This window comes from Pseudomonas sp. PvP009 (assembly GCF_017832995.1).
GTDB classification, from domain to species: Bacteria; Pseudomonadota; Gammaproteobacteria; order Pseudomonadales; family Pseudomonadaceae; genus Aquipseudomonas; species Aquipseudomonas syringae.
Genome location: NZ_JAFIBG010000001.1, coordinates 3,834,666 through 3,892,336, shown reverse-complemented (window position 1 = coordinate 3,892,336; position 57,671 = coordinate 3,834,666). Strand labels below are relative to the sequence as shown.

The 57,671-nt window shown below is 59.9% G+C and carries 53 protein-coding genes and 3 tRNA genes (2 of these 56 cut by a window edge); 50 read left to right on the top strand and 6 right to left on the bottom strand.

Going from position 1 to position 57,671, the window contains the following annotated elements; all coding sequences use genetic code 11:
- From fabG to JOE29_RS16320, 28 genes are all read left to right on the top strand, one after another.
- Window positions 1-18, top strand: partial view of a 3-oxoacyl-ACP reductase FabG gene (gene fabG, locus JOE29_RS16455; RefSeq protein ID WP_003318510.1) — the 3' end only. Its footprint begins 726 nt before the window's first position; 18 of the gene's 744 nt are visible here — the last part of the coding sequence; its start codon lies beyond the left edge, outside the window; it ends in the stop codon at window positions 16-18.
- 191 nt (window positions 19-209) lie between these two features.
- Window positions 210-446 (top strand): acyl carrier protein, encoded by a 237-nt coding sequence (gene acpP, locus JOE29_RS16450; protein WP_003227051.1) that lies wholly within the window; start codon window positions 210-212, stop codon window positions 444-446.
- A gap of 114 nt (window positions 447-560) precedes the next feature.
- Window positions 561-1,805, top strand: coding sequence for a beta-ketoacyl-ACP synthase II (fabF, locus tag JOE29_RS16445; RefSeq protein WP_003390862.1), 1,245 nt, complete (start codon window positions 561-563; stop codon window positions 1,803-1,805).
- The gene (pabC, locus tag JOE29_RS16440; RefSeq protein ID WP_210079709.1) at window positions 1,805-2,620 is read left to right on the top strand and encodes an aminodeoxychorismate lyase; all 816 of its coding nucleotides are present in this window, start codon (window positions 1,805-1,807) and stop codon (window positions 2,618-2,620) included. Before fabF ends, pabC begins: the two co-directional genes overlap by 1 nt.
- Before the next feature lie 2 nt (window positions 2,621-2,622).
- A complete protein-coding gene (mltG, locus tag JOE29_RS16435; RefSeq protein WP_210079708.1) occupies window positions 2,623-3,747 on the top strand; it encodes an endolytic transglycosylase MltG in 1,125 nt (374 codons plus the stop codon).
- Window positions 3,748-3,766: 19 nt separating this feature from the next.
- Window positions 3,767-4,399, top strand: coding sequence for a dTMP kinase (tmk, locus tag JOE29_RS16430; RefSeq protein WP_044311724.1), 633 nt, complete (start codon window positions 3,767-3,769; stop codon window positions 4,397-4,399).
- Window positions 4,392-5,378, top strand: a complete 987-nt coding sequence (locus tag JOE29_RS16425; RefSeq protein ID WP_058444103.1) for a DNA polymerase III subunit delta' — start codon at window positions 4,392-4,394, stop codon at window positions 5,376-5,378. Before tmk ends, JOE29_RS16425 begins: the two co-directional genes overlap by 8 nt.
- 34 nt (window positions 5,379-5,412) lie before the next feature.
- The gene (locus JOE29_RS16420; RefSeq protein WP_003318502.1) at window positions 5,413-5,769 is read left to right on the top strand and encodes a PilZ domain-containing protein; all 357 of its coding nucleotides are present in this window, start codon (window positions 5,413-5,415) and stop codon (window positions 5,767-5,769) included.
- A 14-nt stretch (window positions 5,770-5,783) separates the two neighbouring features.
- Window positions 5,784-6,569, top strand: coding sequence for a TatD family hydrolase (locus JOE29_RS16415; protein ID WP_003318499.1), 786 nt, complete (start codon window positions 5,784-5,786; stop codon window positions 6,567-6,569).
- 304 nt (window positions 6,570-6,873) lie between these two features.
- The gene (locus JOE29_RS16410) at window positions 6,874-7,527 is read left to right on the top strand and encodes a LysE family transporter (protein ID WP_198700756.1); all 654 of its coding nucleotides are present in this window, start codon (window positions 6,874-6,876) and stop codon (window positions 7,525-7,527) included.
- Window positions 7,528-7,673: 146 nt separating this feature from the next.
- Window positions 7,674-8,336: a TetR/AcrR family transcriptional regulator gene (locus tag JOE29_RS16405; protein WP_003347824.1), complete on the top strand. Its 663-nt coding sequence runs from the start codon at window positions 7,674-7,676 to the stop codon at window positions 8,334-8,336.
- A 123-nt stretch (window positions 8,337-8,459) separates the two neighbouring features.
- A complete protein-coding gene (locus tag JOE29_RS16400) occupies window positions 8,460-9,062 on the top strand; it encodes a DUF4823 domain-containing protein (protein ID WP_003318496.1) in 603 nt (200 codons plus the stop codon).
- A 21-nt stretch (window positions 9,063-9,083) separates the two neighbouring features.
- Window positions 9,084-9,644 (top strand): DUF1285 domain-containing protein, encoded by a 561-nt coding sequence (locus tag JOE29_RS16395; protein WP_210079707.1) that lies wholly within the window; start codon window positions 9,084-9,086, stop codon window positions 9,642-9,644.
- A gap of 85 nt (window positions 9,645-9,729) precedes the next feature.
- The gene (locus JOE29_RS16390; protein WP_210079706.1) at window positions 9,730-10,743 is read left to right on the top strand and encodes an aspartate-semialdehyde dehydrogenase; all 1,014 of its coding nucleotides are present in this window, start codon (window positions 9,730-9,732) and stop codon (window positions 10,741-10,743) included.
- A gap of 109 nt (window positions 10,744-10,852) precedes the next feature.
- Complete coding sequence (locus JOE29_RS16385) at window positions 10,853-13,687, top strand: FimV/HubP family polar landmark protein (RefSeq protein WP_103692868.1); 2,835 nt, start codon at window positions 10,853-10,855, stop codon at window positions 13,685-13,687.
- Window positions 13,688-13,846: 159 nt separating this feature from the next.
- On the top strand, window positions 13,847-14,671 hold the full coding sequence (gene truA / locus JOE29_RS16380) for a tRNA pseudouridine(38-40) synthase TruA (RefSeq protein ID WP_003390841.1): 825 nt from the start codon (window positions 13,847-13,849) through the stop codon (window positions 14,669-14,671).
- A 61-nt stretch (window positions 14,672-14,732) separates the two neighbouring features.
- On the top strand, window positions 14,733-15,353 hold the full coding sequence (locus JOE29_RS16375; protein WP_003390839.1) for a phosphoribosylanthranilate isomerase: 621 nt from the start codon (window positions 14,733-14,735) through the stop codon (window positions 15,351-15,353).
- Between the two features lie 252 nt (window positions 15,354-15,605).
- Window positions 15,606-16,526, top strand: coding sequence for an acetyl-CoA carboxylase, carboxyltransferase subunit beta (accD, locus tag JOE29_RS16370; RefSeq protein WP_003318491.1), 921 nt, complete (start codon window positions 15,606-15,608; stop codon window positions 16,524-16,526).
- Complete coding sequence (gene folC / locus JOE29_RS16365) at window positions 16,523-17,827, top strand: bifunctional tetrahydrofolate synthase/dihydrofolate synthase (RefSeq protein WP_210079705.1); 1,305 nt, start codon at window positions 16,523-16,525, stop codon at window positions 17,825-17,827. The genes accD and folC overlap by 4 nt, the downstream gene beginning before the upstream one ends.
- Complete coding sequence (locus tag JOE29_RS16360; protein ID WP_044311718.1) at window positions 17,811-18,473, top strand: SPOR domain-containing protein; 663 nt, start codon at window positions 17,811-17,813, stop codon at window positions 18,471-18,473. The genes folC and JOE29_RS16360 overlap by 17 nt, the downstream gene beginning before the upstream one ends.
- A 118-nt stretch (window positions 18,474-18,591) precedes the next feature.
- Window positions 18,592-19,179, top strand: coding sequence for a CvpA family protein (locus tag JOE29_RS16355; RefSeq protein WP_003318487.1), 588 nt, complete (start codon window positions 18,592-18,594; stop codon window positions 19,177-19,179).
- A 12-nt stretch (window positions 19,180-19,191) separates the two neighbouring features.
- A complete protein-coding gene (gene purF, locus JOE29_RS16350; RefSeq protein WP_003347797.1) occupies window positions 19,192-20,700 on the top strand; it encodes an amidophosphoribosyltransferase in 1,509 nt (502 codons plus the stop codon).
- 20 nt (window positions 20,701-20,720) lie between these two features.
- Window positions 20,721-21,932, top strand: a complete 1,212-nt coding sequence (locus JOE29_RS16345) for an O-succinylhomoserine sulfhydrylase (protein WP_003347794.1) — start codon at window positions 20,721-20,723, stop codon at window positions 21,930-21,932.
- 50 nt (window positions 21,933-21,982) lie between these two features.
- Window positions 21,983-22,747, top strand: a complete 765-nt coding sequence (locus JOE29_RS16340; protein WP_161420634.1) for an SDR family oxidoreductase — start codon at window positions 21,983-21,985, stop codon at window positions 22,745-22,747.
- Window positions 22,748-22,897: 150 nt separating this feature from the next.
- Window positions 22,898-22,973 (top strand) — tRNA-Val (locus tag JOE29_RS16335).
- A 79-nt stretch (window positions 22,974-23,052) separates the two neighbouring features.
- A tRNA-Asp gene (locus JOE29_RS16330) sits at window positions 23,053-23,129 on the top strand.
- Window positions 23,130-23,244: 115 nt separating this feature from the next.
- Window positions 23,245-23,321 (top strand) — tRNA-Asp (locus tag JOE29_RS16325).
- Window positions 23,322-23,555: 234 nt separating this feature from the next.
- The gene (locus JOE29_RS16320; protein ID WP_210079704.1) at window positions 23,556-24,380 is read left to right on the top strand and encodes a DUF2242 domain-containing protein; all 825 of its coding nucleotides are present in this window, start codon (window positions 23,556-23,558) and stop codon (window positions 24,378-24,380) included.
- Window positions 24,381-24,545: 165 nt separating this feature from the next.
- Here the strand turns inward: JOE29_RS16320 and ilvA are convergent, their stop codons facing one another.
- The 3 genes from ilvA to JOE29_RS16305 all read right to left on the bottom strand — a co-directional run bounded on the left by ilvA (window position 24,546) and on the right by JOE29_RS16305 (window position 28,815).
- Entirely contained in the window at window positions 24,546-26,060 is a 1,515-nt protein-coding gene (gene ilvA / locus JOE29_RS16315) for a threonine ammonia-lyase, biosynthetic (protein ID WP_058877219.1), read from the bottom strand.
- Between the two features lie 578 nt (window positions 26,061-26,638).
- On the bottom strand, window positions 26,639-27,679 hold the full coding sequence (locus JOE29_RS16310; RefSeq protein ID WP_210079703.1) for an AraC family transcriptional regulator: 1,041 nt from the start codon (window positions 27,677-27,679) through the stop codon (window positions 26,639-26,641).
- Between the two features lie 2 nt (window positions 27,680-27,681).
- Window positions 27,682-28,815, bottom strand: coding sequence for a carbon-nitrogen hydrolase family protein (locus JOE29_RS16305; RefSeq protein WP_074997036.1), 1,134 nt, complete (start codon window positions 28,813-28,815; stop codon window positions 27,682-27,684).
- Window positions 28,816-29,024: 209 nt separating this feature from the next.
- Between JOE29_RS16305 and JOE29_RS16300 the strand changes: the two genes are divergently transcribed.
- From JOE29_RS16300 to JOE29_RS16280, 5 genes are all read left to right on the top strand, one after another.
- Complete coding sequence (locus tag JOE29_RS16300) at window positions 29,025-31,064, top strand: NADPH-dependent 2,4-dienoyl-CoA reductase (RefSeq protein WP_024647946.1); 2,040 nt, start codon at window positions 29,025-29,027, stop codon at window positions 31,062-31,064.
- 84 nt (window positions 31,065-31,148) lie between these two features.
- The gene (locus tag JOE29_RS16295) at window positions 31,149-32,093 is read left to right on the top strand and encodes a pyridoxal-phosphate dependent enzyme (RefSeq protein ID WP_210079702.1); all 945 of its coding nucleotides are present in this window, start codon (window positions 31,149-31,151) and stop codon (window positions 32,091-32,093) included.
- A gap of 148 nt (window positions 32,094-32,241) precedes the next feature.
- Entirely contained in the window at window positions 32,242-33,579 is a 1,338-nt protein-coding gene (locus tag JOE29_RS16290; RefSeq protein WP_024693849.1) for an MFS transporter, read from the top strand.
- 492 nt (window positions 33,580-34,071) lie between these two features.
- A complete protein-coding gene (locus tag JOE29_RS16285; RefSeq protein WP_210079701.1) occupies window positions 34,072-35,280 on the top strand; it encodes an MFS transporter in 1,209 nt (402 codons plus the stop codon).
- Window positions 35,280-36,560, top strand: coding sequence for an arsenic transporter (locus JOE29_RS16280; protein WP_003423158.1), 1,281 nt, complete (start codon window positions 35,280-35,282; stop codon window positions 36,558-36,560). The genes JOE29_RS16285 and JOE29_RS16280 overlap by 1 nt, the downstream gene beginning before the upstream one ends.
- Window positions 36,561-36,708: 148 nt before the next feature.
- Here the strand turns inward: JOE29_RS16280 and JOE29_RS16275 are convergent, their stop codons facing one another.
- Window positions 36,709-37,653 carry a DUF1853 family protein gene (locus JOE29_RS16275; protein WP_024664713.1) on the bottom strand — a complete coding sequence of 315 codons (945 nt, stop codon included), beginning with the start codon at window positions 37,651-37,653 and terminating at the stop codon, window positions 36,709-36,711.
- A gap of 371 nt (window positions 37,654-38,024) precedes the next feature.
- Between JOE29_RS16275 and JOE29_RS16270 the strand changes: the two genes are divergently transcribed.
- The 17 genes from JOE29_RS16270 to JOE29_RS16190 all read left to right on the top strand — a co-directional run bounded on the left by JOE29_RS16270 (window position 38,025) and on the right by JOE29_RS16190 (window position 56,832).
- Window positions 38,025-39,092 (top strand): diguanylate cyclase, encoded by a 1,068-nt coding sequence (locus JOE29_RS16270; protein WP_137983028.1) that lies wholly within the window; start codon window positions 38,025-38,027, stop codon window positions 39,090-39,092.
- Between the two features lie 141 nt (window positions 39,093-39,233).
- A complete protein-coding gene (locus tag JOE29_RS16265) occupies window positions 39,234-40,124 on the top strand; it encodes an NAD(+) kinase (protein WP_003409651.1) in 891 nt (296 codons plus the stop codon).
- The gene (locus JOE29_RS16260; RefSeq protein ID WP_003423161.1) at window positions 40,124-41,089 is read left to right on the top strand and encodes a metallophosphoesterase; all 966 of its coding nucleotides are present in this window, start codon (window positions 40,124-40,126) and stop codon (window positions 41,087-41,089) included. Before JOE29_RS16265 ends, JOE29_RS16260 begins: the two co-directional genes overlap by 1 nt.
- Before the next feature lie 2 nt (window positions 41,090-41,091).
- A complete protein-coding gene (locus JOE29_RS16255; RefSeq protein WP_003423162.1) occupies window positions 41,092-41,964 on the top strand; it encodes a rhomboid family intramembrane serine protease in 873 nt (290 codons plus the stop codon).
- A 28-nt stretch (window positions 41,965-41,992) separates the two neighbouring features.
- Entirely contained in the window at window positions 41,993-42,253 is a 261-nt protein-coding gene (locus JOE29_RS16250) for a DUF1315 family protein (protein ID WP_002554502.1), read from the top strand.
- Window positions 42,250-43,083 carry a DUF2797 domain-containing protein gene (locus tag JOE29_RS16245; RefSeq protein WP_024647953.1) on the top strand — a complete coding sequence of 278 codons (834 nt, stop codon included), beginning with the start codon at window positions 42,250-42,252 and terminating at the stop codon, window positions 43,081-43,083. Before JOE29_RS16250 ends, JOE29_RS16245 begins: the two co-directional genes overlap by 4 nt.
- Window positions 43,084-43,095: 12 nt before the next feature.
- Entirely contained in the window at window positions 43,096-45,762 is a 2,667-nt protein-coding gene (gene pepN, locus JOE29_RS16240) for an aminopeptidase N (RefSeq protein ID WP_096113792.1), read from the top strand.
- 395 nt (window positions 45,763-46,157) lie between these two features.
- The gene (locus JOE29_RS16235) at window positions 46,158-46,811 is read left to right on the top strand and encodes a YjfI family protein (protein ID WP_010425651.1); all 654 of its coding nucleotides are present in this window, start codon (window positions 46,158-46,160) and stop codon (window positions 46,809-46,811) included.
- 26 nt (window positions 46,812-46,837) lie between these two features.
- Window positions 46,838-47,545, top strand: coding sequence for a PspA/IM30 family protein (locus tag JOE29_RS16230; RefSeq protein WP_016567586.1), 708 nt, complete (start codon window positions 46,838-46,840; stop codon window positions 47,543-47,545).
- A 30-nt stretch (window positions 47,546-47,575) separates the two neighbouring features.
- Window positions 47,576-48,130 carry a rhomboid family intramembrane serine protease gene (locus tag JOE29_RS16225; protein ID WP_058446895.1) on the top strand — a complete coding sequence of 185 codons (555 nt, stop codon included), beginning with the start codon at window positions 47,576-47,578 and terminating at the stop codon, window positions 48,128-48,130.
- Between the two features lie 84 nt (window positions 48,131-48,214).
- Window positions 48,215-48,880: a DUF2491 family protein gene (locus tag JOE29_RS16220; protein ID WP_003390781.1), complete on the top strand. Its 666-nt coding sequence runs from the start codon at window positions 48,215-48,217 to the stop codon at window positions 48,878-48,880.
- A 13-nt stretch (window positions 48,881-48,893) separates the two neighbouring features.
- Window positions 48,894-49,319, top strand: coding sequence for a DUF350 domain-containing protein (locus tag JOE29_RS16215; RefSeq protein ID WP_024693774.1), 426 nt, complete (start codon window positions 48,894-48,896; stop codon window positions 49,317-49,319).
- A 27-nt stretch (window positions 49,320-49,346) separates the two neighbouring features.
- Window positions 49,347-50,093 (top strand): DUF1190 domain-containing protein, encoded by a 747-nt coding sequence (locus JOE29_RS16210; protein ID WP_016567589.1) that lies wholly within the window; start codon window positions 49,347-49,349, stop codon window positions 50,091-50,093.
- 11 nt (window positions 50,094-50,104) lie between these two features.
- A complete protein-coding gene (locus JOE29_RS16205) occupies window positions 50,105-51,262 on the top strand; it encodes a glutathionylspermidine synthase family protein (RefSeq protein ID WP_004418558.1) in 1,158 nt (385 codons plus the stop codon).
- A 516-nt stretch (window positions 51,263-51,778) separates the two neighbouring features.
- On the top strand, window positions 51,779-53,134 hold the full coding sequence (locus tag JOE29_RS16200) for a DUF1329 domain-containing protein (protein ID WP_044311708.1): 1,356 nt from the start codon (window positions 51,779-51,781) through the stop codon (window positions 53,132-53,134).
- Between the two features lie 233 nt (window positions 53,135-53,367).
- On the top strand, window positions 53,368-54,414 hold the full coding sequence (locus JOE29_RS16195; protein ID WP_198713663.1) for a YCF48-related protein: 1,047 nt from the start codon (window positions 53,368-53,370) through the stop codon (window positions 54,412-54,414).
- Window positions 54,415-54,441: 27 nt separating this feature from the next.
- Window positions 54,442-56,832 carry an RND family transporter gene (locus JOE29_RS16190; protein WP_210079700.1) on the top strand — a complete coding sequence of 797 codons (2,391 nt, stop codon included), beginning with the start codon at window positions 54,442-54,444 and terminating at the stop codon, window positions 56,830-56,832.
- A 96-nt stretch (window positions 56,833-56,928) separates the two neighbouring features.
- Here JOE29_RS16190 and JOE29_RS25490 read toward each other — a convergent pair whose 3' ends face one another.
- Both JOE29_RS25490 and JOE29_RS16185 read right to left on the bottom strand, forming a co-directional pair.
- The gene (locus JOE29_RS25490) at window positions 56,929-57,369 is read right to left on the bottom strand and encodes a hypothetical protein (RefSeq protein ID WP_074997032.1); all 441 of its coding nucleotides are present in this window, start codon (window positions 57,367-57,369) and stop codon (window positions 56,929-56,931) included.
- Window positions 57,366-57,671, bottom strand: partial view of a hypothetical protein gene (locus JOE29_RS16185; protein ID WP_074997031.1) — the 3' portion only. It continues 132 nt past the right edge of the window; the window shows 306 of its 438 coding nt (coding positions 133-438); the start codon falls outside the window, past its right edge; the stop codon is at window positions 57,366-57,368. Before JOE29_RS16185 ends, JOE29_RS25490 begins: the two co-directional genes overlap by 4 nt.

The following is a 57,671-nucleotide window of genomic DNA, read 5'->3' as shown; positions in this document are numbered from 1 at the left end:
GGCATGTACATGAGCTAATGTGACGACCTGTTTCAAAAAAATGTCATACGAGCTGTCTAAAATCCGTTATAAAGCTGCAATCTATGAATGGGCAAAGGTACGGTTGGGCATAAGGGGAGAGCGTTAAGCTTGAAATTCGCAAAACCTCTTCTATACACTTACCCACTGGCCAGATGCCTGAACATTTCCACTAGGAGTTAAAACTAGGTATGAGCACCATCGAAGAGCGCGTCAAGAAAATCGTTGCAGAGCAACTTGGCGTCAAACAAGAAGAGGTTGTCAACACTGCTTCTTTCGTTGAGGACCTGGGCGCTGACTCCCTGGACACCGTCGAGCTGGTAATGGCTCTGGAAGAGGAATTCGAGACCGAAATCCCGGACGAAGAAGCGGAAAAGATCACTACCGTTCAAGCAGCAATCGACTACGTCACTAGCCATCAGGCTTAAGATTTGTAATCGCTGACTGCTGTCACGGGAAAACCGCACTGCTTTAACCGGCGTGCGGTTTTTTCTTTAAAAAACGCTGTGATTGTTCCGTAAACAAGAGAGAAGGAGAGTCCTGTGTCGCGTAGACGCGTCGTGGTCACCGGGATGGGCATGCTTTCGCCACTGGGCAATGACGTGCCCAGCAGTTGGCAAGGCATTCTGGCGGGCCGCAGTGGCATTGGCCTTATCGAGCACACGGACTTGTCAGCCTTCACCACCCGCTTCGGCGGCTCGGTCAAGGGTTTCAACGTCGAAGAATACCTCGCGCCCAAAGAAGCGCGCCGCCTCGATCTCTTTATTCAGTATGGCCTCGCGGCCAGCTTTCAGGCCGTGCGTAATGCAGGCCTTGAAGTCACTGATGCAAACCGTGAGCGCATCGGCGTTGCCATGGGTTCGGGCATCGGTGGTCTGACCAATATCGAAAACAGCAGTCGCCTGCTGCACGAGCAAGGTCCGGGGCGAATATCACCGTTCTTCGTTCCTGGCTCGATCATCAATATGATTTCCGGTTTCCTGTCGATCCATCTGGGCGCACAGGGACCCAATTACTCCATCGCGACGGCTTGCACGACTGCAACCCACTGCATCGGCATGGCGGCTCGCAATATCGCCTATGACGAAGCGGACGTGATGATCGCCGGCGGCGCTGAAATGGCCGCCTGTGGGCTCGGTCTGGGTGGCTTCGGTGCAGCGCGTGCACTGTCGACCCGCAACGATGACCCGACCCGCGCCAGTCGCCCCTGGGACAAGGGCCGTGATGGCTTCGTCCTGTCCGACGGTGCCGGTGCCATGGTGCTCGAAGAGCTCGAGCACGCAAAGGCGCGTGGTGCGACCATTTATGCAGAGCTGGTCGGGTTCGGCATGAGCGGCGACGCTTATCACATGACATCGCCACCTGATGACGGCGCCGGTGCTGCACGCTGCATCGTCAATGCGTTGCGTGATGCCAAGGTCAATCCCGATCAGGTGCAGTACATCAACGCACACGGTACGTCGACGCCTGCAGGCGATCTGGCCGAGGCTTCCGCGATCAAGTCGGTATTCGGTGATCACGCCTACAAGCTGGCAGTCAGTTCGACCAAGTCGATGACCGGCCACCTGCTGGGCGCCGCTGGTGCTGTCGAAGCGATCTTCAGCGTCCTGGCAATGGTTGATCAGGTGGCTCCACCGACCATCAACCTGGATGAGCCAAGCGAAGGCTGCGATCTGGACTTCGTGCCTCACGAAGCGCGGCGCATGCCGATCGACGTCGTTCTGTCGAACTCCTTCGGCTTTGGTGGCACCAACGGCTCGCTGGTATTCCGTCGGTTCGCCGAGTAATGCCCGACTGGGTCGATGGCTGCCCCGCAGACGCCTTGTCCCTCAAGGATCGAGGGCTGGCTTACGGCGATGGACTGTTTGAAACCATCGTCGTCAAGGCCGCGCAGCCTTTGCTCCTGGAGCGCCATCTGCAGCGTCTCGAAAGCGGCTGCGCACGCTTGTCGATCGCAACCGATCACGCGCTGATCCGTGCAGAAATGACCCGCTTCGCTGCAGAACTTGGTGATGGGGTCATGAAGCTCATCCTTACCCGTGGCGACAGCCAGCGCGGCTACGCCCCGGCCCCCAATGCCCAATCGCGTCGAATCCTGCAGGGCGGCCCTGCGCCAGCCTATCCCGGTGCGCATGCGGAGCAGGGCGTGCGCCTGTTTGCCTGCCAGACGCGACTGGCGGAACAGCCGCTTCTGGCTGGACTCAAACACCTCAACCGTCTGGAGCAGGTACTGGCCCGCTCCGAGTGGAGTGACAGCGATCACGCCGAGGGTTTGATGCGTGATATGTCCGGGCGACTGATAGAGGGTGTCTACAGCAACCTGTTTCTGGTCAGTCAGGGCCGTATGCTGACTGCTGATCTCAGCCGCTGCGGGGTCGCAGGTGTGATGCGTGCCGAGCTGCTGGACCAAGCACCAAAGCTGGGGTTGGCTGTCGATATCCGTGACCTGCACATGTCTGACCTGGAATCGGCAGACGAAGTGTTTCTATGCAATAGCGTGTACGGCGTCTGGCCGGTTCGCAGCTTTGCAGCGTTGAACTGGCCGGTCGGGCCGCTGACCCGTAAACTGCAAGGTATTGCCCGCAGCCTTCTGGATATCTGATTTTGATCCGAAAAATATTGGTGTTGCTGGAAACAGCGGTTGTCCTGGCAGGTTTGCTGCTCGGCTTTGCGTTCTGGCAGCAGTATCAGGCGCTGAACCAACCGCTTGAGGTGGCTCAGGAGCAACTGCTGGACGTTCCGGCCGGTTCGACGCCGACCGGCGTACTCAATCGATTACAGGCCGATGGCGTGATCAAGGACGCTTTCTGGCTGCGTCTTTACTGGCGTTTCAACCTGTCCGGACAGGCGCTGCACAGCGGTGAATACCGCATGGTGCCGGGTATGAACGTCAAGTGCCTGTTCGACGTCTGGAAGCGCAAGGAAGTCGTGCAATACAGCCTGACGCTGGTCGAAGGCTGGAATTTCCGCCAGGTGCGTGCCGCGCTTGCCAAACAGCCCAAGCTCGATCAAACGCTGGCAGGTCTGTCCGACAGCGAGCTGATGGCGAAAATTGGCCACCCCGACGTGTTTCCTGAAGGCCGTTTCTTTCCGGACACTTACCGCTACGTGCGCGGCATGACCGACGTCGAATTGCTCAAGCAGGCCTACAGCCGCCTGGAAGAAGTACTCGACGAGGAATGGAATGCGCGTTCGTCAGAGGCTCCCTACTCAAATCCTTACCAGGCGCTGATCATGGCGTCTTTGGTCGAGAAGGAGACCGGTGTGCCTCAGGAGCGCGGCCAGATAGCCGGCGTGTTCGTGCGTCGCCTGAAGCTGGGCATGCAGTTGCAGACCGATCCGACCGTGATCTACGGCATGGGCGAGCGCTACAACGGCAAGCTGACCCGCGCCAACCTCAAGGAAGCGACGCCCTATAACACCTACGTGATCGCCGGCCTGCCGCCGACGCCCATTTCGCTGGTGGGGCGCGAAGCGATTCACGCTGCGCTCAATCCAGTAGACGGCAGCAGCCTGTATTTCGTGGCCAAGGGTGACGGCAGCCATGTGTTCTCGGACGATCTGGATGCCCATAACGCGGCCGTGCGTGACTATCAGCTCAAGCGCCGCGCGGATTATCGCTCCAGCCCGGCACCTGCCACACCGGCACCGGCAACTGACTCGCCCTCTTCGGAAGCCGTGCCTGCGGATGTTCCGGATGCCCCGCAGTCCGAGCCGAATGCGCAATGATGACGATTAAGGATGACCTGTGACTGGCTTGTTTATCACTCTTGAAGGCCCGGAAGGTGCAGGCAAAAGCACCAACCGCGACTACCTGGCTGCGCAATTGCGTGCGCAGGGTGTTCAGGTACTGCTGACTCGCGAGCCGGGTGGTACTCCGCTGGCCGAGCGTATTCGCGAGTTGTTGCTGGCGCCCAGCGACGAGGTCATGAGCGCCGACACCGAACTGCTGCTGGTGTTTGCCGCGCGTGCCCAGCATTTGGCCGAAGTCATTCGTCCCGCGCTGGCGCGTGGCGAGGTGGTGCTCTGTGATCGGTTTACCGATGCCACCTACGCCTATCAGGGCGGCGGTCGCGGCCTGTCCCATGAGCGTATCGCAGCGCTGGAGCAGTTCGTTCAAGGCGACCTGCGCCCTGACCTGACGCTGGTGTTCGACCTGCCGGTAGAGATCGGCCTGTCACGCGCCGCTGCACGCGGTCGGCTGGATCGGTTCGAGCAGGAAGGGCGGACTTTCTTCGACGCCGTGCGTAGCACCTATCTGGAGCGCGCCAAGGCTGAACCTGCGCGCTATCGCCTGGTAGACGCCGGACAGACCCTGGCCGATGTGCAGGCTTCCCTCGACACCTTGCTGCCCCAGTTGCTGGAGCTGCAACGTGGCTGAAGCCTATCCCTGGCAGGCTTCGCTCTGGCAGCAGATGGCCGGTCGCGCCCAGCACGCTCACGCCTATCTGCTGCACGGGCCTGCGGGTATCGGTAAGCGCGCCCTGGCTGAACGGCTGATGGCCAGCTTGTTGTGCAAGACGCCTGACGGGCTTGATGCCTGCGGGCACTGCAAGTCCTGTCTGCTGTTGGCGGCTGGCAGCCATCCCGACAATTACGTGCTCGAGCCGGAAGAGGCGGACAAGCCGATCAAGGTCGATCAGGTGCGTGATCTGGTCAGTTTCGTGGTGCAGACCGCCCAGATGGGCGGGCGCAAGGTGGTGCTCGTCGAGCCGGTGGAAGCGATGAATACCAACGCGGCCAATGCCTTGCTGAAAAGTCTGGAAGAGCCTTCAGGCAATACCGTTCTGTTGTTGGTCAGCCATCAACCGAGCCGCTTGCTGCCAACGGTCAAGAGCCGCTGTGTACAGCAGGCCTGCCCGTTACCCAGCGAACAGATGAGTCTCGACTGGCTGAGCGGCGCATTGCCCGATTGCACGCAGGACGAGCGCTTCGAGTTGCTGACGCTGGCCGCCGGGTCGCCGCTGGCTGCGGTGGCGCTGCACACGCAGGGTGTTCGCGAACAGCGCGCGCTGGTGGTCGACGGCGTCAAGAAGCTGCTCAAGCAACAACAGTCGGCTACCCAGCTGGCCGAGGGCTGGAAGGATATTCCGCTGTTACTGCTGTTCGACTGGTTCTGTGACTGGTCGCACCTGATCCTGCGCTATCAGATGACGCAGGACGAGGAGGGCCTTGGCCTGGGTGACATGCGCAAGGTGATTCAATACCTGGCGCAGAAGTCTTCTCGCGCCAAAGTGCTGGATATTCAGGACTGGATTCTGGCGCAGCGCCAGAAAGTCATGTCCAAGGCCAACCTCAATCGGGTTTTGCTGCTTGAAGCGTTGTTGGTGCAGTGGGCAGGCCTGCCGGGACAGGCGTAGACTCTGCGTTATCCGGAACCGTTGAGGTGTTGTCATGAATCTGCCGCCGAGCACAGGTCCACGTAATGGCATCCTGTCCCTGACCATCAAGGACAAGTCCGTTCTTTACGCTGCTTATATGCCGTTCATCAGAAACGGCGGGCTGTTCATTCCGACCAGCAAAAGCTACAAGCTGGGCGATGAAGTGTTCATGCTTCTTAATCTGATGGACGAACCGGAGAAGGTTCCGGTGGCCGGTCGTGTTGCCTGGATCACGCCGAAAGGCGCGCAGGGCAATCGCACTGCCGGCGTTGGCGTGCAGTTCAATGACGGCGACAACACCGCCCGCAATCTGATCGAAACTCACCTGGTCGGCGCTCTCAAGTCCGATCGTCCAACCCATACGATGTAGTTGTGTTTTAACCCATGCTTGTAGATTCCCATTGTCACCTCGATCGCCTTGACCTTGCCCAGCACGACGGCTCTCTGGATGCCGCACTCGACGCCGCCCGCGGCAGAGGGGTCGGGCATTTTCTCTGCATCGGTGTCAGCGCCGACAATGCGGGTGCGGTCAAGGCACTCGCCGAACGTTACGCGGATGTCGATTGCTCGGTGGGCATTCATCCGCTGGACGTGAAGCCCGGCGAAATGCCGCCCCTGGACTGGTTGCTCAAGGAGCTGGATCACCCGCGGGTGGTAGCGATTGGTGAGACCGGTCTGGACTATCACTACGAACCTGAAGCGGCCGAGCTGCAACAGGCGTCTTTCCGGGTTCACCTCGAGGCGGCCAGAATCACTGAAAAACCAGTGGTCATCCACACTCGGGGCGCACGTGCCGATACCCTCAGCCTGCTGCGTGAAGCGGCCTTGCCCCACGCCGGTGTCCTGCACTGTTTCACCGAGGACTGGGAGATGGCCAAGGCCGCGCTGGACCTGGGTTACTACATTTCGCTGTCCGGTATCGTGACGTTTCGCAACGCCGATGCCCTGCGCGACGTTGCAAGGCAGGTGCCCGCCGATCGTCTGCTGGTCGAGACCGACTCCCCGTACCTCGCGCCCATCCCGTATCGGGGCAAGCCGAATCTGCCCCAGTACGTACGTGAGGTGGCCGAGTTTCTGGCAATGCTGCGAGGCGAGTCCTACGAGCGCTTTGCCGAGCAGACCACGGCCAATTTCGCTCGCCTGTTTCCGCTGGCGCACGTTCAGCGCTGACGGATGCACACGTTCACGGGCAGACAAATCGCAGGCAAAAAAAACCCGGATTCTGGGGGGTGAAGCCGGGTTAAGACCATTAGGAGTAAAACAAAGGCGCGCTAGTCCTTTGGCGCCTCTACTGCCGAGTCATTTGGGGAATGATGACGCGGCAGCAGCTTAAGTATTGTTCAGGACGGCGCAGCGTCCAGTGTCTTTTGATCGTTTTTTAAACAGTTTTGGAATACTAAAGCGCTCCTTGAGTGCTCGATGAACACTTTGTATCGGGCGAAATGCGGGTGCGCTGCAGTAGTGGAGTGGTGGGGTGGAGTTTTCCAACGGTTTTCTGCTGAGTCTGTCCTTGTGCCTGGACATTGGTCTGGCAAACATCGCCATGATCACGCTGTCCATGCAGCGCGGTTTTTCCAGAGGGCTGTGGCTCGGGCTGGGAACCTGCGTCGGTGATCTGGCCTACGCAATCCTGGCGATGCTCGGCATGGCCGTGCTGCTGCAATATGAAGCCGTGCGCTACGTGCTCTGGATTGGCGGCACGGCGGTGCTGGCCTGGTTCTGCTTCAGAATGATCATGAGCGCTACCACCGTCAGCAACGGTCTCGACAGTCAGGCGGTTGAATCGGAAAAATCCAGCCTGGCGCTGTTCCTGCGCGGGATCTTTCTGGCGATGTCCTCACCCAGCGCCATCCTCTGGTTTGCCGCAGTCGGCGGAGCGCTGATTGCCCGGCAAGGCTCTGATCTTGTCAGCGCTTCGATCTTTCTCGCCGGGTTTGTCGCTGCGGGCGTGGTCTGGTCGATCTCGCTGTGTGCGCTGGCTCATCAGGGTGGGCGTTTCATGGGCGAACGAATGTTGCGCTGGTCGTACATTGCCTCGGCGCTGATCTTTGCCTACTTCACGTTGTATGTGGTGATCACGGGTTATCTGGAGTTTGTCGTTGCCTCTCCAGCGTTGCCAGCGCACTAGGTTGCCACCGCACTGGAACGGTATCGGGCGCCCGGGCTGACCGGTGCGAATCGTTCATGCAGGTCGACAAGTATGGATGAACCGTGCAATTTAGCGCCGATTGGGCATAATACCCGGCTTCGATTTCGATCCTGACAGACCTCTCTATGCAGAAAGAACCTCGTAAGGTCCGTGAATTTCGCCGCCGTGAGCAGGAAATTCTCGACACCGCGCTAAAGCTGTTTCTCGAGCAAGGCGAAGACAGCGTCACTGTCGAGATGATCGCGGACGCCGTCGGCATTGGCAAAGGCACCATCTACAAGCACTTCAAGTCCAAGGCGGAAATCTACCTGCGCCTGATGCTCGACTACGAGCGGGATCTGAACGAGCTGCTGCATTCGGCCGATGTCGACAAGGACAAGGAATCGCTCTCGCGCGCCTACTTCGAATTCCGTATGCGTGACCCGCAGCGCTATCGCCTGTTCGACCGCCTGGAAGAGAAGGTGGTCAAGGGCAACCAGGTGCCTGAACTGGTCGAAGAACTGCACAAGATTCGCGCTTCGAACTTCGAACACCTGACGCTGCTGATCAAAGGCCGCATCAGCGAAGGCAAGCTCGAAGATGTCCCGCCTTACTACCATTACTGCGCTGCCTGGGCGCTGGTGCATGGCGCCGTTGCGCTGTATCACTCGCCATTCTGGAGCAACGTGCTGGAAGACCAGGAGGGCTTCTTCCACTTCCTCATGGACATCGGCGTACGCATGGGCAACAAGCGCAAGCGCGACGGCGAAGTCAACGCCGAACCCACGCCAGATCCTGCCGCCGAATAACGCGCGGGCCTGGCCTTGAGCATCAGCTTCAAGGCTTTGGCGCCGGCTGCGCCAGAGATGGCGCGGAAGCTGCATCCGACGACCATTCGCCGGTTTTCCGTCACCGGTATTTGGGAGGGGATAATGCGTAGCCTGGTTATGCTGCTCGCGCTTCTGGCGTTGAGTGGCTGCATGAAAGTCAGTGACATGGGCGAGGGTGTTCGCGAGCAATTCAGCGACGCAGGTCTGCTCGACCATAGCGAAACCCGGCGTACTGCCAACTGGCGCGTGCAGCCTGACTCGTTCATTTACATCGCTCAGGGCGCCTTTGTGCCGCCAGGCAACGCCTATCCGCGGCCCAACGTGGTGGCTGAAGAAGCTTTCAAGGGCTTTATCGAGTACTTCCCGATGGTCCGTCGTGCCCGAGGCCCATTGGGGCTGGATGAAGCCATGGTCGAGGCGCGTGCTGCGGGCGCACATTATTTGCTCTATGCGCGTTTCGCCAAGGCTGACGACCGCATCGGCAATGGCGATCAATGGGCCGATCAGGAAGCGGTGGATCGTCTGGGCGTCGACAGCGGCGTCATTCAGCTGATGCTGATCGAGACCGGCACCCGCTACCTCATCGACAGCGCACGCATTCGCAGCCGTGGCGGATTGCTGACGCTTTACGACAAAAGCCCCGAGGATTTGCTGGGTCCGCCTCTTGAGGACTACGCTCGTACCTTATTGGGTGTCGAACGCTAGAAGCCGTGTCAGGAGAGTTGAGTGACCGATTCAAACAAGGCGGGTGATCTGTTCGCGCAGATCCCCAAAACCAAAGGGCTACCGCCTGTTCATTTGTGGAATCCGGACTTCTGCGGCGATATCGACATGCGTATCGCTCGCGACGGTACCTGGTATTACCTGGGCACGCCGATCGGCCGCAAACCGATGGTCCGGCTGTTCTCTACCATCATGCGCCGCGATGGCGATGACTATTTCCTGGTCACGCCCGTCGAGAAGGTCGGCATCACAGTTGATGACGCGCCTTTTGTCGCTGTCAGCCTCGAGGTGCTGGGGGAGGGCGAGGGCCAGGTATTGCGCTTTCTGACCAATGTCGAGGATCAAAGCGAAGCGGGACCGGAACACCTTTTGCGGGTTGTAACCGACCCTGACACCCAGGAACCGGCGCCGTACATTCACGTGCGAACCAATCTTGAGGCGCTGATTCACCGCAATGTTTTCTATCAGTTGGTCGAGCTGGCCATCTCCCGCGATATAGACGGACAGCGCTGGCTGGGCGTCTGGAGCCATGGCGTGTTTTTCCCGATAGGGCTCGAGCCTTGAAATACACACCTGATTGCCGGCTTGAATTGCCTGTCGGCAATGCGGCGGTTAAAGTGCCGCTCCCTGATTTTCCTGAGGTTTTTGCATGAGCCAGTCCTTTGATATCGCCGTAGTCGGCGCAACCGGTACTGTCGGCGAAACCGTTGTGCAGGTTCTGGAGGAGCGCAATTTTCCGGTGGGCAATCTGTACCTGCTGGCCAGCATCGAATCTGCAGGCCACTCGGTGCCGTTTCGAGGCAAGAATGTGCGCGTACGCGAAGTCGAAGAATTCGATTTCAGCACGGTGCGCATGGCGTTTTTCGCTGCGGGGCCTGCGGTCAGTCGCAGTCACGCCGAAAAGGCGGTAGCGGCGGGGTGCACGGTCATCGACCTCTCGGGCGCATTTACCTCAGCCCAAGCGCCGAATGTGGTGCCGGAAATAAATGCTACGCTTTTGCACAGCCGTGGTATCGCGCCTTGTCTGGTCGCCAGCCCCAGTGCTTCGGCCACTGCAGTTGCCCTGGCTCTGGCGCCGTTGCGCGGCCTGATCGATATTCAGTCGGTGATGGTAACGGCGTGTCTGGCGGTATCGGCACTGGGGCGTGAAGGCGTCAGCGAGCTGGCACGTCAGACCACCGAACTGTTGAATGTCCGCCCGCTGGAAGCACGTTTTTTTGATCGCCAGATGGCGTTCAACCTGCTGGCGCAAGTGGGTACACCAGACGCGTCGGGGCACCTGCCGCTGGAAAGGCGTCTGGTCGAAGAATTGCGCGAACTGCTTGCGCTGCCATCGCTCAAAGTGTCTGCGACTTGCATTCAGGTACCGGTGTTCTTTGGTGACAGCTTCACTGTCGCGCTGCGCACGGCCGGGGTGGTCGACGTGGCGGCGGTCAATGCTGCACTCGAGTCTGCAGAGGGGATCGAGCTGGTCGATGCGGGTGATTACCCTACACCGGTGGGCGATGCGGTGGGTCAGGACGTGGTTTATGTGGGACGCGTCAGGGCGGGAACCGACGATTCCGAGCAGCTCAATCTGTGGCTTACCTCGGATAATGTGCGCAAAGGCGCGGCGCTCAACGCTGTGCAGGTTGGCGAATTGTTGATAAAAGACTATGTGTAAAAGATACTTGGCAACAATTTGAATAATTGTTTTAGCGGCGATACGCCTTACACCCAAATGCAGGACTACCTCCCCGGATCTCGGGGAATCTTTAAACAAGGGATGGGCTATGGTTCAGGTTCGTAAACTGGTATTAGCAATCGCTGCGGCATCAGCGCTGTCATCGGGTATGGCGCAGGCGCTGGGGCTCGGGGAATTGTCGGTCAAGTCGACCCTGAATCAGCCATTGGTAGCGGAAATCGAGTTGACCGAGGCTCAGGGACTCAACGCAACGCAAGTTGTGCCCAGCCTGGCCACCACGGCCGACTTCGCGCAGGCGGGCGTGACCCGTCAGGCATTTCTCAACGATCTCACCTTTACCCCGGTTATCAATGCCAGCGGTAAAAGTGTCCTGCGCATTACATCCAGCAAGCCGGTGCGCGAGCCTTATGTGAAGTTCCTGGTTCAGGTGCTCTGGCCCAATGGCCGGTTGCTGCGTGAATACAGCCTTCTGCTCGATCCGCCGAAATTCTCTCCCGAGGCAGCCGCTGCGGCTGCTGCCCCGGCACCCGCTGCAGCGCCCGCAGCGCCTGCGCAACTGGCAACGGTAGCCCCGTCGGCTGAAGCGCCGGCAGCCGAGGCACCGGCACCGTCTGCCAACCCAGCCGCAGTGCCGCCGCCAGCCGCGGACAAGCAGTCGCAGTACGTCACCGCCAATAACGACACCCTGTGGGAAATCGCTGCGAAGGTGCGCACTGGCGGGACTGTCCAGCAAACCATGCTGGCGATTCAGGCGTTGAATCCGGATGCGTTCATTGGTGGCAACATCAACCGCCTGAAGAAAGGGCAGGTGCTGCGCCTTCCAACGCCGCAACAGACCACCGCGCTGCCGCAATCACAGGCAGTGGCAGAAGTTTCCCGGCAATACAGCGCCTGGCGTGAAGGTCGCCGTCTGCCGGCCGGTACACGTCAGGTCGATGCTACCCGTCGTGACCGTGCGGGCGCGGCGCCCTCCAAAGTCGATACCTCCGATAACCTCAGTCTGGTGTCGGCAAGTGGCAAGCCTGCGGCTAAAGGTGCGGCGGGCGACAGCGATGTCGGCAACAAGCTGGCCGTGGCTCAGGAAGCCCTGGACACTACGCGTCGCGACAATGCCGAGCTGAAAAGCCGCATGAACGACCTGCAAAGCCAGCTCGACAAGTTGCAGCGTCTGGTCGAGCTGAAAAACGGTCAACTGGCCAAGATGCAGGCCGCTGGCGCAGCTGTGCCTCCTCCTGCCGCCACCCCGGAAGCGGCGACGCCTGCCAACGCGGCGGTGCCTGCCTCGCTGGTCGACGCCAACGGTGCCCCGGTCAAACCGGCCGGCGAGATCGCGCCTGAAGATGCGCTGCCTGCCGGAGCTGCCGAAGTTGCAACGCCGGTGCCAGAGCAGCCGCTGGCGGTAGAGCCGGTTGCTGCAGCAGACGAAGACGAGGACGCGCTGCAGAAAATCATCAACAACCCTGTGTTGCTTGGTCTGATCGGCGGTGCGGTATTGCTGATTCTGGCCTTGCTGCTGTTGTTCCTGGCGCGTCGTCGCGCGGCGAAGGCCGAGGCCGAGAAGCACAAGCGCATGGCGCGTGCGCTGGCCGAGGAGTCGGATTTCGTCTCGGACATGGACATGAATGCACCGCCTGCCAGCTTCGACGGGCTTGATGTGCCGCCGCCCAACGTGCGCATGGGCGGCGCAGCAGCAGCTGCTGCCGGTCGTGAACGTCCTGCCGATCCGCTGGTTCAGGCCGAGATCCATATCGCTTACGGCCGTATGAATCAGGCGATTGAATTGCTGGAAGAAGCCGTCAACGAAGACCCTAAACGCGACGATATCCGTCTGAAACTGATGGAAATCTACGCCGAGCAGGGCAATAACAAAGCCTATGCCGCCCACGAACGTAAACTGGTGGCAGCGGGAAAGCTTGAAGCTGAGGTCGAGCAGCGGGAAGAACTTAACTCGACCCTGAAGCCGGTGGCACCTGTTGCTGCGCCGCTGGCTTCTGAAACCTCCACTGCATCGGCTGCCCCAGCGGTAGCTGCAGCCGCCGCGGCGGCTACAACAGCCGCACTGGTTGCAGAGCTCGATGCCAAATATCTTGAAGAGCTGCTGGCCGATGATTCGGCAGAGCAGGAGGCCGAGCCAGAGCCTAAGCCTGAGCCCGAAATTGTTGCTACACCTGAACCTGAGCCGGAAGTAACCGCGCCGCTGGCCGCAGAGCCTGTTGAAGAGGCAGACCCGTTCGATAACGATTTTGACTTGAGCCTGGACGAGTTCGAAGAACCGTCTGTGCCTGAAGTCTCTACTGTGAACGATCTCGATGACCTGATGCTCGACGAACCCAAGGTTTCGGCGGTAGCGGATGACGAAGAGCTGAGCTTCGAGTCGGTCATGCAGCAGCAGGAAGAGGCCCGTGCAGCGACAACGCCGCAGGACCTCGCCGACTTCGATCTGGACTTGTCCGAGGAAGACCCGGCCCTCAAGAGCGAAGATGACTTCCTGCTTGGGCTTGGCGAGGATCCGCTGGATTTGGGTGAAACCTCGGCTGTACCGCCGGTCAGTGATGATCTGGAGCTTCCAGAGGATTTCGACCTGTCGCTGGCGGACGAGATTGAAACCGATCAGGCAAGTCAGGCGTTCGCGACTGAAATCGATGACGTCAATGCCGAGCTTGAGCGTCTTTCGCAAAATCTCGAGCATCCGCCGCTCGATGAGCCGAGATTCACCGCGGAGGACGCGGCAGCGCTGGATGACGAGCCGGACTTCGACTTCATGTCCGGTACTGACGAGGCGGCGACCAAGCTTGATCTGGCGCGTGCCTACATCGACATGGGCGATGCGGACGGCGCTCGGGATATTCTTGATGAGGTCGTCACCGAGGGCGATGACGGTCAGAAAAGCGAAGCGCGGGAGATGCTTTCGCGGCTGGCTTGATTCAACCCCGGCAACCTGCACACGGCCGCTTATGCGGCCGTTTGCATTTCAGATGTCCGGCTTGAGTAGCGCGTTTTTTTTGCGGCCGTATAATGGCCGACTTTTCGCGAACCGACAGGCTGTACCACTTTGGCGAATATAGATAACCCGGCCGCCGAGATGGCGGCCGAGGGCTTTTCCCGAATCGCGCTGGGCGTTGAATACAAGGGCTCGCGCTATTGCGGCTGGCAACGTCAGGCGTCCGGCGTGCTGACCGTGCAGGAGACCCTTGAAGACGCGTTGTCAAAAGTGGCCGCGTCACCGGTTTCACTGATGTGTGCCGGTCGCACGGACGCGGGGGTGCATGCCTGCGGTCAGGTGGTGCATTTCGACACCCAGGCCGAGCGCACCCTGAAGGCCTGGGTCATGGGCGCCAATATCAATCTGCCCCATGATGTCAGCGTCACTTGGGCCAGAGTCATGCCGGCCACCTTCCATGCACGCTTCAAAGCCATTGCCCGGCGTTATCGTTATGTGATCTACAACGATCAGATCCGCCCGGCGCACCTGAACCAGGAAATTACCTGGAACCACCGCCCGCTGGATGTCGAGCGCATGGCACAGGCTGCCGAATATCTGGTGGGTACTCACGATTTCAGCGCGTTTCGCGCCGGTCAGTGTCAAGCCAAGTCGCCGGTCAAGCAGTTGCACCATCTGCGCGTGACCCGTCACGGCAAGATGATCGTGATCGATGTGCGCGCCAATGCCTTTCTTCATCATATGGTGCGCAATATCGCCGGTGTGCTGATGACCATCGGTACCGGGGAGCGTCCTGTGGAGTGGGCGCGCGAGGTGCTGGAAAGCCGGATTCGGCGCACCGGCGGTGTCACGGCCCATCCTTATGGGCTTTACCTGGTCGGCGTCGAGTACCGTGATGAATTCCCGTTGCCAGAGCGTTATATCGGTCCTCATTTTCTTACGGGCTTTGCGGAATTGGACGGCTGACGATCCTGGCAGCATTTGCTAACATCCGGGACTTTCCGAAAAACCGGAGGTTACTCACGACATGTCAGCCGTTCGCAGCAAGATCTGCGGGATTACCCGCATAGAAGATGCACTGGCTGCCGCCGAGGCAGGTGCCGACGCTATTGGCCTGGTGTTCTACCCGAAAAGCCCGCGCGCGGTGACGGTATTGCAGGCGCGTGCCATTATTGCCGCGCTGCCGCCGTTCATCACCACGGTGGGCCTGTTCGTCAACGCCAGTCGCTGCGAGCTCAACGAGACGCTGGATGCGGTCGCGCTGGACATGCTGCAGTTTCATGGCGATGAAACACCCGAGGAATGCGACGGGTATCATCGTCCTTACATCAAGGCGCTGAGGGTCAAGGCCGGTGATGACATTGCCGGGGTCTGCCGGACCTATCGCAATGCACGCGGCGTGCTGCTCGATACCTACGTCGAAGGTGTGCCGGGCGGTACCGGAGAAACCTTCGATTGGGCCTTGATTCCGGACGACCTGGACAAGCCGGTCATTCTGGCGGGCGGGCTGACGTCGGCCAACGTGGCGCAGGCCATCGCTCAGGTCCGGCCCTATGCCGTGGATGTCAGCGGCGGCGTTGAAAAGAGCAAGGGTATCAAGGATCGGGAGAAGATCCTGGCGTTCATGAGTGCGGTGCACGGCACCTGATGTGACGGCTATTGATCGGCCGCCGTCCATAAGCCTGTCCGCGCCAAGAGGCACGCGGGTCGAATCAAGTAAGCGGTGGGGCCACTGTGCAACGCCGTCGTTGTGAAAAATCGGGGTGAGGGGTGTGCAGGTCCGGCCGTGAGTCGATCGCTATCCTTTCATCGTCGTCCATATACGAATTTATCTGAGGGCATGCGACTGGTGTTTGATTTGTCAGTCGTTCGAGCCACACCGGTACTGGAGATATAAAGCATGAGCAACTGGTTGGTAGACAAACTGATCCCATCGATCATGCGTTCCGAGGTCAAGAAGAGCTCGGTTCCCGAAGGCCTCTGGCACAAATGCCCGTCCTGTGAGGCGGTGCTGTATCGCCCTGAGCTGGAAAAGACCCTGGACGTCTGCCCCAAGTGCAACCATCACATGCGTATCGGTGCACGTGCACGCCTGAACATTTTTCTGGACGTCGAAGGGCGCGAAGAACTGGGTGCCGACCTTGAGCCGGTCGACCGTCTGAAATTCCGCGACGGCAAGAAGTACAAGGATCGTCTGACCGCTGCGCAGAAGCAGACCGGTGAGAAGGACGCGCTGATTTCCATGAGCGGCACCTTGCTGGGCATGCCGGTGGTGGCTTCGGCATTCGAATTCTCGTTCATGGGTGGTTCGATGGGGGCCATTGTCGGCGAGCGTTTCGTACGTGCCGCCAACTACGCGCTGGAAAATCGCTGCCCGTTCGTCTGCTTCGCCGCTTCCGGCGGTGCGCGCATGCAGGAAGCGCTGATCTCACTGATGCAGATGGCCAAGACCTCGGCTGTTCTGGCGCGCCTTCGCGAAGAAGGACTGCCGTTCATTTCGGTGCTGACCGACCCGGTCTACGGTGGCGTTTCCGCCAGCCTGGCGATGCTGGGCGACGTCATCGTCGCCGAGCCAAAAGCACTGATCGGTTTCGCTGGTCCGCGGGTCATCGAGCAAACCGTTCGTGAGAAGCTGCCTGAAGGCTTCCAGCGCAGCGAATTCCTGCTGGATCACGGCGCTATCGACATGATCGTCTCGCGCAGCGAACTTCGTCCGCGCCTGGGTAACCTGCTGGCACAGATGATGAACCTGCCAACCCCTCGCTTTGTCGCACCCGTTATCGAGCCAATCGTCGTCCCGCCGGCACCTGCGACGATATGACCCCTACGTCCCTGAGCGACTGGCTCGCCTACCTGGAGCAACTGCATCCGTCGGCCATCGACATGGGCCTGGACCGGTCTCGACAGGTGGCGCTGCAAATGGGGCTTACACGCCCGGCGCGCCAGGTGATCACGGTGACGGGCACCAACGGCAAGGGCTCGACCTGCGCCTTTGTTGCCGCCTTGTTGCAGGCTCAGGGCTTGAAGGTCGGTGTCTACAGCTCCCCGCATCTGCTTCGCTATAACGAGCGGGTGAAAGTGCAGGGCGTCGAGGCAACCGATCTGGAACTGTGCGATGCCTTCGCTGCGGTCGAAGCGGCACGCGGCGACGTCACCCTGACTTATTTCGAAATGGGCACGCTGGCGGCGTTCTGGCTGTTCGAGCAGGCCAGGCTTGATGCGGTGGTGCTGGAAGTCGGTCTGGGCGGTCGTCTGGACGCAGTCAATCTCGTGGATGCGGACCTGGCGCTGGTCACCAGTATCGGGGTCGATCATGCCGAGTACCTGGGCGATACCCGTGAGTCGGTCGCTTTCGAGAAAGCCGGGATCTTTCGCGCCGGTTGTACTGCGCTGTGCGGTGACCCGGCGCCCCCTGAGCCGCTGCTGGCCAAAGCTCGCGAGCTGGGCTGTCCGTTGTTGTTGCGTGGCCGGGATTTCGATCTTTCCATAGGTGACGACAGCTGGGACTGGCGCGGTATCGCTCACGGCGAACAGATCGAGCTGCGCGGTCTGCCGCTGCTCGACCTGCCCATGCAGAATGCAGCGCTGGCGCTTCAGGCCTTCGCCCTGCTGGGGTATATATTGCAACCGGATGCGACAGGCAAGGTGCTTGCCGAGACCCGGCTCGCCGGTCGTCTCGATCGCAGGTTCGTCAAGTGGCACGGCAAGTCGCTCAATCTGCTTCTGGATGTAGGCCATAACCCCCACGCCGCCCGGTTTCTGGGGCAACGCCTGGCGCGGCAGCCACTTGGCGGCAAGCGTCTTGCAGTGTTTGGTCTGCTCAGTGACAAGGATCTCGACGGTGTGGTCGCGCACCTGGCGCCGGTCATTGAAGAGTGGGCCGTTGCGCCGCTTCCGACCTCGCGCAGCCGGCCGGCAGAAGAGTTGCAGGCGGCCTTGCAGAACCTTGGGGCCCGCGTGACGTCCTATCAGAGTATCGCGTTGGCGCTGGAAGCTCAGTGCGCGCATGCCACGCCCGATGACGAGATTCTGCTGTTCGGTTCATTTTACTGTGTTGCCGAGGCCCTTGAATGGTTGGCCCGGTACACCGATGAGGACGCTGCAAATGGCTTTGCTGGATAACGTATTCAAGCAGCGAATGGTTGGAGCACTGGTGCTGATCGCCGTGGCGGTCATTTTCCTGCCCATGCTTTTCACGCGTGAAGATGAAACACGTCAGGTGCAGGTCGAGGCCCCAGCCGCGCCTCAGGCGCCTGCAACTGCGCAGGTGCGGGTCGATCCGGTACCTGTTCCGGAGCCTCAGGTTCTGCCTCAGGAGCCTGTGCCAGGTGATGATGATATGAGCAGCAACCAGCCGCCTGCCATGCCGATAGCGCCTGCGCCGACCGCTCAGACCGCACCTGCCGCTCCGGCCTCCAAACCTGCTGCCAAGCCGGCACCTGCTCCGGCGCCAGCGACAGCTGCTGCACCAGCAGCGACACCGGCGCCTGCCAAACCTGCGGCACCTGCTGGCGTCGACGCCAACGGCCTGTCGATCAGTTGGTCGGTGCAATTGGCGAGCATGTCCAATCGTGCCAATGCCGACAATCTGCAAAAGACGCTGCGCACCCAGGGCTACAACGCCTACATTCGCACCGCTGATGGCGTGAACCGGGTGTTTGTCGGCCCGCTCATCGAGCGCGCCGAGGCCGATCGCCTGCGCGATCAGCTCGACAAACAGCAAAAGCTCAAGGGTATTGTGGTGCGCTTTCAGCCCGAGCGCGGCTGACCGTTCGGCACCTGGTGCCCCTGGCACAAAGGAAAATGCCTCGCGCCGGTAATCGCTGCTTACCGGCAGGCGGGCGCTCTGCTAAAATGCGCCGCCTTATCCGTCTGCAGGCTGCAACGTGCCATTTACTCCGGTTGACTGGGCAATTCTCGGAATTGTCGCCATCTCCGCCCTGATCAGTCTGAAGCGCGGCTTCGTAAAAGAAGCACTGTCGTTGACGACGTGGATCATTGCAGGTGTTGTGGCCTGGATGTTTGGCGCAGGGCTGTCGCAGTATCTGGTCAACTACATAGAAACACCTTCGGCCCGCGTGATCGCGAGCTGTACCATTCTTTTTGTCGCCACCCTGCTGGTAGGCGCCATGGTCAATTTTCTGATAGGCGAGCTGATTCGCGTCACCGGGCTTTCCGGGACCGATCGTTTTCTCGGCATGGTCTTCGGCGCAGCGCGCGGAGGCCTGCTTGTCGTTGTGGCGGTAGGGCTGTTGAGCCTGGGGCCGGTGCAACAGGATCAATGGTGGCAGCAGTCCAGGCTGGTGCCGCAATTTCTCATGGTCGCTGACTGGTCGAAAAACCTGATTCTCGGGATGTCCAGCAAGTGGCTCGCCAGCGGCATCAGCGTACCCGCTGACATGCCGTTCAAGGAGCAGATCCTGCCGTCTACAATGCCGCAGGATGTGCTCGGTAAATCCAGTTCCACTAAGTAGGGGTTGTGTCGCATGTGTGGCATCGTCGGTATCGTCGGCAAGTCGAACGTCAATCAGGCGCTGTATGACGCGCTTACCGTCCTCCAGCACCGCGGCCAGGACGCTGCCGGTATCGTAACCAGCCACGATGGCCGGTTATTCCTGCGCAAGGACAACGGATTGGTGCGCGATGTGTTTCATCAACGTCATATGCAGCGTCTGGTCGGGCATATGGGCATCGGTCATGTGCGTTACCCCACCGCGGGCAGCTCGACGTCGGCCGAGGCTCAGCCGTTCTACGTCAACTCGCCTTACGGCATCACGCTGGCGCACAACGGCAACCTCACCAACGTCGAGCAGTTGGCCAAGGAAATTTACGAATCCGACCTGCGCCATGTGAACACCAATTCCGATTCGGAAGTGCTGCTCAACGTGTTCGCCCATGAGCTGGCCGTGCGTGGCAAGTTGCAGCCGACCGAAGAGGATATCTTCGCGGCAGTGACCGACGTGCACAATCGCTGCCGTGGTGGTTACGCGGTCGTGGCCATGATCACTGGCTACGGTATCGTCGGCTTCCGTGACCCGGACGCCATTCGTCCTATCGTGTTCGGCCAGCGTCACACCGACGAAGGCGTCGAGTACATGATCGCCTCGGAAAGCGTATCGCTGGACGTGCTGGGCTTTACCCTGATTCGCGACCTGGCGCCGGGCGAAGCGGTCTACATCACTGAAGACGGCAAGCTGCATACCCGTCAGTGCGCGGCCAACCCCAAATACGCACCATGCATCTTCGAACACGTCTATCTGGCGCGCCCGGACTCGATCATCGACGGCATCTCGGTCTACAAGGCGCGCCTGCGCATGGGTGAGAAGCTGGCCGACAAGATCCTGCGCGAGCGCCCTGATCACGATATCGACGTGGTCATCCCGATTCCGGACACCAGCCGTACTGCGGCGCTGGAGCTGGCCAACCATCTGGGCGTCAAGTTCCGCGAAGGCTTCGTCAAGAACCGTTACATCGGCCGGACCTTCATCATGCCGGGCCAGGCTGCGCGCAAGAAATCCGTACGCCAGAAGCTCAACGCCATCGAGCTGGAGTTCCGCGGCAAGAACGTGATGCTGGTGGATGACTCCATCGTACGTGGCACGACCTGCAAGCAGATCATCCAGATGGCCCGCGAAGCCGGTGCCAAGAATGTCTACTTCTGTTCTGCAGCCCCGGCTGTGCGCTACCCCAACGTCTACGGCATCGACATGCCGAGTGCTCACGAACTGATTGCCCACAACCGCACCACTCAGGACGTGGCCGACCTCATCGGTGCCGACTGGCTGGTCTATCAGGATCTGAATGACCTGATCGAAGCGGTCAGCGGCAGCAAGAAAATCAAGATCGACAACTTCGATTGCTCGGTTTTCGACGGCAAGTACGTGACCGGCGACATCGACGAGCATTATTTGAACCGGATCGAGAGCGCGCGTAATGACGCCTCCAAGATCAAGACTCAGGCAGTGAGCGCGATCATCGATCTGTACAACAACTAATTGGGCAAGGAGTGGGCGGCATGACTCAGGAATGGGATGCAGGTCGGCTGGACAGCGACCTTGAAGGCGTAGGTTTCGATACCCTAGCCGTACGTGCCGGGCATCACCGCACACCGGAAGGAGAGCATGGCGAACCCATGTTCTTTACCTCCAGTTACGTATTTCGCACAGCCGCCGACGCGGCTGCGCGTTTCTCCGGTGAAGTGCCGGGCAACGTCTACTCGCGTTACACCAACCCGACGGTGCGTTCGTTCGAAGAGCGCATTGCCGCACTGGAAGGTGCCGAGCAGGCCGTCGCTACGGCGACCGGCATGGCGGCAACCCTGGCAGTGGTGATGAGCCTGTGCAGCGCCGGTGATCATGTGCTGGTGTCGCGCAGCGTTTTCGGCTCGACCATCAGCCTGTTCGACAAGTACTTCAAGCGCTTTGGTGTCGAGGTGGATTACGTTCCTCTCGCCGATCTGAGCGGCTGGGACGCGGCTATCAAGCCCAACACCAAAATGCTCTTCGTCGAATCGCCGTCCAATCCCCTGGCTGAGCTGGTCGACATCGCGGCGCTGGCCGAGATCGCCCACGCCAAGGGCGCGATGCTGATCGTCGACAACTGTTTCTGTACGCCGGCCTTGCAGCAGCCGCTGTTGCTGGGCGCTGACATCGTTGTGCATTCGGCCACCAAGTTCATCGACGGCCAGGGCCGTTGCATGGGCGGCGTGGTTGCCGGGCGCAGCGAGCAGATGAAAGAAGTGGTCGGCTTCCTGCGTACTGCCGGGCCGACACTCAGCCCGTTCAACGCGTGGATCTTCCTCAAGGGCCTCGAAACCCTGAGCCTGCGGATGCGCGCTCACTGTGCCAATGCTCAGGCACTGGCCGAGTGGCTCGAGCAGCAGGACGGCATCGAAAAAGTCCATTACGCCGGACTGAAAAGTCACCCGCAGCACGAGTTGGCCCAGCGTCAGCAAAAGGGTTTTGGCGCTGTAGTGAGCTTCGAGGTCAAGGGTGGCAAGGACGGCGCATGGCGCTTCATCGATGCCACGCGACTGATTTCGATCACTGCCAACCTGGGCGACAGCAAAACCACGATTACTCACCCGAGCACCACCTCTCACGGTCGCCTGGCACCTCAGGAGCGTGAAGCCGCAGGTATTCGCGACAGCCTGATTCGGGTTGCGGTTGGGCTGGAAGACGTGGCTGATCTGCAGGCTGACCTGGCCCGTGGTCTGGCGGCGTTGTGAGTAGCGATGCCAGCAATCCGGCCAGTGGCAAGCCGGGCGAGGAGTGGGCGTTGAAATTTGCCAGCGTCCACAATGGTCGTGTCGCCCTGGTGACCGGTGCCGCTCGGGGTATCGGGCTCGGCATCGCAGCGTGGCTGATTGCCGAAGGCTGGCAAGTGGTATTGACCGATCTGGACCGTGCGCGTGGCTCGAAAGTGGCCAGTGCGCTGGGTGAAAATGCCCTGTTCATTGCCATGGACGTTGCCAGTGAAGAACAAGTCGCAGCGGGCGTCGCCGAGGTGCTTCGGCAGTTCGGTCGTCTTGATGCGCTGGTGTGCAACGCCGCGGTCGCCGATCCGCACAACACTACGCTGGAAAGCCTTGAGCTGTCGCACTGGAACCGTGTGCTGGCAGTCAACCTCGGCGGTCCGATGCTGCTGGCCAAGCATTGCGCGCCTTATCTGCGTGCGCATTGCGGCAGCATCGTCAACCTAACCTCCACACGCGCCCGTCAGTCTGAGGCCGACACCGAGGCTTATGCAGCCAGCAAAGGCGGCCTGATGGCGCTGACGCACGCGCTGGCGATCAGCCTGGGGCCGGAGATTCGTGTCAACGCTGTCAGCCCTGGCTGGATCGACGCTCGCGACCCCTCGTTGCGCAGAGCCGAGCCGTTGTCCGAGACCGATCATGCCCAGCACCCGGCGGGCAGGGTAGGGACGGTGGAGGACGTTGCGGCGATGGTTGCCTGGCTGTTGTCCAGAAACGCCGGTTTCGTCACCGGGCAGGAGTTCGTGGTCGACGGTGGCATGACACGCAAGATGGTGTACGCCGAGTAGTTTGTGCGGGCGAGCTTCAATTGAGCTATTGCTTGTGCTTTTGGTGTGTGGTGAGGGTTTTGTGATTGAGGCGGTTTTTAAAAAAACTTCAATCAGGCTATTGACTTAGGTTCGTTAGGTGCGTAAATTTCGCGGCCTCAACGAAGCAAAGGGTGATTAGCTCAGCTGGGAGAGCAGCTGCCTTACAAGCAGCGGGTCGGCGGTTCGATCCCGTCATCACCCACCATCGTTGAGTTTGAAAGCTGAAGTACGAGGGCTTTCAAAAGTGATTTTACAAAGCTTATACGGACGCAAGTCCACAATGCGCAGCGGTAGTTCAGTCGGTTAGAATACCGGCCTGTCACGCCGGGGGTCGCGGGTTCGAGTCCCGTCCGCTGCGCCATATTTGTACAGATCGGGTTCTCCGGGTCTGCGATTGAAAAGCCCAAGGGTCTTTCAGTCACGTGTACAGGAAGCAAACTACCGAAAGTTTGTTTCAAACAGGTTTACAGCGATACGCAGCGGTAGTTCAGTCGGTTAGAATACCGGCCTGTCACGCCGGGGGTCGCGGGTTCGAGTCCCGTCCGCTGCGCCATACACGGCTTCAAGGCCCTTGAACTCCTTGAAGCAAACAAGAAAGCGGCCCTAGGGTCGCTTTTTTGTTGTCTGCGTTTTGTGTGCCTGCGAGTAGATTGGGTTCGCTTGAGCAAGGGCTGTATCCAAATCCTTTTGAACTGTACGTTGATCCAGCGTCGGCCTTGTTGCAGACTTACCGCCATTTCCCAGTTCGCAGTCTTGCTGGCAGTCTTTTCCTTCCTCAGGATTTTCGATGTTTAAGCTACTGAATGTTCGTACCACCTTCTGGATCTCTGCCGTGCTGATGGCAGCCGGGTGTTCATCGCCCAAGCAGGCGGTGTATGACCATGAACACTTCGACGACGCCGGGACCTTCTCCCGAAGCTACCCTGCGACCGACATGGCCTACTGCGAGGCAGGGCGACGTGCCTTGCTGAGTCAGGGCTATATCATCACCAGCAGCGACCCGAAGATGATTGCCGGTCGCAAGAGCTTCCAGCAGACCGGCGATACGCATATCGAAATCAGCTTCAATCTGGTGTGTGCCGCCGATGCTAAAGATGGCAATTCCACCATGTTTGCCAACGCCCTGCAGGACCGTTACGCGCTGAAGAAGACCAACAACTCGGCCAGCCTCGGCGTAGGCGTGCTGGGCTCCGTGTCGATGCCGATAGGCTCGACTGACGACTCGATGGTCAAGGTCGCCAGCGAGACTGTCTCGTCAGCGAAGTTCTACGAGCGCTTTTTCGGTCTGGTGGAAAACTTCCTGCCGCCCGAAGTGAAAAAGGCTGCGCATATTGTCGAGAAGCCCAAGGCCGACCTCGGTGTGCCTGACACGGCTCCCGCAGCCCCGGCTGCTCCCGCCAAGGCTGCCGAGCCTGCGAAGCTGGCGCCTGCGTCGTCAGAAAACGCGCCTAAGGCCGAGCATGCTGCCGAACCGGTCACGCCTGCTGCAAGCGAACCTGTGCCTGCGCCGTCCGAACCTGCTTCATTCAAGGCAGAAACGGTCGAAACACCGGCCGCAGAACCTGCAGAAAGCACCGCTCCCACGCCAGTCGAGCCCGCCCCGGCGCAGTAAGGAGTGGCGCGGAGCGTCGGTAACTGCGTTCCCGCGCTGGAGCGTGAGGAACGATAGTCGTCAGTCAGATCACCATCGTGCCCATGCTCCGCGTGGGCATGCCGGTCTGGACGCTCTGCGTCCTCTTGCGACGCAGAGCGTGAGGAACGAGAGATATCCACGGCCTCAGCCCAGAAACAACCGGTACGCCGGGTTCTCGCTTTCGTCCCAATACCGGTAACCGATCTCATCCAGCGCAGCGCCGACCAGATGCCGCTCATCCTCCGGCACCACCAGCCCGGCAACCACCCTGCCATCGGCTGCTCCGTGGTTGCGGTAGTGGAACATCGAGATGGTCCAGCGACCGCCCAGGCGGTTGAGGAAGTTGAACAGCGCGCCCGGTCGTTCCGGGAACTCGAAGCGCAGCACCACTTCATCATTGACCCGCTCGGCATGCCCGCCAACCATGTGGCGAATGTGCAGTTTGGCCAGTTCGTTGTCGGTCAGGTCCAGCACCGGGAAGCCTTGCCCGGTCAGGCTGGCGATCAGGGCACTGCGTGGGTCATTCTCCGGATGAGTCTGCACGCCGACGAAGATGTGCGCCTCGCGGTCGGTGTGGTAGCGGTAGTTGAACTCGGTGATCTGCCGCTTGCCGATGGCCTCGCAGAATGCCTTGAAGCTGCCCGGTTGCTCGGGGATGGTCACGGCAATGATCGCCTCGCGACCTTCGCCCAGCTCTGCACGTTCGGCCACGTGGCGCAAACGGTCGAAGTTGACGTTGGCCCCTGAATCAATCGCCACCAGCGTCTGGCCGCTGACACCGCGCTGCTCGACATACTTCTTGATCCCGGCCACGCCCAGCGCGCCGGACGGCTCGGTGATCGAACGGGTGTCGTCGTAGATGTCCTTGATCGCCGCGCAGATTTCGTCGGTGCTGACGGTGATCACTTCATCGACATAATGCCGGCACACTTCGAAGGTGTGATGGCCGATCTGCGCGACCGCCACGCCATCGGCAAACAGCCCGACCTGGCTCAGCACCACGCGCTCCCCGGCGGCCATCGCCGCCTGCAGGCAGTTGGAGTCGTCCGGCTCGACGCCAATGATCTTGATCTCCGGGCGCAGGTATTTCACATAGGCCGCGATACCGGCAATCAGACCGCCGCCCCCGACCGGGACGAAGATCGCATCCAGCTGGCCCGGTTGCTGACGAAGAATCTCCATCGCCACGGTGCCTTGCCCGGCGATGGTGTCGGGGTCGTCATACGGATGGATGTAGACGAAGCCCTGTTCGTCGACCAGTTTCAGCGAGTAGGCCAGCGCTTCCGGGAAGGAATCGCCGTGCAGCACCACTGTTGCTCCTCGGGAGCGCACACCCTCGACCTTGATCTCCGGCGTGGTGCGCGGCATGACGATGGTCGCCTTGATCCCCAGCTCACGCGCCGCCAGCGCCAGGCCCTGGGCATGATTGCCCGCCGAGGCCGTCACCACGCCCCGTGCGGTCTGCTCTGCGGGCAATTGCGCGAGCTTGTTGTACGCGCCACGAATCTTGAACGAAAACACCGGCTGCAGATCTTCGCGCTTGAGCAGCACCTGATTGCCCAGCCGTTCGGACAGCTGGCGAGCGCCTTGCAGCGGCGTTTCGATGGCAACGTCGTAAACGCGCGAGGTGAGGATTTTGCGCGCGTAATAGTTGAGCAGAGCGTGCGGGTCCTGACTCATCGCATCGCCTCTTCATACGTCGTGCCTGGGTACTCGGCGAACGCGCGCGGCAGATCGATAATCAGGTCCAGAGCGGCGAGAAGGGCGATAGAGCGAGGGATGGCGATCATGTCTGACTCCTGATTCGGCAATTGTTGCCCGGGAGACAGAAGAAACCCGCCTCCAGGGCGGGTTTTTTGCAAACGTCGGCTAACCCGCCATGACTGGAATGACGGTAATAATAATCTGGCCGAGGTTGTGCTTGATGAGGTTCATGAGCAGGAGGTTAGGTCGACACTGGCATGCAAGTCAATAGCGCCCGTCCGCTACAGAGGTGAGAGGGCTGCTGAATCGGCCACGGACTTTTTCGTCTGTTTGACAGGAATCAACATTTTTATTTCACATTGGCACTTTAATGTTGATCTTGCGGTCAGTTATTTCAGCTTTGATTATCACCCCACTCACTCAGCCAAGAGGGCGAAGAAATGGACGAATACCAGGAAGAACTACTTGAATACCGTGCATCGGAACTGGACCCGGTAGAGCCTGCCGACGATGCTACCGAGCTGTGAACGGCTTCAAGCGCTTTGACGCTGGCTGCGGCGAAACTCTCCCGGAGTCTGCCCGTTCCAGCGTTTGAAGGCGCGTTGAAAGGCTTCGGCAGAAGCGAACCCCAGCAGGTAGGCGATCTCCCCGAACGCCAGTTCAGTGTCGCGAATATAAGTCATCGCCAGGTCGCGCCGCGTGTCATTGAGCACTGCGCGAAAGCAGGTGCCTTCTTCGGCCAGCTTGCGACGCAGCGTCCAGGTCGGCAGTTTGAGCCTTGCCGCCACTTCCTCCAGATCCGGTTCACTTCCGCCGTTCAATAGCGGCCCCAGCAATTGAATGATGCGTTCACGCAGGCTGCGGGTGCGGGTCTGTTGCTCCAGTTCACCTTCGCATAACTGCAACAGGTGCCGCCAGGTACTTGGGCAATGGTCCGGGTTGCGCAATGCCAGGCTGGTCTGGTCCAGACGCAGTTGATTGGTCGACGCGCCAAACACCACCGGGTTATCACTCAATACGGCGTATTGCGCGGCATAGTCAGGCGCCTCGAATTCGATCTCGACGCGCTGTGCGCGCAGTTCTGTTCCTGCCAGCGTCGAAAGCTGAGCCAGCCAGCCAGCTAAAATCGAGTCCACCACAAACCTGTTGTAAGCGTTATAGGGGCTGATTGAATAGAAGCGCATCCAGGCACCGTCCGCGTCCTCGTGGAAGCTCGACTGACCGCGATAATTGGAGCCATACAAGGGTTCGAAGCGGATCAGGGTACGTGCCGCCTCGCGCACGTTGGGTGCCTGGGCCGCGGTGATACCGGCCAGACCTGCCTGCGCGAAACGACTGAGCTGGCCCATGCGCAACCCCAGCCCTGGCTGGCCGGTCAGCTGGATGGCAGCATGCCCCAAGCGCATGTAGCGCGGGATCGACAGCCGCGCTCTCGCCTGGCTCAGGCGAATCGGGTCAAGACCGTACTGCTCCAGCAGCGCTTCAGGGTTCCTGTCGAAGCTGTTGACTGCATCGGTCAGGCTCTGGATGAAACCCACCGACAGATCACCGAGGCGCAGCGTCAGGGTCGGCATCGTCAAAGCCAGAGGTTGATCAGGCGCGCACCGCCAGCGGCAGCATTTTCCTGCTGCGGCTCTGCGATCGTTTGTCCTGCGTGGCTGGCAAAACTTTGTCCGGCCACACCCTGATTCCAGAACTGCCCGCGCATGAACACACTGATCCCTGCCTGCGCAGTGCTTTGCGGAGCACGTCCGGTCAACGTCAGGTGATGCCAGGCTTCGCCCTCGCTAGGCGTGTCAGTCGGCACGTCGATGTCTGAATGCCGGGGCTTGCGCCACGCTTCGGACCAGGCGGCCTTGCCGATCACAAAGGCCGGCACCGCGATCAGTTGCGCACCTTTCTGGTTCAGGCGTGCGTAATTCTCCGGGTACCAACTGTCGCTGCCAATCAGCACACCCAGACGCCCGGCCGGGGTGTCGATCACATTCAACGGCGCCTCGCTTGCCGTGCGCACATAACGCTTCTGATAGCGCTCGGGGTACAACTGACGTTGCGGCTGACCCAGTGGCAGGCCATCGCTGCCAAATGTCAGACTGCTGTTATACAGGGCGCCGCTACCGACTTTCAGCTGACCGCCTTCAACACTGGGATCGGGCAGCACAATTGAACCGGCCACCAGTGTGACGCCGAACTCTCTGGCCAGACCGCCAAACAGTGTCTGATAGTCCCGCGCCATTGATCGGGCCTTGATCCGCAGGTGGGCGTCATCCAGACGGTCCCGGCCTTCGGCCCCCAGCACCGCTTTGATGAATTGCAGCGGATTGCTCCACGACAGCCACTCCATGGCTTCATCCAGCGTGCCAGCCTGATAGAGCTGATCCTTCTCGCCACTGGCGAACAGCCAGGTGCCGATATGCTCCGGCAGTACCACCACCGTGCGTGGGTTGATCAGCCCCTTGTCACGGGCCTGTTGCAGATAAGCGGCGAGCTTGCGGTGCAGTCGCTCGATGTTCTGGTAATCAGTCGGAAACAGTTCGGGCTCGATCCCCAGCAGGTTGCCGCGTTCACCGGGCTGGCCTTCATTGATGGCCAGACGAATGCGCAGATCGGACAGGTAGTGACCCGCCGGACGTTGATCGGTCCAGATTGCGTAGCTGACGAGGCTGGCAACGCTGAGCAGAACCAGGCAGATGGCGAAGAGTTTGCGCATAAAAAGGATCGAATGACGGCCATCGGGAAGTTGTCGACTAGGGTAGGGCGGCGTCGGGCGCTTGCCAAGTGCCACTGCGCGTTTGGATCAATAACTTGTCACTTTCGGTCATTGAGTGTGTGGCGGGATGCGTCTTTACTGGTGACCAATGAACCAGAGGACCCGCAGAGGTCCTTGCTATTGCGTGATTGACTCGATGGAGCTTTGCCATGACTGCTGCTCATTATCCGCACCTGCTGGCCCCGCTGGACCTGGGCTTCACGACCTTGCGCAACCGCACCCTGATGGGCTCGATGCACACCGGTCTTGAAGAGCGGCCGGGCGGTTTCGAGCGCATGGCGACCTACTTTGCCGAGCGCGCCCGCGGTGGTGTCGGGCTGATGGTCACCGGCGGCATCGCGCCCAATGAAGAGGGCGGTGTGTATGACGGCGCGGCAAAGCTCACCAACGTCGAAGAAGCGGATCGCCATCGCCTCGTGACGCGCGCGGTTCACGAGGCTGGTGGCAAGATTTGCCTGCAGATCCTCCACGCCGGTCGCTACGCCTACAGCCGCAAGCAGGTCGCGCCGAGCGCCATTCAGGCGCCGATCAACCCGTTCATGCCGCGAGAGCTGGACGAAGAAGGCATCGAAAAGCAGATCGCTGACTTCGTGAACTGTTCGGCACTGGCCCGCAGCGCCGGTTATGACGGTGTCGAAATCATGGGCTCGGAAGGCTACTTCATCAATCAGTTCCTGGCCGCGCATACCAACCACCGGACCGACCGTTGGGGCGGCAGCTATGAAAACCGCATGCGTCTGGCGGTCGAGATCGTCAGGCGCGTGCGTGAGGCAGTCGGTGCGCAGTTCATCATCATCTTTCGCCTGTCGATGCTCGACCTTGTGGAAGGCGGCAGCAGTTGGGAAGAAATCGTCGAGCTGGCCAAGGCGGTCGAACAGGCCGGTGCGACGCTGATCAACACCGGCATCGGCTGGCATGAAGCGCGCATTCCGACCATCGCCACCAAGGTGCCGCGCGCCGCGTTCAGCAAGGTCACTGCCAAACTGCGAGGCTCGGTGAGCATCCCGCTGATTACCACCAACCGGATCAACACCCCGGAAGTCGCCGAGCGCATTCTCAGCGAAGGTGATGCAGACATGGTCTCGATGGCTCGTCCGTTTCTGGCCGATCCCGAGTTCGTCAACAAGGCTGCTGCGGGCCATGCCGAACGCATCAACACCTGCATCGGCTGCAATCAGGCCTGCCTCGACCACACCTTCGGCGGCAAGCTGACCAGCTGTCTGGTCAATCCGCGTGCCTGCCACGAAACCGAGCTCAATTACCTGCCCACCCTGCAGGTCAGGAAAATTGCCGTAGTGGGTGCCGGTCCTGCTGGTCTGGCCGCGGCAACCGTTGCCGCACAGCGCGGGCATGAGGTGACGCTGTTCGATTCGGCCAGCGAAATCGGCGGCCAGTTCAATATCGCCAAGCGCGTGCCGGGCAAGGAGGAGTTCGCCGAAACCCTGCGTTACTTCCGCAACAAAGTGCAGGAGACGGGTGTTCAGTTACGTCTTGGCAATCGGGTAAAGGCCGCAGATTTGCTGGGCGCAGGCTTTGACGAGGTGATTCTGGCGACCGGCATCGCGCCGCGCACACCGGCCATCCCCGGCATCGATAACCCCATGGTGTTGAGCTATCTGGACGTCATATTGCAGCGCAAGCCGGTCGGGCGCCGCGTGGCAGTAATAGGCGCGGGTGGCATCGGTTTCGATGTGTCTGAATTTCTTGTGCATCAGGGCGTGGCCACCAGTCTGGATCGTGAGGCTTTCTGGAAAGAGTGGGGCATCGACACGACCTTGCAGGCTCGCGGCGGTGTCGCCGGGGTCAAGCCCGAAGTCCACGCGCCGGCACGCCAGGTGTTTCTGTTGCAGCGCAAGAGTTCCAAGGTCGGCGACGGCCTGGGCAAGACCACCGGCTGGATTCACCGCACGGGGCTCAAGAACAAACAGGTGCAAATGCTCAATGCTGTGCAGTACCTGAAAATCGACGACGCAGGGCTGCATATTCGCATTGGCGAAGATGGCGAGGAAAAGCTGCTGGCGGTGGATAACGTGGTGATCTGTGCCGGGCAGGACCCGTTACGCGAACTGTATGACGATCTGCTCAATGCCGGGCAAAGCGTGCACCTGATCGGCGGCGCGGATGTTGCCGCAGAGCTGGACGCCAAACGGGCCATCGACCAAGGCTCACGTCTGGCCGCCACCCTGTGACAGACAACGCCTGATCAAGGGTTTCGCAACGCAGCCTGCTGACCGGCGAAGACCCGGAAACGGCTTGGCTGTAAACTGCGGCGCATGATGCTCGACGCCCTTGGCTGGCAACCCACTGCTCCCCTGGAACGCTTGAACCTGCCCTGGCTGCAAAAAGCCGGGGTCGAGGTTGCGATTCTGCGCCTGGACCTCATCGACGCCCTGATCAGCGGCAACAAATGGTTCAAACTCAGCGAGCACCTGAGCCTGGCTGTCGACGCGGGTGCGGAGGGATTGATCAGCCTCGGTGGTGCGCACTCCAATCATCTGCATGCTCTTGCCGCAGCAGGCAAGCGCTTCGGTTTCCCGACGGTCGGCCTGTTGCGCGGTCATGCGCAGCAGACGCCGACGGTGCTCGATCTGCAGGCTTTCGGCATGCAACTGCACTGGCTGGGTTACGCCGGTTATCGTGAGCGGCATGCTGCGGGCTTCTGGTCGCCCTGGCAGGCCCGCTATCCCGGTCTTTATCCGATTGCCGAAGGCGGTGGCGGGCTTGCCGGTGCGTTGGGGTGCGGTCGGCTGCGGGTAATGCTCGACGCGCAGCTCGCGCATCTGGGCTGGGACGATTACCACGGATGGTGGTTGGCTGCAGGCACCGGCACCACGCTGGCCGGCTTGCTGTTGGCAGAGGCGGGCGCCCGTCCGGTGTACGGAGCGATGGCTGTGCCCGAGGATCACGGGGTCGCGCCAAACATTATCGCGGTGCTGAATGAGGCGTCTGGCGCTCAGGCCGATGGCAATCCGTGCCTGCCCCCTGGTTGTGTTCTGCTCGATGCCAGCCGCGGCGGTTTCGCCAGAACCGACGCGGCGCTGCTCGATTTCATTGCCGACAGCGAGGCTCAGAGCGGTGTACCTCTAGAGCCGCTGTACACCGGCAAGGCGTTGCTGGCCCTGCATGATCAGGTGCTGGCCGGTCGTTTCGCGCCCGGCACGCGCCTGGTCTTCGTTCACACCGGAGGCCTCCAGGGACGACGCGCCATGTGCCTGTAAGCCACGTGGCAGAGCCTTTGGCATGAATCCTGCGCAGTTCGATGACAAGACGTCGGCCCTGACTACGTGGATGACACTTCTGGAGAGGGGCATCCGGGTCGCTGTCTCGATAATCGATCCATTCCAGATCAAGACGCCGAGGCCCGCCATGACAACTACTACCGTAGAGCAAGTCGATCCTGCCACGCTGAAAAAAGTCATCGTTGCTGCGGCCATCGGCAACTTCGTCGAGTGGTTCGATTTTGCCGTGTATGGCTTTCTGGCGACGACGATCGCATTGCAGTTTTTCCCCACCGGCGACAGCAGTGCAGCGTTGTTGAAAACCTTTGCCGTGTTCGCCGTGGCCTTCGCATTCAGACCGCTGGGCGGGATTTTCTTCGGCATGCTGGGTGACCGGATCGGGCGCAAGAAAACCCTGGCGATGACCATCCTGCTGATGGCCGGTGCAACCACACTGATCGGCCTGTTACCGACCTATGCCGCGATCGGTGTGATGGCGCCGGTGCTGCTGACCATCATTCGCTGTGCGCAGGGTTTCTCCGCCGGCGGGGAGTATGCCGGTGCCTGCGCCTACCTCATGGAACACGCACCACGCACGCAACGTGCCTGGTATGGCAGCTTCGTTCCGGTTTCGACGTTCTCCGCGTTCGCTGCCGCGGCAGTGGTGGCCTATGCGCTGGAGTCGTTTTTGTCGACTGAGGCCATGGGTAACTGGGGCTGGCGTCTGCCGTTTCTGATTGCTGCACCGCTTGGGCTGGTCGGGCTGTACCTGCGCTGGAAGCTCGATGAGACCCCGGCGTTTCAGGCGGTGGCTCAAGAGCACGCTGTTGCTCACTCGCCACTCAAGGACACCTTGCGCCATCATGCCGCCGCGATGTGCTGTCTGGGTGCATTCGTGTCATTAACGGCGTTGTCGTTCTACATGTTCACCACCTATTTCGCGACCTACCTGCAAGTGGCCGGTGGACTGAGCAGGGCAACGGCGCTGCTGGTCTCGTTGATCGCTCTGGCCTTCGCCGCCGCCCTCTGCCCACTGGCCGGTGCCTATTCGGACCGGGTAGGGCGCCGCGCCACCATGGCAACGGCCTGCATCCTGTTAATGGTCGTGGTGTTTCCGTCATTCCTGATGGCCAGCTCCGGCTCGTTCATCGCCTCGATCATCGGCGTCATGCTGCTTGCCGTGGGCGCAGTGCTATGCGGCGTGGTAACGGCTGCACTGCTGTCCGAAACCTTCCCCACCCGTACCCGCTACACCGCCTCGGCGATCACCTACAACATGGCCTACACCCTGTTCGGCGGCACCGCGCCGTTGATGGCAACCTGGCTGATCAGCATGACCGGCAGCAACCTGTCGCCCGCGTTCTACCTCATCGCCGTGGCAGCACTGGCAATGGCCGGCGGCATGGCCCTGCCGGAAACCTCGAAAATCTCGCTGCATGATGTACCTGTTGCAGGCGAGGAGCCGGTGGTGGGGTCAATTGCCTGAAGACTAGGGCCACAACATCGCTCACATCGCAGAACGCTGTGTGACGCGGAGCGTCACGAACTGCATTACCACGCGGAACGCTCATCTTTATACTTAGGTGCTGAAGAGCCGGGAAGACGGCGCTTTCAGGCTCCTGCCCGCAGAGCATGGGAGCAGACCGGGCGACGCTTCGCTTGTTCGCGAAGGCGTCGGTTCAGACGATGTATTTTCGGTGACTGTACCGGCGCTTTCGCGAACAAGTTCGCTCCCACGGCCTTCGGCCAGAATCAAAAACAGATGTGTGTGTAACGCTGAGCGCGGAGCATCGGCACGATAGTCAGAAACAGGAAAGAACCATGCCCGGCAGAGCACTTTTCGACCCGTCAGCAAAAACGCAACAAAACGTGGCACAGTCGCCCCGAAAAATGGCACATTGGCGCGCCCCGGTACGCGTGACACATCTTGTAATCATCCGTACCGGGCGACCCGCGAACCCTTTTACGGATAAATACCATGGCGACCAGTGCTCCGCCCGCGACGGCGAAGGCCTCGACCACCCCTCAAGCCAGCCCGCTGGTGATGCGCATCATCGGCGCCGTTGCCCTCGCGCACCTGGTCAACGACCTGATCCAAGCCATCCTCCCGTCGATCTACCCCATGCTCAAGGCCAGCTACGACCTGAGCTTCACCCAGATCGGCCTGATTACCCTGACATTTCAGATCACAGCCTCGCTGCTGCAGCCCTGGGTCGGTTATTACACTGATCGCCATCCCAACCCGCTGGTACTGCCCGTCGGATCGATCTGCACGCTGATCGGCATCGTGATGATGTCGATGGTCGGCAGCTTCCCCTTGATCCTGCTGGCCGCCGCGTTGATCGGCATCGGCTCTTCGACGTTCCACCCGGAAGCCTCGCGTATCGCGCGACTGGCCTCCGGTGGTCGCTACGGGCTCGCGCAATCGACCTTTCAGGTCGGTGGCAACACAGGCACGGCGTTCGGGCCGTTGCTGGCGGCGGCGATCATCATCCCGTTCGGCCAGGGCAATGTCGCCTGGATTGGCCTGTTTGCATTGTTCTCGCTGGGGCTGCTGTACGCAATCAGCCGCTGGTATCGCGCGCACCTCAACCTGTTCAAGCTCAAGGCCGGTCAGGCCGCCACTCATGGTCTGTCCAGAAAGCGCGTGATCGCCTCGTTGGCAGTGCTGGCGTTTCTGGTGTTTTCCAAGTTCTTCTACATGACCAGCCTGACCAGCTATTTCACCTTCTACCTGATCGAGAAATTTGACCTGTCGGTTGCCAGCTCGCAATTGCACCTGTTCCTGTTTCTGGGCGCCGTGGCGGCGGGGACCTTTTTCGGCGGGCCGATCGGTGACCGCATTGGCCGCAAGGCGGTGATCTGGTTCTCGATTCTTGGCGCTGCGCCGTTCACCCTGGCGCTGCCCTATGCCGATCTGTTCTGGACCAGCGTACTCAGTGTGATCATCGGCTTTGTCCTGGCCTCGGCCTTTTCCGCCATCGTGGTCTACGCCCAGGAGCTGGTGCCGGGCAACGTGGGCATGATCGCCGGGCTGTTTTTCGGCCTGATGTTCGGCTTCGGCGGCATTGGCGCTGCCTTGCTCGGCTATCTGGCTGACGGCCACGGCATCCTGTTCGTCTACACGCTGTGCTCTTACCTGCCGCTGCTCGGCATCCTCGCGATTCTTCTGCCTCGGACCAAATAATGCTGATAGCAACGCTGATTTTCCTGTTCACCATCACGCTGGTCATCTGGCAACCCAAGGGTCTGGGCGTAGGCTGGAGCGCCGTACTCGGGGCGATCCTGGCGTTGCTGACAGGCGTCGTGCACGTCAGTGACATCGCTGTGGTGTGGGGCATCATCTGGAATGCCACGGCAACGTTTATTTCGCTGATCATCATCACGCTGCTGCTCGATGAAGCCGGTTTCTTTGCCTGGGCAGCGCTGCATGTGGCGCGCTGGGGCAAGGGCAACGGACGCCGTCTGTTTGCCCTGTTCGTGCTGTTCGGCGCGCTGGTATCCGCCTTGTTCGCCAACGATGGTGCCGTGCTGATCCTCACCCCGATCGTCATTGCCATGATGCTGGCGTTGCGCTTCTCGCCTGCCTCGACACTGGCGTTCGTCATGGCGGCCGGTTTCATCGCCGATACGGCCAGCCTGCCGCTGGTGGTCTCGAATCTGGTGAACATCGTGTCGGCGGATTACTTCAAGATCGGTTTCAACCGTTACGCAGCAGTCATGGTGCCGGTGAATCTGGCCAGTGTCGCCGCCACCCTGGCCGTGCTGATGTGGTACTTCCGTCGGGATATTCCCGCCGAGTTCGAGCCCGAGCAACTGGACAAGCCGGAAACGGTTATCCATGACCGGGCCACGTTTCTGGCCGGTTGGGCGGTGCTGGTGATTTTGCTGGTGGGCTGTTTCGCCCTTGAGCCGCTGGGTATCCCGATCAGTGCGATCTCGTCGGTGTGCGCAGTGTTGCTGCTGGGCATCGCTGCCAAAGGGCATACGATCAAGACGCGCAAGGTGATGAAAGAAGCACCGTGGCACATCGTGGTCTTTTCGCTGGGCATGTACCTGGTGGTCTATGGCCTGCGTAACGCCGGGCTGACCGATTACCTGGCCAATCTGCTGGACTGGTTCGCGGGCTATGGCATCTGGGGCGCGGCGATGGGCACCGGCCTGATGACGGCGTTCCTGTCTTCGATCATGAACAACATGCCCACGGTACTCATCGGGCTGCTGTCCATCGATGCGAGTCATGCCAGCGGCGCCATCCAGGAAGCGATGATCTACGCCAACGTGATCGGCAGTGACCTCGGCCCGAAAATCACTCCAATCGGCAGCCTGGCCACGCTGCTTTGGCTGCACGTGCTGCAGCGCAAGGGCATCACTATCAGTTGGGGCTACTACTTCAAGGTCGGTATCGTGCTGACCGTGCCTGTACTGCTGGTCACACTGGCTGCGCTGGCATTGCGGTTGAGTTGAGCGGATGACTGGTGTCGGCCCAGGCTGTGTAAAAACTACTGCGCTTGGCAATACTGCGTTAAAAACAGGCGAAAAATGCTCATTTAGAACACCTAAACTCCGCTTTTTCGCCTGTTTTTGCCTTGTCTTGCCTTCGCTCGTGACGTTTTTACACACCCTGGGCCAGATTCGGCCACATGTCCGACACCAGAAACAGCCGCTCGGCTTCCTCCCAGTGACCCTCGGCATTCTCCCTGAGGCGCACCAATAGCTGCGCCGGGGCCAGCGGGTCGAGTTCACTCAGCCATTCGTGCAACTGCTGATCGCTCCAGGCCTGGTTGTAGAGTGCCGGCGCCAGCCAGGCATGGCGCGGCAGGGGCTGCCAGCGTCCCGGGTGGCTTTGCGCCTGAAACGACTTCCAGTCACGCTGATGCAGCCAGCGACCCTTAAGGTGCTGCGGATGAACGCCGGCGGGCGATTGGCATGAGCCTGGCCACGGATACAGCAGGTAGCCGCCCAGCCACAACCGCGCACTGAACGCCTCGACCCCCAGCGCTGCCAGCGTCGCACGGCTTTCCGGACGTGCCGACATCGGCAACTGATGCTGGCTCAGATGAGTCAGCTTGCGGTCCAGCCGATCCTGGCAGCCCGGCCCCAGCCAGTGCGCCGGATCGCGGCCATCGCCGTCCTGCGGCCCCAGGTAGAGCTTGATCGCCAGTTCGACGTGGTGCACGCCGTCACCATCACGGAGCAGCATATCCAGCTCGCCCAGGGTCTGGTTGCCAAGCCTGATCGGCAGGTTGGCGGCGATTATTTCCACCCCTGGGGCATGCTGCACGGCGAATTGCCAGAGCCGTTCGTAATAGCGGCCCAGTCTTCGTGTGCTGGCCTGCGCGAGCCAGTCTTCGAGCGGGCGGCTGTCGCGGTCCAGTTGCTGGAGAAAATCCGTCAGTTGCTGCGGGGCTTTTACCCAGTCGCTGCCCGCCAGTGGATGGCGCTGCGGCCAAGGCGCGGTTTCAAGCATGGGGGGCGCGAGGATCACCCAGGCAAGGTCGCGCACTTCGGGATGCCGCAATTGGCGGGGGAGATCGATCAGGCCGGGGAATAGAGTCATGCGCCGAGGATAGCGTGAGTCGCCGCCGACAGACAGCATGTTTGGCAAGCGGCATATTCGCGCTGGTGTTTCTGCTTCAAAGACAACGTATGACGTATGACGTGCGACAGGATGTTCATCGAATAACGAAAGGTTATCGAAAACTATCAGTGGCCTTCTCTTTGTGCAAACGGTCATTCATATCCAGTATATTGTTTGCGTCAAACAATTCAGGCACTGCTCAATTATGTTCATTGGCCGGTCTGTCTCAATTGTGGTCACCTTGTGGTGAACGTCACTCAATCAGTCGGTCGACGCTTGGGCTGCTTAATTATAGGTGGTCTTCAGGCGGCGGATATTTGACTCGGCAAGTCGGATGCCTGGAGTTTTCTATGAACGGTGACATGCAGACCCGTATAAAACAACTGCTCTCACCCGCCATTGCGCGCGTGCAATGTATTGCCATCGTTTGTTGGCTGGTTGTTCTTTCGGTCACGCCGTATCTGCAATTCGGTCTGCCGGAAATACTGCTGACCCTTGGTCTGCTGGGGGCGTGCGCCTGGCAATATCGCGCAGTCGACTTCAGAGTCTGGCGCTGCGTGGGCATGGCATTCGTGATCATTGTGGCACTGTGCTTTTCAAGGGCGGGGCATTTGCGTACCGGCGCGGACATCAACTGGTCACTCTCGGTCGCCGTGATGATTATCCTGTGTTCGACATTGTTAGTGGTGTATACCCGGGATTATCTGGTGGTGGCGATACTCGCCTGGTGTATTCTCTCTCCCGCTCAGGGGGTCGATACCGACAGTGTCGCGACTGTGTTCATGACGCTGTTCTTTATCACGTCGGTCAGTCTGGGCAGTGTGATGAATCATACTTACACGCGCACACTTCGTACGGTATTGAGTCTGGAACATCAGTTTCGCGAACTGTCGCTGACCGATGACCTGACCGCTATATTGAATCGCCGGGCATTGATGCAGGCACTGGACAATCATGTGCTGAATAACTCGGCCGGTTATTTTCTGATGCTCGACATTGATGACTTCAAAACGATCAATGATCAATTCGGTCACGACGCCGGTGATCAGGCACTTCGTGTTATGGCAGGCTGCCTGCAAAAGACCGTAGGCAGTCTCGCCTTCGGACGCATGGGCGGAGAGGAGTTCGGCGTGATCCTGCCAATGTGCAGTGAAGATGACGCTCGGGATTATGTGCTGAACCTGTTGGAGTGCATCAGAAAATCCCTCGCTGTCAGCCCGTTGACCTGCAGTGCCGGACTGGCCGACATCCCTGCGGCAGCGGACAGCTCGGATGTGCTCAAGACCGCCGATATCAATCTGTATCAGGCCAAGCGGGGCGGCAAGGATCGGGCATTCTGGCGAGGTGCGCAGATAGGCGGCCATCAGGCGGCCGGCATCAGTGTGGAATGCGATAAAACCCGCGTCCTGACACGGTAGGCGGGCATCGGACTTTATCGCGCTGCCCGTACCTTGTTGCAAGGTCCGCGAAACCCTTTTTAAACCCTGGTTTGCTGCGATCAGGCCCTTTCGCCCATAATCACGTTTTTAAAGTCGTCTCGAACCCGCAGCAGGAGCCTCATGGAGCAATTTCGCAATATCGGCATCATCGGTCGCCTGGGCAGTGTTCAGGTGCTCGAGACCGTTCGCCGACTCAAGAGATTCCTGCTGGACCGCCACCTGCACGTCATTCTCGAAGAGACGATCGCCGAGGTCCTGCCCGGTCATGGCCTGCAGACCTCATCGCGCAAGATGCTCGGCGAGGTCTGCGACATGGTCATTGTGGTCGGCGGCGACGGCAGCCTGCTGGGCGCGGCGCGGGCACTGGCCCGGCATAACGTTCCGGTGCTGGGCATCAACCGAGGCAGCCTGGGCTTTCTGACCGACATCCGTCCCGACGAGCTGGAGGTCAAATGTGCCGAAGTGCTCGACGGGCATTACCTGGTTGAAAACCGTTTCCTGCTCCAGGCCGAAGTGCGTCGCCATGGCGAGGCCATCGGTCAGGGCGATGCGCTTAACGACGTGGTGCTGCACCCCGGCAAGTCCACGCGCATGATCGAATTCGAGATCTACATCGACGGTCAGTTCGTGTGCAGTCAGAAGGCCGACGGCCTGATCGTCGCCACGCCGACCGGTTCGACGGCCTACGCGCTGTCGGCAGGCGGGCCGATCATGCACCCCAAGCTCGACGCCATCGTCATCGTGCCGATGTACCCGCATACCCTGTCCGGGCGGCCGATCGTGGTCGACGGCAACAGCGAGCTGAAAATCGTGGTGTCCAAGGACATGACCATTTACCCGCAAGTGTCGTGCGACGGTCAGAATCATTTCACCTGCGCGCCGGGTGACACCATTACGGTCAGCAAGAAACCGCAGAAACTGCGTCTGATCCATCCGCTGGATCACAACTATTACGAGGTCTGCCGTACCAAGCTCGGCTGGGGCAGCAAGCTCGGCGGCGGGGGCGATTAATGCTCGATCCGGCGCGTGGCTATGATCTGATCGGTGACGTGCACGGGTGTGCCCATACCCTCGAGCACTTGCTGGAGCTTCTCGGTTACCGTCTGCAGGCTGGCGTGTGGCGTCATCCCGAGCGTATCGTTATTTTCCTCGGCGACATCATCGACCGCGGTCCGCGTATTCGCGAATCGCTGCACATCGTGCGCGACATGGTTCAGGCTGGTCAGGCGTTGTGCATCATGGGCAACCATGAGTTCAACGCGCTGGGCTGGGTGACACCGGCCCTGTCCGAAAGCGGTCACCAGTTCGTGCGCGAGCACACCCCGCGTCATGCGCGGCTGATCGGCGAAACCCTGGCACAGTTCGAGCCGTATCCGGATGAGTGGAGCGAGTTCGTCAACTGGTTCTACGAGCTACCGCTGTACCTCGATGCCGGTCGCTTCAGGGTCGTGCATGCCTGCTGGGATGCGACGCTGATCGATCCGCTGCGTGGCCTGCATGGCACTGGGTGTATCGACCAGCATTTCGTCCAGGCGTCGGCAGTGCCCGGCAGCTTCGCCAGTAATGTCTTCAATCGTTTGCTGCGTGGCACCGACATGCGCCTGCCGCATGGCCTGACCTTGACTGGCGGTGATGGCCTGACCCGCGAATTCTTCCGCACCAAGTTCTGGGAGGATGATCCGCAGACCTATGGCGACGTGGTCTTTCAGCCGGACGCCTTGCCCGAAGGGGTCGCCAAGACGCCATTGTCCACATCGGAAAAGAACGCGTTGCTGCGGTATGGCATCAATGAGCCGCTGCTGTTTGTCGGTCATTACTGGCGCAGCGGCATCCCTGCGCCTATCCGGCCTAACCTGGCCTGTCTGGATTACAGCGCCGTGCTCTACGGCAAACTGGTCGCCTATCGGCTGGACCAGGAAACACAAATCGATCCGGACAAATTCGTCTGGGTCGACGTGCAGCGTCCCGAGGTTTGAGAATGAGTCCTGTAGCTGTCCTGCGTTTGCCGCTGACCACCGACCTGAGCGGTTTTGTCAGGCTGTTGCTGCGCTTGCAGATCCCTCACCGGGTCAGTGAAGAGGCTGGCGAGCAAGTCCTGTGGGTGCCGGACGCGCCGCGACTGGTCGAAGAAGTCCGCGAGTTGTACACGCGCTTCCCCGAAGGTGACGAGCACGTGCAACTGACGCAAGACACCGGAAGCGCCACCTACAAGCCGCCCGGCCTGATCGAGCAGTTACGCAGCAGTCCGGTGACGGCCCTGGTGTTGCTGGTCACCTTGCTGGTCGCCGGCCTGACGCTGCTGGGCGATAACCTCGAAGCCGTCCGCTGGCTGACCTTTCAGGATTTCCGCATCAATGGCGAGTACGCAACGTTTCTGCCGTTGTCCGAAAGCCTCGCGTCCGGGCAGTGGTGGCGGCTCATCTCGCCCATGCTGATCCACTTCGGCATCCTGCACCTGGCCATGAACGGCATGTGGTTCTGGGAGCTGGGGCGGCGGATTGAAATTCGTCAGGGTAGCCTGTCGCTGCTGTTGCTGACCTTGCTGTTCTCGTCGGTTTCAAATTACGTGCAATACCTGTTCAGCGGCCCAAGCCTGTTTGGCGGACTGTCCGGCGTATTGTATGGCTTGCTCGGGCATTGCTGGATTTTCCAGATGCTGGCGCCCAACCCGGTCTATCGCCTGCCGCGCGGCGTGTTGATCATGATGCTGGTCTGGCTGGCGCTGTGCCTGTCCGGGCTGGTGAGCATGCTCGGTTTCGGCGAAATCGCCAACGGTGCGCATGTCGGCGGGCTGATCATCGGTTGTGTCACCGGGCTGCTGGGTGGTGCGATTGCGCGCCGCAAGGCCTAGAATTACCCGCTATTTTCTGGAGTGCGCCATGTCGTCTTTTATAGAAATGATCGAAAACATCACCCCGGATATCTACGAGAGCCTGAAACTGGCTGTGGAAATCGGCAAATGGTCCGACGGTCGCAAGCTCACTCAGGAGCAGCGTGAGCTGTCGCTGCAGGCGCTGATCGCCTGGGAAGTGCAGAACCTGCCGGAAGACCAGCGTACTGGCTACATGGGGCCGCAGGAATGCGCCTCTAAATCGGCCCCAGTGCCCAATATCCTGTTCAAATCGGATGCTATTCATTGATCGAAATTGGTCGCGGAGCAGTCAACAAAATGTCGGCGCGTCAGGATGACACGTCGTGTGTGCAATACGCTTTTCGCCTCGGTGAGACCGAGATCGCGGTCAACCCGCTGATCGGCAAGACGCTGCGTCTGGAGTTTCTCGGCGCCATTCATTGCAGTCATTGCGGGCGCAAGACCAAGTCCAGCTACAGCCAGGGTTACTGCTACCCGTGCATGCTCAAGCTGGCGCAGTGCGACCTGTGCATCATGAGCCCGGAGAAATGCCATCACGATCAGGGTACCTGCCGTGATCCGGCGTGGGGCGAGCAGTTCTGCATGACCGATCACATCGTTTACCTGGCCAATTCCTCAGGCGTGAAGGTCGGTATTACCCGCTCAACGCAATTGCCGACCCGCTGGCTTGACCAGGGCGCAAGCCAGGCCCTGCCGATCCTGCGCGTGGCAACCCGTCAGCAGTCCGGCTTCGTCGAAGACCTGCTGCGCAGCCAGGTGGCCGATCGTACCAACTGGCGTGCCTTGCTCAAGGGTGACGCTCAGCCTGTCGACCTCAAGGCCATTCGCCAGGCGCTGTTCGACAGTTGCGGCGCAGGGCTGCAGGGATTGCAAGAACGATTCGGGCTGCAGGCCATCCAATTGCTACATGACGCCGAGCCTGTCGAGTTTCGTTACCCGGTCGAGGCGTATCCGACCAAGATTGTCAGCTTCAATCTGGACAAGAACCCGATTGCCGAAGGCACGCTGCTGGGGATCAAGGGCCAATACCTGATTTTCGACACGGGCGTGATCAATATCCGCAAGTACACGGCCTATCAGCTGGCCGTGCATCAGTAGAAGGATTCCAGCATGCGCACCGAACAACCGAAAATGATCTACCTGAAGGATTACCAGGCTCCCGAGTACCTCATTGATGAGACGAACCTGACCTTCGAACTGTTCGACGACCACTCGCTGGTCCACGCGCAGCTGGTCATGCGCCGCAACCCAGAGCGTGGCGCAGGCCTGCCAGCGTTGGTGCTCGACGGCCAGAATCTGGAACTGGTCTCGGTCAAGCTGAGCGATGTCGAGCTGAGCGCTGCGGATTATCAACTGACCGACGACCACCTGACCCTGCACCCACAGGCTGACACCTTTACGGTCGACAGCACCGTGCGCATCCATCCGGAATCCAACACCGCGCTGGAAGGGCTGTACAAATCCAGTGGCATGTTCTGCACCCAGTGCGAGGCCGAAGGCTTCCGCAAGATCACCTATTACCTTGACCGTCCTGACGTGATGAGCAAGTTCACCACCACCGTCAGCGCTGACAAGCAGGGTTTCCCGATCCTGCTGTCCAACGGCAACCCGGTGGCTAGCGGCGAAGAAGAGGGTGGCCGGCACTGGGCGACCTGGGAAGACCCGTTCATGAAGCCGGCTTACCTGTTTGCACTGGTGGCCGGTGATCTGTGGTGTATCGAAGACACGTTCACCACCATGAATGAGCGGAACGTGACCCTGCGTATCTACGTCGAACCGGAAAACGTCGACAAGTGCCAGCACGCCATGACCAGTCTGAAAAAGTCCATGCGCTGGGACGAAGAGACCTACGGTCGCGAGTACGACCTGGACATCTTCATGATTGTCGCGGTCAACGACTTCAACATGGGCGCGATGGAAAACAAGGGCCTCAATATCTTCAACTCCAGTGCCGTGCTGGCGCGTGCCGAGACGGCGACCGACGCGGCACACCAGCGTGTCGAAGCGATCGTCGCCCACGAATACTTCCACAACTGGTCGGGCAACCGCGTGACCTGCCGTGACTGGTTCCAGCTGTCGCTCAAGGAAGGCTTCACGGTGTACCGCGACGCCGGTTTCTCGGCCGACATGAACTCGGCCACGGTCAAGCGTATTCAGGACGTTGCCTACCTGCGTACCCACCAGTTCGCCGAAGACGCAGGCCCGATGGCGCACGCCGTGCGCCCGGACAGCTTCATCGAAATCTCCAACTTCTACACTCTGACCGTGTACGAAAAAGGCTCGGAAGTGGTCGGCATGCTTCACACCCTGCTGGGCGCTGAAGGCTTCCGCCAGGGCAGCGATCTGTATTTCGCGCGCCACGACGGCCAGGCCGTGACCTGCGACGACTTCATCAAGGCCATGGAAGACGCCAATGGCGTCGATCTGACCCAGTTCAAGCGCTGGTACAGCCAGGCGGGCACGCCGCGTCTGGCGGTCAGCGAGTCGTACGACGCTGCGGCCAAGACCTACAGCCTGACTTTCCGCCAGAGCTGCCCGACCACACCGGGCCAGCCTGGCGACCAGAAGCAACCCTTCGTGATCCCCGTCGAACTGGGGCTGCTGGATAGCAAGGGTAGCGAGATTGCCCTGCGTCTGGCGAACGAAACGGCGGCGACCGGCACCACGCGGGTATTGTCGGTTATCGACGCCGAGCAGACCTTCACCTTCGTCGATGTCGGCGAAAAGCCGCTGCCTTCGCTGCTGCGCGGCTTCTCTGCGCCGGTCAAGCTGAGCTTCCCGTATGACCGCGATCAGTTGATGTTCCTGATGCAGCACGACAGCGATGGTTTCAATCGCTGGGATGCCGGTCAGCAGTTGTCGGTTCAGGTATTGCAGGAACTGATCGGCCAGCATCAGCAAGGTCAGCCATTGGTCATGGATCAGCGTCTGATCACTGCACTGGGCAGCGTGCTGGCGGACGATGGTCTTGATCAGGCGATGGTCGCGGAAATGCTCTCGTTGCCGGGCGAAGCTTATCTGGCGGAAATCAGCGAAGTGGCCGATGTCGATGCCATTCACGCCGCTCGCGATTTTGCCCGTCAGCAGTTGGCAGAGGGGTTGTTCGATGGGCTGCTGGCGCGCTATCAGGCCAACCGTGAAGTGTCGAAGGTCACGCCTTATGTTGCCGAAGCCGCTCACTTTGCCCGTCGCGCGCTGCAGAACATCGCGTTGTCGTACCTGATGCTCAGCGGCAAGCCGGAGGTACTGGCGGCCACTATCGACCAGTTCGACACCAGCGACAACATGACCGAGCGCCTTGCTGCGCTGGCCGTGCTGGTGAATTCGCCGTTCACTGCCGAGCGTGACAAGGCGCTCGCCGTGTTTGCCGAGAACTTCAAGAGCAATGCACTGGTCATGGATCAGTGGTTCAGCGTCCAGGCCGCGAGCACTCTGCCGGGCGGCCTGCAGCGTGTGCAGGAATTGATGAAACACCCGGCCTTCAGCATCAGGAACCCGAACAAGGTGCGTGCTTTGATCGGTGCCTTCGCCGGGCAGAACCTGGTCAACTTCCACGCGGCCGATGGCTCCGGCTATCGCTTCCTGGCGGACCTGGTCATCGAGCTGAACGCGTTGAACCCGCAGATCGCTTCTCGTCAATTGGCACCACTGACCCGCTGGCGCAAATACGACAGCGCCCGTCAGGCGTTGATGAAAGCCGAGCTGGAACGCATCCTCGCCTCCGGCAAACTGTCGGCGGATGTGTATGAAGTGGTGAGCAAAAGCCTGGCTGAATAAGGGTTGATGCCATGCTGAGTGCGTGATGGGTGCTCAGAAGGAAGGCGCTATCTGCTGACGTGGATAGCGCCTTTTTTGATTCGCGTGTCAATGCTCGAAGCGTTCATCGCAATACGACCATCTCGTGGGAGCGAGCTTGCTCGCGAAGGTGCCGGTACAGTCCACGAAAAAAGGCGTTGCAACCATCGCCTTCGCGAGCAAGCTCGCTCCCACAGAGACTGGTGTTTATCCAGTTATCAAGGTTTCAGCCTTGCGGTTTTCAGAGTTCATCTCGTTTTGTTTAGCGACGATAGAAATTCGATCCTTAAAATCTCACATGTGATACATATCTATCTTCAGAAACATCTGCTACGTTGCTCACCGTGATCCACGGCCAGCAACAGAGGGAAGCGCCAATGCCTCGTAAAACCCAGGGCGATAACGCAGCGGTCCCGGCCAAGGTTTCCAAGAGTTCCACCGATTACATGCGTGAAATGCGCCTACGGCTCAAGGAGGCGGGGCTGGTGAAGCGCGAATTCTGGATCCGGCCCGAAAATGTCGATGCCCTGCGGGGTATCGAAAAAGCCTTAAGACAGCCCTTTTTGGGCGACAGAATAAAACTGGAGGACTTCATGACCGAGAATACCCACTGGACCATCAGCTCTCTGCAGAAGGCACTCAGCGAACTGGAGCTGGTGACGAACGGCAAAATCGAGCTCGACGTGACCGAGGGCGATGCCTCGGGGATCAGGCTGACCATGGCTGACTACGGCGACCTGCCGATCTACATCGCCGTGGAAGGCGAGCAGATTCTCGCCGACGCGACTTTGATCGAAGTGAACAAGATCAAGAACGTGCAGGCCTTCAACGACGTTGTGCTGCGCAGTCGCGACCTGTTTCCACTGTCCTCGATCGGCATCGAAAAGCTGGGCGGCGATCAGGAAGTCTACTGCCTGTTCGGCGCACTGAGCGCTGCCTCGTCGCTCACCGTAATCGTGCAGGAAATCCTCACCCTCGCGGACAACGTGATCCGTGCGGCCGATGCTTTTGAAGATCATTTCATCTACTGAACAGCGCTGTCAGGCGGAGAACATTCATGACTACAAGTATCTGGAAAAAACTGGTGACCGCTGTTCGTGGCGGCGCTTCCGAAGTGGGCGAGTCGATTGCCGACGCCAATGCCATCCGCATTCTGGACCAGGAAATCCGTGACGCCGAGAACGCGCTGGTCAAGGCCCGCGACGGACTGATCACTATCAAGGCCAAGCACAAACTCTCGGCACAGCGTCTTGAAGAGCACGCCACCAGCATTGCCAACTGGGAAGGTCGCGCCATGCAGGCCCTGAACAAGGGCGAAGAAGCGCTGGCCGTAGAATGCGCGAACAAGATCGCCGAAATCGAAGCACTGCGTGATCAGGAGCAGGAACTGGCCGATCAGTTCAGCAAGCAGGTCAACTTGTTGCAGGATCAGGTGATCAAGGCCGAGTCGCGAATCAAGAGCCTCAAGCAACAGGTCGAGATGGCCAAGGCCCGTGAAACCGTGCAAAAGGCCCGCGTGGCAACGGCAACTGCAACCGGTGGTGCCAGCGGCGCCGTGGAAACCGCAGTCGGCTCGCTGGCACGCCTCAAGCAGCGCCAGGATGAACAGGACGCCAAGCTTGAAGCCGCTGAAGAACTGGCCAGCCAGTCCAGCGGCAGCGATCTGGAGCGTCGTCTGCAGGATGCCGGAATCGGTGCCAAAAGCGGCGGTGCGCAGGATGTATTGGCGCGCCTGAAAGCCAAAAGTCAGACGCCGGCTCAGTAAGCGCTGCAACAAGGCAGGCGAGGGTGGTGCATGGCGTTTTCCCGACGACTCAAGGTCATCCTCGTCCTGTCGGCCGTGTTGATTGCGGTACAGGCAATCAACTCGATCACCGGCAATAGTCTGCTCCATTTCGGTATCATGCCGCGCAGCCTCATCGGGTTGCGCGGCATTGTGTTTGCGCCCTTTCTGCACGGGTCGATTCAGCACTTGCTCAGCAATCTGTTGCCGTTCATTGTGCTGAGCTGGCTGGTCGCGACCGAGGGTGTCAGGCGTTACGCATGGGTCGCCGGGCTGATCTGCCTGCTGGGCGGGCTGCTGGTCTGGAGCTTCGGTCGCAGCAATATCCATGTCGGTGCAAGCGGTCTGATTTTTGGTTTGTGGGCTTATCTGCTGGCGCGTGCGTGGTATCAGCGCAGTATCGCCAGCGTGCTGATCGCGCTGCTGGTGCTGGCTGCTTACAGCGGGCTGGTATTGGGCTTCGTTCCGGTGGCCGGCGTGTCGTTCGAATCACATATCGCCGGTGCACTTGCGGGCGTTTGTGTGGCCTGGCTGATGCACTCCAGGGCATTGCTGGCGCAGAAGTGAGTCAGTCTCACGCGCGGAGGCAGTGCGCCTGTTGCGCTTGAAGAGCGTTTTATATCGTCACCCGTCACTGCAAGGAAATGGATTATGAGTTGGTTCAAACGGGCCATGGGCCTGGAAGCCCCCAAGGCATCAGGCCGTGACAGCACACAACCGGTCAGCACGGTGAGTCCGCTGGGGCTGGCGTCCGGACGCATGCTGTGCCTGGACAGTTCACTAAAGCTGTTGCTCGACGGTCACTCGGAAGTGGTCGTCCCGGGCGATGAAAAGGTCTGGTCCGTAGGGCACATCGATCTCGGCCAGTCCATGGCGCTGCATCGTTTCTACCTCGATAACGAGGACTACTTTCTGCAAGTGGTCAGCGACGGCCCTAACCCGGAAGACGTGCAGGACATCATCCTGTTCGGCTACTACAGCGCCGAGCCGATCACCAGCAAGGATGAATTGCTGCGCCTGACCGGCCCGTCGTCGAAGATCGGCCTGCCGACCTACGAGCACGATGGCGAGGTCTTCGAGCGGCAATGGGGCACTTCACCCGGCCAGACCGAGCTGACGCCACTCGATGAAGACATTGTCAGTCCTGACGCGACTTATCGCGTCAAGCACCTGAGCATGCTGTACGCCCGCGAGACGGGATTGATTAACCGCCGTGAGTTTCTGCTGTTTTCCGTAGAGGAAGACGAGGAGGGCAGCATCACGCTCACCACGGCGGTCGGCATAACGCTGCAATCCACTGATATCAACGTTCTTTGACAAGGAAATCCTCATGATCGACGCGCTGCGTATGTCGCTCAATGCCACTGCTGTGTTCGGCTTCGTCCTGTACATCCTGGTGGCGGCGATTCTGTTCGCGCTGTTCCAGTTCATCTACAGCCGGATCACGCCACACAAGGAATTTGCGCTGATTCGCGAGAATAACAGTGCAGCGGCAGTTGCCCTCGGTGGTTCGCTGATCGGTTTCGCGCTGCCGGCCAGTAACATCATCAGCTACAGCATCAGCATCCTGGACGTGATCGTCTGGGCAGTGATTGCCGCGGTTGTGCAACTGCTGGCGTTCGGCGTTACCAGCCTGGTGCTCAAGGGCCTGTCGACGCGTATCGCCAAGGGCGAAATGGCGGCGGCCATCTATTCGGCCAGCGTCGCGATCAGCGTCGGTCTTCTCAACGCCGCCTGCATGACCCCGTCGGTCTGACGGCAGCCTTGAACAAGGAGACTCACGATGAGACGTAGTTCAGTAAAACTGGTACTTGCCGGTGCGCTGCCGCTGGCCCTTGCCGGGTGCGGTCCGTCCGAGCAGAAGGACACCGTCAACGCCAAGGCCAACTTCAGTTCGGTGCAGGAATGCGCCGATGCCAAGGTGCCGGTTAATATCTGTTCGGATGCCTACATGCAGGCGCTGTCCGATCATCGCCGCATTGCGCCGACCTACGATGACAAGGCCTCCTGCGACGCGGACTTCGTACCGGATTATTGCCAGGTCACCTCTGACGGCAAGTACATGCCCAAGCTCGGCGGCTTCGAACTGGGCTTTTCCGGGCAAGTGCCGAAAGAGGCGCTGGACCGGGCCAATCAGGAAGTCAACCAGTCTGCTCCTGCAGGCATGAGTGGCACCACCGGGCTGATGGCCGGCTTGCTGATCGGCAATCTGCTCAGCAACGGTTTCGGCAATAACCGCTATTACTCGCAGCCCATCTATCAGACGCGCGATGACCGTGGCGGCTATTACAGCTCCTCTCTGCCCAGCCAGATCGATCGCGGCAAGACCTTCGGGCGCTCGACCCAGGCGCAATCCAGCCCGGATCGCAGCTACGGCAGGAGCACCCTGGGGCGCAACCTGGGCAGCTCGGGTTCCGGCTCGTCCTCGGTGTCATCGACCATCTCGCGCGGCGGCTTCGGCAGCCAGGCTTCGGCACGCAGTGGCTGGGGCGGCAAGAGCAGCAGTGGCAGCGGCAGTTTCGGAGGCTGACGGTTCGCGGCATGAAAAAGATCAGCATCGAGGAACGTCCGGACTGGCGCACGACCGCCGAACGTGAAGGGTTCAACTTTCACACCATCGACGGCGAGCGTTACTGGGACGAGCGCGGGTACTACCTGTTCAGCGAACAGCAGATTACCCGCGATCTTGAAGCGCCCACCCAGGAGCTTCACCAGATGTGCATGGACGCCGTGGCGCGAGTGGTGGACAGCGAAGCGCTGCTCCATCAACTGGCGATTCCGGAAGCGTTCTTCGACCTGATCCAGACCTCGTGGAAGGAGGGACATCCGCATCTGTACGGGCGCTTCGATTTTGCCTACGACGGTACGGGCCCGGCAAAGATGTACGAAATCAATGCCGATACGCCGACCAGTCTGATGGAAGCGGGGGCGGTGCAGCTGCTCTGGCTGGAAGAGCAGATGGCACGCGGCGTGTTGCCTGCGCATGCCACCCAGTTCAACTCGATTGCCGAGGACTTGGTTCGGGCCTTTGCCGAGTTTCCCGGCACGACTCCCTTCTACTTTTCGGCGATGTCCGGTTCCATTGAAGACCGGGGCACCACCGATTTCCTGCGGCGTATGGCAGCACACGTCGGCATTGATGCGAGGCATATCGATATCGAAGACATCGGGCTCGGCGCTGACGGGCGTTTTGTCGATCTGGACGGGCGCTGGATCGAGCGCTTGTTCAAGCTGCATGCGTGGGAGCACATCTTTCACGAGGAGTTCGGCCAGCACGTGTCAGCCGCTGGCACCCAGTTCGTCGAACCCGCGTGGAAGGCGATTCTCAGCAATAAGGGGATTCTGCCGTTGTTGTGGCAGTTCAACGAAGGCCATCCGAACCTGCTGCCTGCGCACGTCGACCAGGACCCGAACAAAGCGGTCCCCAAAGGCTGGGTACGCAAACCGTACTTTTCCCGTGAGGGCGCCAACATTGAAATGCGCACGCCCGGCGATCAGGTGATCTCGGTCGATGGGCCCTACACCGATGCGCCCTACATTCTGCAGGCGTACTCGCCGCTTCCGCGATTCGGCGACAGCTACACGCTGATCGGCTCCTGGGTCATCGGCGATCTTGCGTCCGGGATCGGTATTCGTGAAGACGACAGCCTGATCACCAAGGACACCAGTCGCTTTCTGCCACACGTTGTCATCGACTGAGCCTTGCCTGTCGTCACCCGGTGTTACTGGCCTCAAGCACGTAACACTCTTGTTGTTACCCTCTGTTCATATACCCGCCAATAAGTCGCCGTAATGAGTTGCCTTGTGAGTGCGGTGTCTGACAATCAAACAGGCGCTGTCGTTGTTTTTAATGCTGGTCATAACGCGGGTACGCGATAGTTCAGGTCTGTACCTTATATAAGTAGTGATCTGTTCTTTATCGCGTGTTGGCATTCGCGTTGCATTACTGTGGGCTATTACGGGTGCCTGTTTTATTGGTGTTTAACAACGTGTTGTCCATTCTTCTTGTTCTGTGAAGTTTCCTACAGACGTATACCCGATAGATAACCTGTTCGCGGTAAGAATACGTGGGCAACTCGGTTCGCCTGTTAAACAAACGATTATTGGCCGAGCGTCAATAACCGTGTCGCCCTCATAACCTGCCGTTTACACGGAACCAATCCCGGCCTGGACGCCATACATGCGTCCCGACGTGGCCATGCAAGGAGAGCCCACATGCTCATGAAACAACGGCTGGGCAGCGCGCTGGCGCTGCTGTTCACGATCAACACCTGCCAGGCAGTCGATACCACGTTACTCGGGAGTCGTTTGACCCCGCTGGGAGGCGAGATGGCAGGTAATGCCACGGGGACCATTCCGCCCTGGACGGGTGGAATCACCCGACCGCCGTCCGGATACAAGGGGTCGGGCACTCGGCATGTCGACCCGTATGCCGCTGACAAGCCCCTGTTCACCATCACTCACGCCAATATGCAGCACTACCGCACGCGCCTGACGCCAGGGCAGGTGGCGATGTTCGAAACCTACCCCGACAGCTACCGGATGCCGGTATACCCCACGCGACGTTCCGGATCGGCACCGCAATGGGTGTACGACAACACCCGCCGCAATGCGCAGAAAGCCCGATTGATCGGCGGCGGCAATGGTTTTGTCGACGCCTACGGTGGCATTCCTTTTCCCCTTCCGGAAAAGGGCATTCAGGCCGTGTGGAATCACATTGTCCGGTATCGCGGCCATTATGCGGTGCGGCGCACTTCGGAAGTCGCTATAAAGCGCGACGGCAGTTTCAAACTGAACACTTCGCGTCAGGAAGTGCTGTTTCGCTTCTACGATCCTGCGGGCAGCTTTGCCAGTCTGGATAATGTGCTGTTCTATTACCTGTCGTTTATCCAGTGCCCGACGCGCATGGCCGGTTCTGCCGTGCTGGTCCATGAAACACTGGACCAGATTCAGGAGCCGCGGCAGGCGTGGGCCTACAGTGTGCGGCAACGTCGGGTACGCCGCGCGCCGAGTCTGGCTTACGATATGCCTATTCCGGCCTCTGAGGGCTTGCGCACGGCCGACGACACCGACATGTTCAATGGCTCGCCGGATCGGTACGACTGGACCTTAGTGGGCAAACGCGAGATTTATATTCCCTACAACAACTACCGGATTTCCAGCCCCGACATTACCTATCGGCAATTATTGCAGGTGGGTCATCTCAACCCGGCCTACACGCGCCATGAATTACATCGTGTGTGGGTGGTGGAGGGCACACTCAAACCGACCGCGCGTCATGTCTATTCAAGACGCACGCTGTACCTGGACGAGGACAGTTGGCAGGCCGCAATCGTCGATCAGTACGATGCCCGAGGGCAGTTGTGGCGCGTCTCTATGGCGTACCTGAAAAACTATTACGAACTGCCGACGACCTGGTCCGCACTGGACGTTTTCCATGACTTGCAGGCGCGGCGTTATCACGTACAGAACCTCGACAATCAGGAGCCTGGCACCAGTGACTTCTCTCAGCCGGTACCCAGCGTGAACGCCTTCAAACCAGCGGCCTTGCGGCGCAGGAGCATTCGCTGACCGGCGCCTGGTGAATCCGCCCGATCAACCGTCGTTATGTTTCATCAATCACATCCCGCGCGCTTAACAAAAGATAACGACATGTCGATTGTCAGGCATTTGCAAAGCTGCCTAGGATGGCCGAGCTTCCAGACAGGTAACGCCATAGCGCTGCGGGCGTCGGCATCGATAATAACTGTCCGGCCCCCGCAGCCGATAACAGCCACCTGATAATAATAAGAGCGGAAAAGTCCATGCGTGAGTCTTTCCATCGTCGCACCCGGTTATGCGCGGGCATGTCCCTGGCTGTCGTTGCGTCATCCCTGTTTGCGCTGCCAGCCATGGCCGGGTCCGAGGCGCTAGCCACTGCCGCCGCTGCCGATACGTCTGTTTATGCCATCGAGTCGGCCAAAGCCTCTCGCACGTTATTACTGGACGTCGCCCATGCGGGTGCGCGGCTGGTCGTGGTGGGCGACCATGGGCATATTCTGTTTTCCGATGATCAGGGCAGCACCTGGAGTCAGGCCCGCGTGCCTACCCGGCAGTTGTTGACGGCCGTGTTTTTTGTGGATGAACAGCACGGTTGGGCGGTCGGTCACGACGCGCAGGTACTGGCCAGCAGCGATGGGGGCAAGAGCTGGAACAAGCAGTTCGAGGACCTCAAGCGCGAGGCTCCGCTGCTGGACGTCTGGTTCAAGGACCTCGACAACGGCTTGGCCATCGGCGCCTACGGCCTGCTGCTGAGCACGGCCGATGGCGGGCTGCACTGGGAAGACGTCAGCGACCGGTTGGACAACGAGGACCAATACCACCTGAACGGCATCACTCAGGTCAAAGACGCCGGCCTGTTCATTGTCGGCGAAGCGGGCAGCATGTTTCGCTCCCGCGACGAGGGACAGACCTGGGAGAAAATCGCCGGCCCGTATCAAGGCTCGTTATTCGGCGTGATCGGCACGGCTCAGCCGTCCACGCTGCTGGCCTATGGTCTGCGCGGCAATTTGTTTCGCTCCAGCGATTTTGGTGACAGCTGGCAGCCCATCGAACTGAAGGGCGCGCGCGGGCCGCTCGAGTTCGGTCTGGCCAGCGCCACGCTGCTGGCCGATGACTCGCTGGTGCTGGTCGGCAATGGCGGCAGTGTCATGCGCAGCACCGATGACGGGGAAACATTCGCGGTCTTCAATCGACCTGATCGCATCTCGTTGGCCGGGGTCACCGGCAACCCTCAGGGCAATCTGATTCTGGTCGGGCAGGGCGGTGTTCGCATCGCCTCGCCAACGGGCGCCGAGACGACCCAACAATAAGACCTTTCAGGGCGGGGACATTCAGGCATGAGCAATCTTCAACACACCCAGCACTCCGGCGCAAAAGAGACTTTTCTCGAACGCCTGATCTTCAACAACCGCCCGGCCGTGATCATTTTGTGCCTGCTGGCCAGTATTGTTCTGTTCTGGCAGGCCACGCTGGTTCGCCCTTCCACCAGTTTCGAGAAGATGATCCCGCTGTCTCATCCGTTCATTCAGAACATGATGGAACACCGCAACGATCTGGCGAATCTGGGTAACACCGTTCGTATCTCGGTGGAGGCCAAGGATGGTGATATCTTTTCCAGACAGTACATGGAGACGCTGCGTCAGATCAGCGACGAGGTGTTCTATATTCCCGGCGTCGACCGGTCTGGCCTGAAATCGCTGTGGAGCCCGAGCGTACGCTGGACCGAAGTGACGGAGGAGGGCTTTGCCGGAGGCGAAGTGATTCCGCAGAGTTACAACGGTTCGGATGAGAGTCTGGATCTGTTGCGCAACAACATACTCAAGTCCGGACAGGTCGGACGGTTGGTGGCCAACGATTTCAAATCCAGCATCATTGATGTGCCGTTGCAGGAGTCCTACCCCGACCCGGCAGATCAGGGCAAGTTGCTGGCGCTGGACTATCAGCAGTTCTCGCACCAGCTTGAAGAGAAGATCCGCGACAAGTACGAAGCACAGAACCCCAACATCAAGATTCATATCGTCGGTTTCGCCAAGAAGGTCGGTGATCTGATCGACGGTCTGTTCATGGTGGTGATGTTCTTCGGCATCGCCTTTCTGATCACGCTGGTGCTGCTGATCTGGTTCACCCGCTGTCTTCGCAGCACCATCGCCGTGCTGATCACCACGTTGATTGCGGTGATCTGGCAATTGGGGCTGATGCACGTCGTGGGGTTCGGTATTGACCCGTACTCGATGCTGGTGCCGTTCCTGATCTTTGCCATCGGTATTTCCCATGGCGTGCAGAAAATCAACGGTATCGCCTTGCAATCCAGCGAGGCCGAAAACGCATTGATGGCGGCGAAGCGTACCTTCCGTCAGCTATTCCTGCCGGGCATGATCGCGATTCTGGCCGACGCCGTGGGCTTCATCACGCTGCTGATTATCGACATCGGAGTGATCCGCGAGCTGGCCATCGGCGCTTCCATTGGTGTGGCAGTGATCGTGTTCACCAACCTGATCCTGCTGCCGGTGGCGATTTCCTACGTGGGCATCAGCAAGCGGGCGATCAATCGCAGCAAGCAGGATGCGGTCTCCGAGCATCCGTTCTGGCGCTTGCTGTCCAACTTTGCCAGCCCAAAGGTTGCGCCGGTCTCCATCGTGCTGGCGCTACTGGCCTTCGGTGGCGGCCTCTGGTACAGCCAGAACCTCAAGATCGGCGACCTGGACCAGGGCGCGCCGGAGCTGCGTCCCGATTCACGCTACAACAAGGACAACGCGTTCATTATCGGTCATTACTCCACCAGTTCGGACGTGCTGGTGGTCATGGTCAAGACGCCACCAGAAGGTTGCTCGGCCTATCCGACCATGTCAGCGATCAACGAGCTGGCTTGGAAGATGGAAAACACCCAGGGCGTGCAGTCGGCCATTTCTCTGGTGACGGTGTCGAGACAGATGATCAAGGGCATGAACGAGGGCAACCTGAAATGGGAGAGCCTGTCGCGTAACAAGGACGTGCTGAACAACTCCATCGCCCGCGCCGACGGCCTGTACAACAACACCTGTTCGCTGGCGCCGCTGCTGGTGTTCCTCAACGACCATAAGGCCGAGACTCTCGACCGTGCGGTGCGCGCAGTGCAGGACTTCGCTAAACAGAACAGCACGCCGGACCTGCAATTTCTGCTGGCCGCCGGCAACGCTGGTATCGAGGCCGCGACCAACGAGGTGATCAAAAAATCCGAGCTGACCATTTTGATTCTGGTCTACCTCTGCGTGGCAGCGATGTGCATGATCACCTTCCGCTCATGGGCCGCTACGCTGTGCATCGTCCTGCCACTGGTGCTGACCTCGGTACTGGGCAACGCCCTAATGGCGTTCATGGGCATCGGCGTCAAGGTCGCGACCTTGCCGGTGGTGGCGCTGGGCGTGGGCATCGGCGTCGATTACGGTATCTACATCTACAGCCGTCTGGAAAGCTTCCTGCGCGCCGGCCTGCCGTTGCAGGAGGCCTACTATGAAACCCTCAAGTCCACCGGCAAGGCCGTGCTGTTCACCGGCCTGTGTCTGGCCATCGGTGTGTGCACCTGGATCTTCTCGGCGATCAAGTTCCAGGCCGACATGGGTCTGATGCTGACCTTCATGCTGCTGTGGAACATGTTCGGCGCACTGTGGCTGCTGCCCGCGCTGGCGCGGTTTCTGATCAAGCCGGAGAAGATGGCGGGGAAGGTGGGGAACTCGTTGTTTTCACATTGAGGTTGTGGCGGCCTGTAACTCGGTGTCCTATTCACTATCGTGCCAATGCGGCGCTGGAACGATCATTAAAAAACGTACAGCATCGTAATGCTCTCGTTATTGAGGGTTCACGCGAGTAGGGCGATCACCCATGCAGTCAGTGAGATTGGGGCCGATAGGGATCAGCCCTGAATAAACGAAACCCGAGCCTTCTCCCCAGTCCATTCCCCATGCCCCGGCTTCACGATCGTAAATCTTGGTCTCTGAAATAAGTTTTCCATTTCGTTGATCGTACAGCTTGTAAAAACCGGGGCTACCCCACCCAGGAAACCATTTTGGCGATCCAACTCCGTTAAGGTCCGGTTGTGGGTGGAATATGTTTGGCAGCACCCAAAAGGGCTTGAAAGCTTCCAATCGATAGCACCCGCCAGGACTGATTAGTGGAGCTCCTGATCTTTTGGCTAGCGCTCTTTCCCACCATTCCGATGCGGTCCAGAGACCGCCTGCGATAATAATATAAGCTAGGAAAAAAATTGCGCGCAGCCTCGTTGGTGTCATGGCTGCTGCTCCGAAATGCCTGGCTGATCACCAATACAATCAGGTGCGTTGGGGCCAACGGGGATCATCCCTACAAAAACGGTTTTGGACCCGGCTCCCCATGTTATTTCTCCGCCAGCTATCTCCAGATCATAAATATCAGTTTCGGAAATTAATTGGCCGCTGCGATGGTCATAAAGTTGAAAAAAAGCAGGATATCCCCACCACGGAAACCATTTTGGCGCACTGATGCCGTTAGGGTCCGGTTCGGGGTGAAATATATCCGGCAAAATCCAAAAAGGTTTAAGCGCTTCCACTCTATA

What these genes read in the sequence shown, in the direction of transcription:
- JOE29_RS16310 (WP_210079703.1), bottom strand. Translation starts at nt 27,679, where the DNA reads ATGCCGACCCTGACGCTGCGCCTCGGTGATCTGTCGGTGGGTTTCATC.
- JOE29_RS16375 (WP_003390839.1), top strand. Translation starts at nt 14,733, where the DNA reads ATGTCAGCCGTTCGCAGCAAGATCTGCGGGATTACCCGCATAGAAGAT.
- JOE29_RS16200 (WP_044311708.1), top strand. Translation starts at nt 51,779, where the DNA reads ATGCTCATGAAACAACGGCTGGGCAGCGCGCTGGCGCTGCTGTTCACG.
- JOE29_RS16210 (WP_016567589.1), top strand. Translation starts at nt 49,347, where the DNA reads ATGAGACGTAGTTCAGTAAAACTGGTACTTGCCGGTGCGCTGCCGCTG.
- folC (WP_210079705.1), top strand. Translation starts at nt 16,523, where the DNA reads ATGACCCCTACGTCCCTGAGCGACTGGCTCGCCTACCTGGAGCAACTG.
- JOE29_RS16225 (WP_058446895.1), top strand. Translation starts at nt 47,576, where the DNA reads ATGGCGTTTTCCCGACGACTCAAGGTCATCCTCGTCCTGTCGGCCGTG.
- JOE29_RS16190 (WP_210079700.1), top strand. Translation starts at nt 54,442, where the DNA reads ATGAGCAATCTTCAACACACCCAGCACTCCGGCGCAAAAGAGACTTTT.
- JOE29_RS16250 (WP_002554502.1), top strand. Translation starts at nt 41,993, where the DNA reads ATGTCGTCTTTTATAGAAATGATCGAAAACATCACCCCGGATATCTAC.
- pepN (WP_096113792.1), top strand. Translation starts at nt 43,096, where the DNA reads ATGCGCACCGAACAACCGAAAATGATCTACCTGAAGGATTACCAGGCT.
- JOE29_RS16295 (WP_210079702.1), top strand. Translation starts at nt 31,149, where the DNA reads ATGATGCTCGACGCCCTTGGCTGGCAACCCACTGCTCCCCTGGAACGC.
- JOE29_RS16205 (WP_004418558.1), top strand. Translation starts at nt 50,105, where the DNA reads ATGAAAAAGATCAGCATCGAGGAACGTCCGGACTGGCGCACGACCGCC.
- JOE29_RS16420 (WP_003318502.1), top strand. Translation starts at nt 5,413, where the DNA reads ATGAATCTGCCGCCGAGCACAGGTCCACGTAATGGCATCCTGTCCCTG.
- JOE29_RS16405 (WP_003347824.1), top strand. Translation starts at nt 7,674, where the DNA reads ATGCAGAAAGAACCTCGTAAGGTCCGTGAATTTCGCCGCCGTGAGCAG.
- JOE29_RS16215 (WP_024693774.1), top strand. Translation starts at nt 48,894, where the DNA reads ATGATCGACGCGCTGCGTATGTCGCTCAATGCCACTGCTGTGTTCGGC.
- JOE29_RS16385 (WP_103692868.1), top strand. Translation starts at nt 10,853, where the DNA reads ATGGTTCAGGTTCGTAAACTGGTATTAGCAATCGCTGCGGCATCAGCG.
- JOE29_RS16390 (WP_210079706.1), top strand. Translation starts at nt 9,730, where the DNA reads ATGAGCCAGTCCTTTGATATCGCCGTAGTCGGCGCAACCGGTACTGTC.
- JOE29_RS16305 (WP_074997036.1), bottom strand. Translation starts at nt 28,815, where the DNA reads ATGCGCAAACTCTTCGCCATCTGCCTGGTTCTGCTCAGCGTTGCCAGC.
- JOE29_RS16290 (WP_024693849.1), top strand. Translation starts at nt 32,242, where the DNA reads ATGACAACTACTACCGTAGAGCAAGTCGATCCTGCCACGCTGAAAAAA.
- JOE29_RS16415 (WP_003318499.1), top strand. Translation starts at nt 5,784, where the DNA reads ATGCTTGTAGATTCCCATTGTCACCTCGATCGCCTTGACCTTGCCCAG.
- JOE29_RS16345 (WP_003347794.1), top strand. Translation starts at nt 20,721, where the DNA reads ATGACTCAGGAATGGGATGCAGGTCGGCTGGACAGCGACCTTGAAGGC.
- pabC (WP_210079709.1), top strand. Translation starts at nt 1,805, where the DNA reads ATGCCCGACTGGGTCGATGGCTGCCCCGCAGACGCCTTGTCCCTCAAG.
- JOE29_RS16220 (WP_003390781.1), top strand. Translation starts at nt 48,215, where the DNA reads ATGAGTTGGTTCAAACGGGCCATGGGCCTGGAAGCCCCCAAGGCATCA.
- JOE29_RS16280 (WP_003423158.1), top strand. Translation starts at nt 35,280, where the DNA reads ATGCTGATAGCAACGCTGATTTTCCTGTTCACCATCACGCTGGTCATC.
- truA (WP_003390841.1), top strand. Translation starts at nt 13,847, where the DNA reads ATGGCGGCCGAGGGCTTTTCCCGAATCGCGCTGGGCGTTGAATACAAG.
- JOE29_RS16300 (WP_024647946.1), top strand. Translation starts at nt 29,025, where the DNA reads ATGACTGCTGCTCATTATCCGCACCTGCTGGCCCCGCTGGACCTGGGC.
- JOE29_RS16400 (WP_003318496.1), top strand. Translation starts at nt 8,460, where the DNA reads ATGCGTAGCCTGGTTATGCTGCTCGCGCTTCTGGCGTTGAGTGGCTGC.
- accD (WP_003318491.1), top strand. Translation starts at nt 15,606, where the DNA reads ATGAGCAACTGGTTGGTAGACAAACTGATCCCATCGATCATGCGTTCC.
- JOE29_RS16230 (WP_016567586.1), top strand. Translation starts at nt 46,838, where the DNA reads ATGACTACAAGTATCTGGAAAAAACTGGTGACCGCTGTTCGTGGCGGC.
- JOE29_RS16195 (WP_198713663.1), top strand. Translation starts at nt 53,368, where the DNA reads ATGCGTGAGTCTTTCCATCGTCGCACCCGGTTATGCGCGGGCATGTCC.
- JOE29_RS16285 (WP_210079701.1), top strand. Translation starts at nt 34,072, where the DNA reads ATGGCGACCAGTGCTCCGCCCGCGACGGCGAAGGCCTCGACCACCCCT.
- JOE29_RS16270 (WP_137983028.1), top strand. Translation starts at nt 38,025, where the DNA reads ATGAACGGTGACATGCAGACCCGTATAAAACAACTGCTCTCACCCGCC.
- JOE29_RS16360 (WP_044311718.1), top strand. Translation starts at nt 17,811, where the DNA reads ATGGCTTTGCTGGATAACGTATTCAAGCAGCGAATGGTTGGAGCACTG.
- JOE29_RS16235 (WP_010425651.1), top strand. Translation starts at nt 46,158, where the DNA reads ATGCCTCGTAAAACCCAGGGCGATAACGCAGCGGTCCCGGCCAAGGTT.
- JOE29_RS16260 (WP_003423161.1), top strand. Translation starts at nt 40,124, where the DNA reads ATGCTCGATCCGGCGCGTGGCTATGATCTGATCGGTGACGTGCACGGG.
- acpP (WP_003227051.1), top strand. Translation starts at nt 210, where the DNA reads ATGAGCACCATCGAAGAGCGCGTCAAGAAAATCGTTGCAGAGCAACTT.
- JOE29_RS16255 (WP_003423162.1), top strand. Translation starts at nt 41,092, where the DNA reads ATGAGTCCTGTAGCTGTCCTGCGTTTGCCGCTGACCACCGACCTGAGC.
- JOE29_RS16265 (WP_003409651.1), top strand. Translation starts at nt 39,234, where the DNA reads ATGGAGCAATTTCGCAATATCGGCATCATCGGTCGCCTGGGCAGTGTT.
- JOE29_RS16320 (WP_210079704.1), top strand. Translation starts at nt 23,556, where the DNA reads ATGTTTAAGCTACTGAATGTTCGTACCACCTTCTGGATCTCTGCCGTG.
- purF (WP_003347797.1), top strand. Translation starts at nt 19,192, where the DNA reads ATGTGTGGCATCGTCGGTATCGTCGGCAAGTCGAACGTCAATCAGGCG.
- JOE29_RS25490 (WP_074997032.1), bottom strand. Translation starts at nt 57,369, where the DNA reads ATGACACCAACGAGGCTGCGCGCAATTTTTTTCCTAGCTTATATTATT.
- JOE29_RS16275 (WP_024664713.1), bottom strand. Translation starts at nt 37,653, where the DNA reads ATGACTCTATTCCCCGGCCTGATCGATCTCCCCCGCCAATTGCGGCAT.